A 57,671-nucleotide genomic window follows, 5' to 3' on the forward strand; every position below is an offset into this window, starting at 1 on the left:
CCCTAAGCGTACGCTAAGTGGGAAAGGATGTGGAGTCGCAGAGACAACCAGGAGGTTGGCTTAGAAGCAGCCACCCTTGAAAGAGTGCGTAATAGCTCACTGGTCAAGTGATTCCGCGCCGACAATGTAGCGGGGCTCAAGCGTACCGCCGAAGTCGTGTCATTCATACAACAGGGCCAACGCCTGTATGGATGGGTAGGGGAGCGTCGTGTGCCGGGTGAAGCAGCCGCGGAAGCGAGTTGTGGACGGTTCACGAGTGAGAATGCAGGCATGAGTAGCGATACACACGTGAGAAACGTGTGCGCCGATTGACTAAGGGTTCCTGGGTCAAGCTGATCTGCCCAGGGTAAGTCGGGACCTAAGGCGAGGCCGACAGGCGTAGTCGATGGACAACCGGTTGATATTCCGGTACCCGCTTTGAAACGCCCAATACTGAATCAGACGATGCTATGCCCGTGAAGCCGTTCTGGACCCTTCGGGGAAAGGAAAGTGGTGGAGCCGGCGACCCAGATCTGTACTAGGTAAGCGATGGGGTGACGCAGGAAGGTAGTCCAGCCCGGGCGGTGGTAGTCCCGGGGTAAGGGTGTAGGCCGTGTGATAGGCAAATCCGTCACACATTGAGGCTGAGACCTGATGCCGAGCCGATTGTGGTGAAGTGGATGATCCTATGCTGTCGAGAAAAGCCTCTAGCGAGTTTCATGGCGGCCCGTACCCTAAACCGACTCAGGTGGTCAGGTAGAGAATACCGAGGCGTTCGGGTGAACTATGGTTAAGGAACTCGGCAAAATGCCCCCGTAACTTCGGGAGAAGGGGGCCATCACTGGTGATCCGTTTTACACGGTGAGCTGGGGGTGGCCGCAGAGACCAGCGAGAAGCGACTGTTTACTAAAAACACAGGTCCGTGCGAAGCCGTAAGGCGATGTATACGGACTGACGCCTGCCCGGTGCTGGAACGTTAAGGGGACCGGTTAGTGCACTTTCGGGTGTGCGAAGCTGAGAACTTAAGCGCCAGTAAACGGCGGTGGTAACTATAACCATCCTAAGGTAGCGAAATTCCTTGTCGGGTAAGTTCCGACCTGCACGAATGGCGTAACGACTTCTCGACTGTCTCAACCATAGGCCCGGTGAAATTGCACTACGAGTAAAGATGCTCGTTTCGCGCAGAAGGACGGAAAGACCCCGGGACCTTTACTACAGTTTGATATTGGTGTTCGGTTCGGCTTGTGTAGGATAGGTGGGAGACTGTGAAGCTGTGACGCCAGTCATGGTGGAGTCGCCGTTGAAATACCACTCTGGTCGTGCTGGATGTCTAACCTCGGTCCGTGATCCGGATCAGGGACAGTGTCTGATGGGTAGTTTAACTGGGGCGGTTGCCTCCTAAAGAGTAACGGAGGCGCCCAAAGGTTCCCTCAGCCTGGTTGGCAATCAGGTGTTGAGTGTAAGTGCACAAGGGAGCTTGACTGTGAGACCGACGGGTCGAGCAGGGACGAAAGTCGGGACTAGTGATCCGGCAGTGGCTTGTGGAAGCGCTGTCGCTCAACGGATAAAAGGTACCCCGGGGATAACAGGCTGATCTTCCCCAAGAGTCCATATCGACGGGATGGTTTGGCACCTCGATGTCGGCTCGTCGCATCCTGGGGCTGGAGTCGGTCCCAAGGGTTGGGCTGTTCGCCCATTAAAGCGGTACGCGAGCTGGGTTTAGAACGTCGTGAGACAGTTCGGTCCCTATCCTCTGTGCGCGTAGGAATATTGAGAAGGGCTGTCCCTAGTACGAGAGGACCGGGACGGACGAACCTCTGGTGTGCCAGTTGTCCTGCCAAGGGCATGGCTGGTTGGCTACGTTCGGAAAGGATAACCGCTGAAAGCATCTAAGCGGGAAGCCTGCTTCGAGATGAGTATTCCCACCCCCTTTGAGGGGTTAAGGCTCCCAGTAGACGACTGGGTTGATAGGCCAGATGTGGAAGCCCGGTAACGGGTGGAGCTGACTGGTACTAATAGGCCGAGGGCTTGTCCTCAGTTGCTCGCGTCCACTGTGTTAGTTCTGAAATAACGAACAGTCCTGTGTTTACAGCCAGGTGTTCAGTGTTTCATAGTGTTTCGGTGGTCATAGCGTTAGGGAAACGCCCGGTTACATTCCGAACCCGGAAGCTAAGCCTTTCCGCGCCGATGGTACTGCAGGGGGGACCCTGTGGGAGAGTAGGACGCCGCCGAACAATCATTGCGAAGAGCCCCGTGCCGGGGATACCGGTACGGGGCTTTTCCGCGTTCACCGGACGTTCAAGTCACCCCTGTGCCCTTGTCGGCCGTGGCTGCGGGTAGGGTCAGGGGGAAAATCGTTGGCACGTTCCCACAGGAGGCCCCCGGGTGGAGGTCCAGGAGACTCGCGTTCAGACCGACCGAGTCCTCACCATCCCCAACATCCTGAGCATGGCTCGTCTTGTTGGTGTGCCCTTGTTCCTGTGGCTGATCCTCCGCCCTGTGTTCGGTGGGCCCAATAGCGACTGGTGGGCGCTGTTGGTGCTGATGCTCAGCGGCGTCAGCGACTACCTGGACGGCAAGCTCGCGCGCAAGTGGAATCAGATCAGCAGCCTGGGGCGGCTGCTCGACCCCGCGGCCGACCGGCTCTACATTCTGTCCACGCTGGTCGGGCTGACCTGGCGCGAGATCCTGCCCTGGTGGGTCGCCGCCGCCCTTCTCGCCCGCGAGCTCATGCTGCTGGTGATGGTGGGGATCCTCCGGCGTCACGGGTATCCGCCGCCGCAGGTGAACTTCCTGGGCAAGGCGGCCACGTTCAATCTGATGTACGCCTTCCCGTTGCTGCTGCTCAGTGAGATGGACGGGTGGCCCGGGACTTTCGGTGCTATTTTCGGATGGGCGTTCGCCGGATGGGGTACAACCCTGTATTGGTGGGCAGGGATTCTCTATGTGGTTCAGGTTCGCCGGCTGGTCAGGGCGGACGCCACAGCCGATTGAGTCCGTCGAAGTGGCGCAGTGCGGCGCCGGCTCTTCGTGGTCGTGACGACTGCGGGTGGGTTCCGGTGGACGAGGTCGGTCAGATCGTTTCTTCAAAGGAGGACGCTTCCGACATGAAGGCCGTCGTGATGGCCGGTGGTGAAGGCACACGCCTTCGCCCCATGACCTCAAGCATGCCCAAGCCGCTTCTGCCGGTTGCCAACCGACCGATCATGGAGCACGTGCTGCGGCTGCTCAAGCGGCATGGGCTCAATGAGACCGTCGTAACCGTTCAGTTTCTGGCCTCCCTCGTCAAGAATTACTTCGGCGATGGCGAAGAGCTCGGAATGGAGCTCACCTATGCCAACGAGGAGAAGCCACTCGGCACCGCGGGGAGCGTGAAGAACGCCGAGGAAGCACTGAAGGACGACGCCTTCCTCGTGATTTCCGGTGACGCCCTCACCGACTTCGACCTGACCGACCTCATCCGCTTCCACAAGGAGAAGGGCGCACTGGTGACGGTGTGCCTGACCCGCGTGCCGAATCCGCTGGAATTCGGCATCACCATCGTGGACGACGAGGGGAAGGTAGAGCGTTTCCTGGAGAAGCCGACCTGGGGTCAGGTCTTCTCCGACACCGTCAACACGGGCATCTACGTGATGGAGCCCGAGGTCTTCGACTACGTGGACGCCGACGTGTCGGTGGACTGGTCCGGTGACGTCTTCCCGCAGCTCATGAAGGAGGGCAAGCCGGTCTACGGCTACGTGGCCGAGGGTTACTGGGAAGACGTCGGCACGCACGAGAGTTACGTGAAGGCCCAGGCGGACGTCCTGGAGGGCAAGGTCGACGTCGAGCTCGACGGATTCGAGATCTCGCCCGGCGTGTGGGTCGCCGAGGGTGCGGAGGTGCACCCCGACGCTGTGCTCCGAGGACCGCTGTACATCGGTGACTACGCCAAGGTCGAGGCCGGGGCGGAGATCCGGGAGCACAGCGTCATCGGATCGAACGTGGTCGTGAAGAGCGGGGCCTTCCTGCACAAGGCCGTCGTGCACGACAACGTGTACATCGGCCAGCACAGCAACCTGCGCGGATGCGTCGTCGGCAAGAACACCGACATCATGCGGGCCGCCCGCATCGAGGACGGTGCGGTCATCGGCGACGAGTGCCTCGTCGGTGAAGAATCGATCATTCAGGGCAATGTGCGGGTCTACCCGTTCAAGACGATCGAGGCCGGCGCTTTCGTCAACACCTCGGTGATCTGGGAGTCCCGGGGGCAGGCGCACCTCTTCGGAGCGCGTGGCGTGTCCGGGATCCTGAACGTGGAGATCACGCCCGAGCTGGCGGTGCGGCTGGCGGGAGCGTACGCAACCACCCTGAAGAAGGGGTCCACGGTCACCACCGCCCGGGACCACTCCCGCGGCGCCCGTGCACTGAAACGGGCGGTGATCTCCGCACTCCAGGCCAGCGCCATCGACGTACGCGACCTGGAGAACGTGCCGTTGCCGGTGGCCCGGCAGCAGACCGCCCGGGGCAGTGCCGGCGGCATCATGATCCGGACGACGCCCGGCGTGCCGGACTCGGTCGACATCATGTTCTTCGACGAGCGGGGTGCGGACCTCTCGCAGGGCGGCCAGCGGAAGCTGGACCGGGTGTTCGCGCGCCAGGAGTACCGGCGGGCGTTCCCCGGAGAGATCGGGGACCTCCACTTCCCGGCGAGCGTCTTCGACTCGTACACCGGATCTCTGCTCAGGAACCTGGATGCGACCGGGATCGCGGAATCGGGACTGAAGGTCGTCGTCGACGCGTCGAACGGCAGCGCCGGGCTCGTGCTCCCCAGCCTGCTCGGACGGCTCGGGGTCGACTCGCTGACCATCAATCCGGGGCTCGACGAAGCGCGGCCCACGGAGACGGCCGACTCGCGGCGGGCCGGGCTGGTGCGGCTCGGTGAGATCGTGGCCTCGGCGCGGGCCGACTTCGGCGTGCGGTTCGACCCGGTGGGCGAGCGCCTCTCGCTGGTCGACGAGCGAGGACGGATCATCGAGGACGACCGCGCGCTGCTGGTCATGCTCGACCTGGTGGCCGCCGAACGGCGCAGCGGCCGGGTCGCGCTTCCGGTCACGACGACGCGGGTCGCCGAACAGGTGGCGGCGTACCACGGGACCCAGGTCGAGTGGACGACCACGTCGCCCGACGACCTGACGCGGGTCGGGCGCGAGGACACGACCATCTTCGGTGGCGACGGACGCGGTGGGTTCATCGTTCCGGAGTTCAGCAGTGTCTTCGACGGCACCGCGGCCTTCGTACGGTTGATCGGACTGGTGGCCCGGACGCAGCTGACGCTGAGCCAGATTGACGCGCGCATACCGCGGGCGCACGTGCTGCGACGCGACCTGGCCACCCCGTGGGCGGTCAAGGGGCTCGTGATGCGCCGCGTGGTCGAGGCGGCAGGGGATCGCTCGGTCGACACCACCGACGGAGTGCGCGTGGTCGAGGCCGACGGGCGTTGGGTGATGGTCCTGCCCGATCCGGCGGAGGCCGTCACACACCTGTGGGCCGAGGGGCCGGACGACGAGTCCGCCCAGGCGCTCCTCGACGAGTGGTCGGCGATCGTCGACGGCGCAGGTCACTGAGGTAGGACCGGCGTACCGGAAGTCTCCTGGCCGAGGCTTTCGGTACGCCGGTGGGGCCATTGGGTGGTAGCGGCTGCGACGTGCGACGATGTGCGGCATGTCGCAGCCGCCCCCCGTTCGGAGCACCTCCTCGCCACCCGGGCGTCCCGACGCGTCCATGTCGCTGCTGACGAACGTGATGGAACACAGCCTGGACGAGGGCTACGCCGAGGCGGCGGCCCGTCAGAAGGCCGACGGCACCGCCGGAATGCCCCGCTCGGTCCGGACGAAACTCGGTCTGGCGGCGGGCCTCGTGGTCGCTGCCGCCGTCGTCACTCTCGGGGCCGCGAACGCACGGATAGCGGCACCCGTCGTGGCGAAGGAACGCGAAGGGCTCGTCGAGCGGGTCGAGGCGGAGACCGCGGGGGCGGACAAGCTGGAGAAGGACGTCGAGGTTCTGCGCACCGACGTGGGGGAGCGGCAGCGCAAGGCACTTGAGCAGCACGGCGGCGACCAGGGCGGGCTGGTGGCCCTGCTGTCCGGGGCCACTCCCGTGGAGGGGCCGGGCATCAAGCTGGTCGTGGACGACGCGAAGGAGACCGGTTCGGGGGATGCGGGGCCGCGCGGGAACAGCGGCTTCTCCGACACCGGCCGGGTGCGGGATCGTGACATGCAGCGGGTCGTCAACGGTCTCTGGCAGTCCGGTGCCGAGGCCGTGTCGATCAATGGGCAGCGCCTGACGATGCTCTCGGCTATCCGGGCGGCAGGCGACGCGATACTGGTCGACAACAAGCCCCTGGTGCCCCCGTACACGGTGCTGGCCGTCGGCGGCAAGGACCTCAACACGGCGTTCAACGACAGTGCGGACGGCCAGTACTTGCACGTACTGCAGGAGAGTTACGGAATTCGCACCAGCATGTCCGGCCAGGACATGGTGCGCCTGCCGGCCGCGCCGAGCCTGATCGTACGCGTCGCACAGCCGCAGACTACGGACGCGCCGAAGGGCGTGGACGGCACGGGGAAGACAGACAAGACGGAGAAGGGCACATCGTGATCGCCGTACTGGGCCTCGTCGTGGGAGTCGTGGTCGGATTGCTGGTCCGGCCCGAAGTGCCGGCGGTGGTCGAGCCCTACCTGCCGATCGCCGTCGTGGCCGCGCTGGACGCGGTCTTCGGCGGTCTGCGGGCCATGCTCGACGGGATCTTCGTGGACAAGGTCTTCGTCGTCTCCTTCTTGTCCAACGTGGTCGTGGCGGCTCTGATCGTCTTCCTCGGCGACAAGCTGGGCGTCGGCGCGCAGTTGTCGACCGGCGTGGTGGTCGTCCTCGGTATCCGCATCTTCTCCAACGCTGCCGCCATCCGGCGGCACGTCTTCCGGGCGTGACGCCGATGAGCGCGGAGGAGAAGGAAGAGCAGCCGCAAGCGGCGCACCACATCCACAAGGAGACGACCGGCCGGCAGCGGTTGTTGGCAGGGCTGTGGCCGCCGCGGATCACCCGGGCTCAACTGATCGTCGCCCTGCTGCTCTTCGGGCTGGGGCTCGGCCTTGCCATCCAGGTCAACTCCACCAGCGACAAGGGCGCCCTGCGCGGTGCGCGGCAGGAGGACCTCGTACGGATCCTGGACGAGCTGGACGACCGTACGCAGCGGCTGGAGGAGGAGAAGCAGCGGTTGGTGGCCCAGCGGAGCGAACTCGAGAGCAGCTCCGACCAGGCCGAAGAAGCACGCAAACAGACCCTGGAGAAGGAGCGTCAGCTCGGGGTGCTCGCCGGCACCGTGGGCGCACAGGGGCCGGGCATCACGCTGACCATCAGCGACCCACAGGGCGCGGTCGAGGCGGACCGGCTGCTCGACACCATCCAGGAGCTGCGGGCGGCCGGTGCGGAGGCGATCCAGATCAATGACGTACGGGTCGTGGCCAACACCTATTTCTCCGATGTGGACGGCGGCATCCAGATCGACGGGAAGAAGATCGCCGCGCCGTACAGCTTCAAGGTGATCGGGAAGCCGCAGGACCTGGAGCCTGCCCTGAACATTCCCGGCGGGGTTGTGCAGACCCTGGAGAAGGAGCAGGCCACGGCCGTGGTGCAGCGACTTGAGAAGATCGTCGTGGATGCCTTGCGACCGGCGAAGCGGCCTGACTACGCTCGGTCGTCATCCCAGAGACGCGGGGGCGAGTGAGCGTGGCCCGACACGGGCATGAGGTTGCGGGGGGTCGACGCATCAAGGACACGGTGCGTGGTGGAAACTGTCTGATGGCTTCGGACGTTGTACAAGTGTCCACGTCAGCAGGTTGTTGGTAGATGCAGGGTTTGTTGATGCAGGGTTCGTCCTGCCCCACGGGCGGGTCTGTTTCGGTCAAGGGGAATCGCCCGTGAAGTTGTTTGCGAAATTGTTCGGCAAGAGTGCACGAGACGACAGCGGCTCCCACACCGCGCGTCACCGTGCCCCGCGCCCGGGAGAGGCCGAGGAGCAGAGCGGCGAGCGTCCGCTCTTCCGGGACGAGGTCGGTGGCTCCGGCGCGTCGTCCGTTGACCCGGCCGGTCCCGGCCGCATAGGTTCCGGAGAACCATCAACCTCAGGTAGGGGTGGAGAGTTCCCGTCCGACCCGTACGCAACCAGCGCCCACCACGCGGGGCAGCCGCGGCAGGAGGATCCGTCCATGTCGGCCTTGCCGGTTTGTACGAGGTGCGGTCACCGCAACGCCGAGGCCAGCCGTTTCTGCTCCAACTGCGGTGCGCCGCTGCGGGGCGGCGTTGCCGCCGAGCGTCCCTCGGAGACCACGTCGACCATCTCGATCTCCGGGCTGGAGGCGTACGAGGCGGAGAAGACGGGCCAGACCGCTCTCCCGTCGCTGTCGCCCGAGGCCCAGGCCGCGGTCGACGCCCTCCCGCAGGGCGCGGCGCTCCTGGTGGTGCGCCGCGGACCGAACTCCGGGAGCCGCTTCCTGCTGGACGGTGAGCTGACCACGGCCGGCCGCCACCCGCAGAGCGACATCTTCCTCGACGACGTGACCGTCTCCCGACGGCACGTGGAGTTCCGCCGGGGTGCGGACGGCGGGTTCACCGTCTCCGACGTCGGCAGCCTCAACGGCACGTACGTCAACCGGGAGCGCATCGACGCGGTCCGGCTGGCGAACGGCGACGAGGTGCAGATCGGTAAGTACCGGCTGGTCTTCTACGCGAGCCGGCAGGGCGTCTGATCCCTTCAGGGAAGGTCCATGCTGCGAATCCCGACAGGCGGTGCCGTACGCGGTACCGCCTCAGCCGGCAGCCGGCTGATGAGCATCGGTTCGGTGCTCAGCCTGCTGCGTGAGGAATTTCCCGAAGTAACGATCTCGAAGATCCGCTTCCTGGAGGCGGAAGGGCTGGTCGAGCCGGAGCGCACGCCGTCGGGCTACCGGAAGTTCAGCCCCACGGACGTGGAGCGGCTCGCCCAGGTGCTGCGCATGCAGCGCGACCACTACCTCCCGCTCAAGGTCATCAAGGAACACCTGGACGCGCTGGAGCGGGGCGAGAAGGCCCAGCTGCCGTCCCCGGGCGGACCGCGCGAGCTGCTCGACGGCGTACCCGAGGTGGCCGCCGAGTCGCCGACTGTGGGCCGGATGGGTCGCGAGGAACTGCTGGCGGCCGCCGAGGTGGCGTCGAGCGATCTCGGCGAGTGGGAATCGTACGGACTGATCTCGCCGCTGCCGGACGGCGGCTACGACGCCGAGGCGGTCACCGTTGCGAAGATCGTGGCGGATCTGGGCCGCTTCGGCCTGGAACCGCGCCACCTGCGGGCCATGAAGGCCGCGGCGGACCGCGAGGCGGGGCTGATCGACAACATGGTCGCCCCGCTGCGCCGGCACCGTAACCCGCAGACCAGGGCGCACGCCGAAGCGACCACCAGGGAGCTTTCGGGGCTCACCGTACGACTGCATGCGGCGCTGGTACAGACGGCGCTGAGGTCCGGCTCGAACTGAGCCGGAACGGAGTGAACAGGAGCCCGACTACCCAAACCGGTCGGGCACGTCCTAGGGTTGCTGTGTGAACGAGCTCGACGTCGTAGGTGTCAGGGTGGAAATGCCCAACAACCAGCCGATCGTGCTCCTGCGTGAAGTGGGAGGCGATCGGTACCTTCCCATCTGGATCGGACCGGGTGAGGCCACGGCCATCGCCTTCGCCCAACAGGGGCTCGCGCCCGCCAGGCCGCTGACGCACGACCTGTTCAAGGACGTGCTCGAAGCGGTGGGCCAGGAGCTCACCGAGGTGCGGATCACTGATCTGCGGGACGGCGTCTTCTACGCCGAGCTGGTCTTCGCCAGCGGAGTGGAGGTCAGCGCGCGGCCGTCCGACGCCATAGCGCTGGCCCTGCGGACCGGAACGCCGATCTACGGCAGTGACGGTGTGCTGGACGACGCGGGGATCGCGATTCCCGACGAGCAGGAGGACGAAGTGGAGAAGTTCCGCGAGTTCCTCGATCAGATCTCGCCGGAGGACTTCGGTACCAACAGCCAGTGAGCTCGCAGCCCGGTCGGTTCACCCGACCGGGCTCGATGCTCTCCGGGATCGACCATCCGGCCGGTCCGACGGTGCTCGACGCGGAGGGTCTCGTCCGAGGTTTCAACCGGGCGTTCTCAGGGCATTCAAGTAGCCTTACCCCGAAGAGAGGCAGGGGAAACCACTCTCAGGGTGATTATCACCCGGCGTGCCGAGTGTGGCGATCGTTGACGCACCCCGGGTGACTGCCTACCGTCGACAAGGCAGGTCAAGGACGGAGGTCGGCGTGAGAATCAGCGGCGACGGTACGGCGACGGGCGGGCCGTATCCGCTCGGCAGTTCGGCCGACCCCACAGCAAGTCAGCACCCCGTCACGGCGGCTCGTGCCGCCGAAGCGGCCGACACGGTCGGATACAGGGGGCCCACCGCCTGCGCGGCTGCGGGCATCACGTACCGCCAACTGGACTACTGGGCGCGCACCGGGCTCGTCGAGCCGAGCGTGCGGCCCGCGTACGGGTCGGGGACCCAGCGGCTCTACAGCTTTCGCGACGTGGTCGTCCTCAAGATCGTCAAGCGCTTCCTGGACACCGGGGTCGCGCTGCAGAACATCCGGGCCGCGGTGCAGCACCTGCGGGCGCGGGGGTTCCAGGACCTGGAGCGGATGACGCTCATGAGCGACGGGGCGACCGTCTACGAGTGCCTGTCACCGGACGAGGTCGTCAAACTGCTCCAGGGCGGTCAGGGAATCTTCGGGATCGCCGTGGGCGTGGTGTGGCGGGACGTCGAGACGGCGTTGTCGCAACTGCACGGCGAGCGGGTCGACACCGGCGAGACGCTGATCGGGAACAACCCGGGGGACGAGCTGGCCCGGCGGCGCAACAAGGCCGGATGAGTCCGGTGGCGGCTGCCCGGCCGGGGCGCCGAGCGGCCCTCGCCGGGGCAGCCCCGGGCAACCGGCCCGGGTGCCCCTTGGCCGCGGTCCGCGGGGCGAGCGGCTGTTCCGGGCGATTGTCAGTGCCGTAGGGCAGCATCGTCGGTGTGAGAAGTGAGCCGACCGTCCTGCATCTCGACATGGATGCCTTCTACGCCGCGGCGGAGCAGGCGGCGAAGCCCAGCCTGCGCGGGAAGCCGGTCGTCGTGGGTGGGCTCGGGCCGCGCGGAGTGGTCGCCACCGCCTCGTACGAGGCGAGGCGCTACGGGGTGCACTCGGCGATGCCGATGGCGCAGGCGCGGAGGCTGGCACCCCACGCGGCCTATCTGATGCCGCGCTTCACCCTGTACCGGGCCGTCAGCGACCAGGTCATGGAACTGCTGGGACGGCTGTCCCCCCTGGTCGAGCCGCTGAGTCTGGACGAGGCCTTCGTGGACCTGGAGGCGGGCGGGTCGGCCGATGACGCGGAGTCGGCGCGCGCAGTAGGGGAACGTCTTCGCAAGGACATTCGTGCGATCACCGGGCTGAGCGCGTCGGTCGGACTCGCAGGTTCCAAAATGCTGGCGAAGATCGCCTCCGAGCGCGCGAAACCCGACGGGCTGATCGTCATCGAGCCGGGCACGGAGAGAGAACTGCTCGCGCCCGAGCCGGTACGGATTCTGCCGGGGGTCGGGCCGGCCACCGGGGACCATCTGCGACGGGCCGGGATGACGACGGTCGCGGACCTGGCGTCGGCAGGAGAGGACGAGCTCGTCCGGTTGCTGGGGAAGGCGCACGGCGTATCGCTGTACCGGATGGCGAGGGGCATCGACGACCGGCCGGTGGTGGCGGAGCGGGACGCGAAGTCCGTGTCGGTCGAGGACACCTTCGACATGGACCTGCACGACCGGGCGCGGGTGCGCAGCGAGGTGGAGCGGCTGGCCGAGCGGTGCGTGCAGCGGCTGCGGGGGGCCGGTCGGTCGGGGCGGACCGTGGTGCTCAAGGTGCGGCGGTTCGACTTCTCGACCTTGACGCGGTCGGAGACCCTGCGGGGGCCCACGGACGACCCCGCAGTGGTGCGGGAGGCCGCAGCGCGGCTCCTGGAGGGCGTGGACACCACGGGCGGGGTGCGGCTGCTGGGTGTCGGCGTGACGGGGCTGGCGGACTTCACCCAGGAGGACCTCTTCGCGCAGGCGGCGCGGGAGGCGGCGGACGGTGAACGGGGGATCGAGGGGGAGCGGTCGGTGGGGGCCGTACGGGGGGTGGAAGGCCCGCCGGGGAGCGGGACCGAGGAGGAGCCTCCGCGGAAGGGGACGCGGGGTCCGTTGAGGCCGGAGGGTGAGGTGGGGAAGGAAGCGGCGGGAGTCGGGGGGAGTCCCGGCGGAGGTGAGGCCGGGCCCGGTCCTCCTGTGCCGGGGGCTGCCCTGGGAGACCTGACCCCGGAGGCGGTCGCGGAACGGCGGTGGCACGCGGGGCAGGACGTGCGGCACGCCGTGTACGGGGCGGGCTGGGTGCAGGGAAGCGGGGTGGGACGGGTGACGGTGAGGTTCGAGGAGCCGGGGTCGGAGGGGCCGGGGCGGGTGCGGACCTTCCGGGTGGACGACGTGGAGTTGGAGGTGGGGGAGCCGTTGCCGTTGGTGGGGAGAGAGGGGTGAGGGGTGGGTGCGCTGCGGGGAGCGCCGGGGAGGGGCAGACGGACTGTGCGAAGGGGACGGGCGCAGTGGCGGGGTGGAGCAGGGCGTTCGCCTGAGGGTGGGGTAAGGGAGCGGGACGCTTCCGCGTGAGGTCCGCCTTCTTGCCCGCCCGTTTCGCCCCCGGGGGCGGCCCCGCCGCCCAAGGGGGCAGTGCAGGGTGGCGGGCCTTGCCGCTCAAGGGGATCGCGTGGGAGCGCGGCCCCGTCCTCCAAGCGGGTTGGCGTGGGGGCCGTCGCTCAGGAGGGCCGGCGTGCGAGCCGTTGTTCAAGGGGATGGCGCGCGAGCGCGGCCCCGTCGCCCGAGCGGGCTGGCGTGGGGGCGGTCGCTCAAAGGGGGCGGGGTAGGGGTCGTCGCCCAAGGGGCCCAAGGGGGCGGCGGAGGGGGCCGTCGCTCAAGGGGGATGCCGTGGGACGGCGCCGCGCCGTCAGCGGATTAGGGGGTTTCGTTGGCGAGGGTGCCGAAGTCCTGGTCGGGGGGTGCGGGTGCCGCGGCGGTGTGGAGGCCGTAGTGGCGGTAGAGCTGGAGCTCCTGTTCGGGAGAGAGGTGGCGGCCCACGCCGAAGTCGGGGGCGTCTTTGATCAGGGCCTTGTCGTACGGGATACGAAGGGTGTTGCCCACCAGGTCACTGGGTTCCAGGGGGACGAAGGCGTCCCTGCTGAAGAGGCCGGTGCGGACGGCGGCCCACTCCGGGACGCCGGTGGCGTCGTCCAGGTAGACCTCGTCCACTGTTCCGATCTTGGCGCCGTTGCGGTCGAGTGCCTTGCGGCCGATCAGGCTGCGCGGATCGATGTCGGTCTGCACGGTCCCTCCAACTGGTCGCCACTCCTGCTCGAACCCCCGTAAAGCACTACGAAAGAGCAGTTTTGAGAGCCTGGCCACTCGAGGACTCGGGAAGAGGGCGCGCTGGTAGGCTGGCGAAGGCTGCTGACCCCGTGCGGGAGAGTCCTCCGGTGCAATGTCCGGAGGCGCCGAAGGAGCAACTCCTCCCCGGAATCTCTCAGGCCCCTGTACCGCACGGACGAGGTCACTCTGGAAAGCAGGTCGGGTGACGGGCACGGCGTACGCCGGTGCGTGATTCGGCCTCACCGACGGTGAAAATCGGGGCGTCGATCGTGACGTTCCGGTGAAGCTCTCAGGTTGAGATGACAGAGGGGGAGGCCGTCCGGGTACCCGTGCCGTGGTGCCCCTCGCAGGTCGTGTCAGACCAGGAGGCCTTCCGCAGATGACCGCCAACCGTATTTCGCTCGAAGAGCTCGAACGTGGCATCCCCTTCGAGCAGCGTCACATCGGACCCGACGGCGAGGCGCAGGCCAAAATGCTTGCGCAGGTCGGTTACGGATCGCTGGACGAGCTGACCGACGCCGCGGTGCCGGACGCCATCCAGAACGCCGACGCGCTGGGGCTGCCCGACGCGCGCACCGAAGCCGAGGTGCTGGCGGAGCTGCGCACCCTCGCCGACCGGAACCAGGTCCTCGCCCCGATGATCGGGCTCGGGTACTACGGCACCTTCACTCCGCCGGTGATCCTGCGCAACGTCATGGAGAACCCGGCCTGGTACACGGCGTACACCCCCTACCAGCCGGAGATCTCGCAGGGCCGGCTGGAGGCGCTGCTCAACTTCCAGACCATGGTCGCCGACCTGACCGGCCTGCCGACCTCCGGCGCTTCGCTGCTCGACGAGGGCACGGCAGCCGCCGAGGCCATGTCGCTCGCGCGGCGCGTGGGCAAGGTCAAGAACGGTGTGTTCCTGGTGGATGCGGAAACGCTTCCGCAGACCGTCGCCGTGCTGCGGACCCGGGCCGAGCCGACGGGTGTGGAGGTCGTCGTCGCCGATCTGACGGCCGGAATCCCGGCCGAGGTGGCCGAGCGCGGCGTGTTCGGTGTGCTGCTGCAGTACCCGGGCGCCTCCGGAGCCGTCCGCGACATCAAGCCGGTGATCGAGCAGGCGCACGGGCTGGGTGCCGTCGTGACCGTTGCCGCCGACCTGCTCGCGCTCACCCTGCTGACGTCACCCGGTGAGCTGGGCGCGGACATCGCCGTCGGTACGACGCAGCGGTTCGGTGTCCCCATGGGCTTCGGTGGTCCGCACGCGGGGTTCATGGCCGTACGGGAGAAGTTCGCACGCAGCCTGCCCGGCCGCCTCGTGGGCGTGTCCGTGGACGCGGACGGCAACAAGGCGTACCGGCTGGCTCTGCAGACCCGTGAGCAGCACATCCGTCGTGAGAAGGCGACGAGCAACATCTGTACGGCGCAGGTGCTGCTCGCCGTGATGGCAGGGATGTACGCCGTCTATCACGGTCCGGAAGGACTCAAGGGGATCGCGCGGCGCACGCACCGCTACGCGTCGATCCTGGCCGAGGGACTGCGTGCGGGCGGCGTGGACGTCGTGCACGGACAGTACTTCGACACGCTGACCGTACGGGTGCCGGGCCGGGCCGCCGACGTGGTGGCCGCCGCCCGCGATCACGGCGTGAACGTACGGCTCGTGGACCAGGACCTGGTGTCCGTGGCTTGCGACGAGACCACCGCGCGCGCCCAAGTGGCGGCGGTCTGGGCCGCGTTCGGTGTCGAGGGCGACATCGAGGCGCTGGACGGCACCGTCGGCGAGGCGCTGCCCGAGGGCCTGCTGCGCACCGACGAGTTCATGGCCCACCCGGTCTTCCACCAGCACCGTTCCGAGACGGCCATGCTGCGGTACCTGCGCAGGCTCGCCGACCGCGACTACGCGTTGGACCGCGGCATGATCCCGCTCGGCTCCTGCACCATGAAGCTGAACGCGACCACCGAGATGGAGCCGGTGACCTGGCCCGAGTTCGGGCAGATGCACCCCTTCGCGCCGGTCGAGCAGGCCGCCGGCTACCTCACCCTCATCCGTGAGCTGGAGGAGCGTCTGGCGGAGGTCACCGGCTACGACGCGGTGTCCATCCAGCCCAACGCCGGGTCGCAGGGCGAGCTCGCCGGGCTGTTGGCCGTACGGGCGTACCACCGCGCCAACGGTGACGAGCAGCGCACGGTCTGTCTGATCCCGTCCTCCGCGCACGGCACGAACGCGGCGAGCGCGGTCATGGCCGGGATGAAGGTCGTCGTGGTGAAGACCGCCGACGACGGCGAGGTCGACGTCGAGGACCTGCGGGCGAAGATCGAGCAGTACCGGGACGAGCTGTCGGTCCTGATGATCACCTACCCGTCCACGCACGGCGTCTTCGAGGAGCACGTCGCCGACATCTGCGCGACCGTGCACGAGGCCGGCGGCCAGGTGTACGTCGACGGCGCCAACCTCAACGCGCTGGTGGGCCTCGCCAAGCCCGGCAAGTTCGGCGGCGACGTGAGCCACCTGAACCTGCACAAGACCTTCTGCATCCCGCACGGCGGCGGCGGCCCGGGTGTCGGCCCGGTCGGTGTGCGTGCGCACCTCGCCCCCTACCTGCCGAACCACCCGCTCCAGCCGTCGGCCGGCCCCGAGACCGGCGTCGGACCCATCTCGGCGGCGCCGTGGGGCTCCGCGGGCATCCTGCCGATCTCCTGGGCGTACGTACGACTCATGGGCGGCGAGGGCCTGAAGCGGGCGACGCAGGTCGCGGTGCTGGCCGCGAACTACATCGCCAAGCGTCTGGAGCCGCACTACCCGGTGCTCTACACGGGCCCCCACGGCCTGGTCGCGCACGAGTGCATCGTCGACCTGCGGCCGCTGGCCAAGGCGACGGGCGTGAGCGTGGACGACATCGCCAAGCGGCTCATCGACTACGGCTTCCACGCGCCGACCATGTCGTTCCCGGTCGCCGGCACGCTGATGATCGAGCCGACGGAGAGCGAGAACCTGGCCGAGCTGGACCGGTTCTGCGAGACGATGATCGCCATTCGCGGGGAGATCGAGAAGGTGGCGGGCGGCGAATGGCCCGCGGAGGACAACCCGCTGCGGAACGCACCGCACACGGCTGCCGCACTGGGCGGCGAGTGGACGCATGCGTACACCCGTGAGGAGGCGGTCTTCCCGGCCGGGGTCTCGGCGGCCGACAAGTACTGGCCGCCGGTGCGCCGGATCGACGGCGCTTTCGGCGACCGCAACCTGGTCTGCTCGTGCCCGCCGATGGACGAGTACGACAACTGACGGTCGACATGCGTGGGGGCCGGTTCGGAGTGGAAGCTCCGGGCCGGCCCCTTGTCGTGCGTAGGGTGTCGTGCGGTGCTGGTGCGAAGGGGCGCTCCTACGCGGCCTGGGCCACGTCGAGCGGACGGTGCGGGGCGATGATCTGCCCGTTGGGGAGCAGTTCGCCGGTGTCCTCGAAGAGGAGGACGCCGTTGCACAGCAGGCTCCAGCCCTGCTCCGGGTGGTGCGCCATCGGATGGGCGGCCTCCCGGTCGGCGGATTCGGCGGACGGGCAGGGTGGCTGGTGCTGGCACATGGCAGGGTTCTTTCGCTGCGTGGTGGTGAATGTGGTCCTGCGGCTTGAATCGGTGTTCACGGCCGCCCCCGTATCAGTTGGTCCGGTCCCAGTGTTGCCCCACGGGCGTCGTTCCGCAGGGATTTCACGGCAGCACTTCTCATTGGTTGAGGACGCGTCACCCGTGCGAGCGGTTCAGTCCAACTGCCCCCTCTCTTCGGGTGGTTCGGGGTGACCCAGGTGGACTAGTCCGGATGGGTCAGATGGCACGGCGGCGCCCCGCGGCCGAATGAACGGGAGCGGGGCGCCGGGACCTGTACCGATGTGTCAGGCGAGCTGGCCGAGAAGCGGCGCCGCGGAGGCCGGACGGACCCGCAGGGTCAGCACGGGCAACAGGTCGGCGACCGAGCCGGGACGGTGCGCGACGATGCCGGGCGGCGTGGGCGCCAGCGGGATCAGGACGTCCGAGGGCGCGGGCCCGTCGGTGGCGGTGTCGGACGTGGGGTCGCCGTGGAGCCACAGCGTCAGCATGTACAGGGCGGGGATGGACAGCAGACGCGGTTGGTAGCCGGCCGTCATGTTCTCGGCCTGGCGCAGCGCACGTTCGGTGGAGCTCAGATAGGGGCCCTCGAAGAAGTGGGAGAAGGTCCAGCCGTCGGGGGTCAGTACGGTGTCGGCGGCGGCAACCGCCCGGTCGCCGTTGCGGATCAGGAAGCGCCATCCGGTGAGGCGGGTGCGCGGCGGCCGGTCACCGGTGGCGATCTGGTCCCACACGTGGACGGGCAGCGGGAGTTCGGGGGTCAGTGGACCCGGCAGGGAACGCAGGGCCGGGGTGCGGGCGTCGCGCACGGCGGTGGGGGAGCCGAGTGCTGCGAGGACGCTGCGCAGGGCAGGCGCGGGAGCCGGGGGTACGTGCAGCGGCATGGTGGGTCGCCTCTCGCTCGGGAGACACGGTGATGCATGGGCGGTGCGGACGTCGCTGTCAGCGTTGCGGGGCTGGAGGGCCTTGGGCGATGGCCTGGCGTCAACTCTCTGCCTCGTTTTGCGGAGTTTATACGACACGTGTTCACACGGTGTTTCCGCTAGCTGCGGTGGAGATTGCCGACAAGGCGGTATCCGGCCTTGCGGGGAGGGGTGCCATGAGGTAAATGAGCCGATTGAGGAGGGAAATATTCGTCCATTCACGGAGGTTTTCCGCAAGAGCGGTCGGCTGGAACTCATCGGCGTTTTTTACCAGCCTCGTGAAGGTGGTACCTGCGTTCTGCGGCATGCCCGAGGAATGTGCCTGACGTAATCTGCGTCGAGGGTACTGCGTACCGGGCGCGAGCGGGGCGTTATGGATCTGTCGCCCGGGGCATCATCGACCGTGAACCACAGGACGCAGCGGCCGTTGCCGCGGGCTCCTCCAGGTCTAGGAAGGACGCTCCGATGGGTGAGAAGGTCGTGGCAGACGGATTTGATCTGTCGGACCGGCAGAGGTACCGGCGAAAGCTCCACGAGTGCCTGGAGGGACTCGGGAGGCTCTTGGACGAGAAGAGGTTCGACCGGCCGAAAAACCTGATGGGGCTGGAGATCGAGCTGAATCTCGCCGGGGCGGACGGGATGCCGAAAATGATGAATGCGGAGGTCCTGGAACGCATCGCGAGCCGTGATTTCCAGACCGAGCTCGGCATGTTCAACCTGGAGGTGAACATTGTTCCGCACCGGCTCGGCGGCCGGGTTCTCGACCAATTGGCGGAGGAACTGCGGACGGGTCTCGGCTATGCGCACCGGAAGGCCGCCGAGGTCGATGCGGGAATCGTGATGATCGGCATCCTGCCCACACTCGGACGGGACGATCTGGTGCACGCGAACCTCTCGGACGTCGACAGGTACGCGTTGCTGAACGATCAGATCGTGGCGGCCCGGGGCGAGCACTTCCAACTGGACATCGAAGGCGTCGAGCGCCTGAACTGCACGTCTGCCTCGATCGCACCGGAATCGGCATGCACGTCCGTGCAGTTGCACCTTCAGGTGACACCGGGGCGGTTCGCCGACGTGTGGAACGCGGCGCAGGCGATCGCCGGCGTACAGATCGCGGTGGGGGCCAACGCGCCGTTCCTGTTCGGACAGGAGCTGTGGCGGGAGTCTCGGCCGCCGCTGTTCCTCCAGGCCACCGACACCCGGCCGCCGGAGCTCGTCGCCCAGGGCGTACGGCCGCGGACCTGGTTCGGCGAGAAGTGGGTGGAATCGGCGTACGAACTCTTCGACGAGAACCTGCGGTACTTCCCCGCCCTGCTGCCGATCTGCGACGAGGAGGAGCCCCTGCGGGTGCTCGACGACGGAGGGGTGCCGTCCCTCCAGGAGCTGGTGCTGCACAACGGGACCGTCTACCGGTGGAACCGTCCGGTGTACGGGGTGGCCGACGGGGTGCCGCATCTTCGGGTGGAGAACCGGGTGCTGCCGGCCGGCCCGACGGTGACCGACGTGATCGCGAACGCCGCCTTCTACTACGGGCTGGTGCGGGCCCTGGCCGAGGACGCCAAACCGGTGTGGCGGCGGATGGCGTTCGAGGACGCGGAGGCGAACTTCGACGCGGCCTGCCGGTACGGGATCGACGCGGAGCTGGTGTGGCCGCGGGCGGGGCGGGGCGCGGGGACGCAGAAGGTGGCGGCGGTGAAGCTGGTACGCGACGAGCTGCTGCCGCTGGCGGCGGCGGGGCTGGACGCGTGGGGCGTGGAGGCGGCGGACCGGGACCGGTACCTCGGAGTGATCGAGGAGCGGTGCCGGCGAAAGGTGAACGGGGCTTCCTGGCAGGTGGACACCTACCACCGGGCCGTGGAGGCGGGGCTGGAGAGGGAAGCGGCTCTCGCGGCGATGACGCGGAGGTACGGGGAGTTGATGCGGGAGGGAGAGCCGGTGCACTTGTGGCCGGTGGGGTTTCCGGGCCAGGGGTGAGGGCGCGGGTGCGCAGGCGGAGCGGGGCTCCTGCGAGCGGTGTGGCGCTTGGTGCGTGGCGCGGAGGGCCCGGCGTGCGGTGAGGGGGCTTGGCGTGCGGTGAAGGGCCCGGCCGTGCGGTGTGGGGCTTACGGCGCGGGGGCGGACCGTGGTGTGAGGGACGGCGTCCGCCGGGGGCCCGCGGCGGACGCCTGGGGGGCCGCCCCTTGCCCACCCGTTCCACCCCGGGGGCGGCCCTGCTGCCCAAAGGGCTACGGGTGGGGCAAGCTGGGGTGCTGCTGCGCGTATGAGGCAGAACCACACAGCTGGAGGTTGGAGTGCAGGCGGATGCGGGGCGTGCGGCCGGTAGAACGCCCGAGGGGCCGGTTCCGCAGCTCGGACAGCCGCTGACCAGGCGGGTGTGGGGGACCGAGGTGGTCCTCGTGCTGGCGCTCTCGTTGGGCGCGAGCGGGGTGTCCGCCCTGATCAGGTTCATCGGGGCGCTGACGAGGCCGGGCGGGCTGAAGGACCAGGCGGCGAACCTGAACAGCTCCGCCGCCCCCGGGAGGCCGTGGCTGGATCTGGCCTGGCAGCTGTTCGGCATCTCGACCGCGCTGGTGCCGGTGGCGCTGGTGGCGCACTTCCTGCTCCGGGAAGGGAGCGGCCTGCGTGCGCTCGGGTTCGACGGGACGCGACCGTGGTCCGACCTGGGCCGGGGGACGCTGGTCGCCGCGGGGATCGGGAGCGCGGGGCTTGCCTTCTACCTGGCAGCCAACGCGAGCGGGTTCAATCTGACGGTGGTGCCGGAGTCACTGCCGGAGGTGTGGTGGAAGTACCCGGTGCTGATTCTGTCGGCGGTGCAGAACTCCGTACTGGAGGAAGTCCTTGTCGTCGGGTATCTGCTGCGCAGGCTGGGGCAGTTGGGGTGGTCCCCGACGGCGGCGCTCGTCGCCAGTTCGGTGCTGAGGGGGTCCTACCACCTGTATCAGGGAGTGGGCGGCTTCATCGGGAACGTGGTGATGGGCGTGGTCTTCGTCCTGCTGTACCGGAAGTGGGGGCGGGTGGGGCCCCTGGTGGCTGCCCACGCGCTGCTCGACATCGGGGCCTTCGTGGGGTACGCCGTGCTGGCGGGGAAGGTGGGGTGGCTGCCCACCCTCTGAGGCGCCAGGGGCTGAGTGTTGGGGTACGGCCCCGGCCGGGGCCCATCGGCCGGGGCCCATCGCCCGGGGCCCGATGGTGGGGCAGGTCTCGAAGCGCGGACCGTCGGCGGCTCCGACTCCGGGCGTCCGGGGGTGCGGTGCACCCCCGGTGAGGCCGGTCAGAGGGAGATCAGGAGTTCGCCGTCGAGGACGGTGACCGCGTGGCCCGTGAGGTGCGTGCGGTCGCCGTGCAGGGCCGTGCGGACCAGGCCGGTACGGGTGCCGCCCTGGAAGCCGGTGAGTTCGCTGCGGCCCAGGCGGGCGGACCAGAAAGGCGCGAGGGCGGTGTGGGCACTGCCTGTCACCGGGTCCTCGTCGATGCCGACGGCAGGGAAGAAGCCTCGGGAGACGAAGTCGTAACCGCGCGAAGGGTCTTCGGCGGCGGCCGTCGTGATGAAGCCCCGGCGGGAAAGGGCGGCAAGCGCCCTCAAGTCGGGGGCGAGGGCGCGTACTTCCCGCTCGGAGCGGAGCTCCACGAGGTAGTCGCCGACGTTGTCGCCCGTGTAGTGGACCGACAAAGGGGCCGCGCCGAGGGCTTCGGCGAGGGAGGCGGGCTCCTCCGCAGGGAGGAGCGGGGCGGTGGGGAAGTCGAGCGTGAAGGCTCCGTCGGGGCGGGCGGTGGAGGTGAGGATGCCACTGCGGGTGGCGAAGCGGACGAGGGCGGGCGAGGCGGCACCGGTGGCCGTGCGCGTGGTGCGCAGGACGTGGGCCGTGGCGAGGGTGGCGTGGCCGCACATGTTCACCTCGGCGGTGGGGGTGAACCAACGGAGCGCCCAGTCGGCGTCCGTGTCGCCGCCCGGTGCGAGGGGGTGGGCGAACGCCGTTTCCGAGAGGTTGAGTTCGGCGGCCACGTGCTGGAGCCACGCGTCGTCGGGGAAGGCGTCGGCGTCCTCCAGGAGGAGGACGGCGGCCGGGTTGCCGTGGAAGGGAGTGTCGGTGAAGGCGTCAACGGTGCGGATGCGCATGAAGGGGAGCCTAGGGAGAGGGAACACGGAGGCGGCAGGGCCAATCCGGGGCAGGTGGACCCGGGTGGGGAGCGGGGGAGTGGTGAGGGCGGGAGGAGACGTCGTTCGGTAGGGGGAAAGTACACCCCCAATGGGTGGTTGGGGGAGGAGTGTTGGGTTTTGCGGCGTTAGGGTGCTTCGGTCGTTGTTGGGCTGAGGAGGCGTTGTGGCCGTATTCATGTTGCAGTTGGCCGAAGGTGTGGACGATGTGGTCGAGGCGCAAGCCGCCGGTCGTACCAAGTCCGGGGAGATCGTGCTGGAGTCGGCCGACGAACGCGGGAACCCGGTGCGGATCCGGACCTACCGGCCCGACGCCGTGACGGCGGTTTTCCGCCGGGGGCCCGGCGATTCGGGGAGCTACGGATGGATTCCGCAGCCGGTGAGCGGAACGTGGTGGTGTTACTGAAACGACCGTGCGGCCGGCCGGCCCCGTCGGTCGGTGCAGCGCGCCGCCGGGAAGACTCCGCGCGATGTGTGCGCGTGGCGATGCGCGATGCGCGATGCGCGCGCGTGGCGACGTAGACGTAGGGGAGCGAGTGCGCCCGGCCGGTAACGGGGCGGACCGGTGGCGGGCCCTTCGGCAATGGCGCACGAGGTCCTTCGCGCGGGTGAGGCGTGCGGCCGCGGCCGCCCCGCCGATGGAGGCCGCCTCGCCCCTCGGTGTTGACCAGGGGCGGGATCGCACGGTCGCCAGTTGCGGCCGTCGCCCGTTCCTTCCGTCCGGCGTCGTCCCGGAATCGCCCCACGCAGCCTCCGCAGCCCGGACGCTCGGCTGACGGGAGGTCAGGACCGATGGCCTCCTCCGGAAGGATGAGGAGCCGGGAGGCGGGGCCCACCCTTTGTGGGATGCACGAATGCTTCCCTGCGTGGATGTTCCGGCGAGCCTCCGCTGATGGGGTGGAGGGGTGCAGCACAGCCACGCCCGAAGGGCCTCCGGCGCCCCGGGGGCCGTCCCTCGGAGCACAGACGTCGAGACCGGACTCACCGCCGAGATGGCCACGGTGGTCGCCGGTGCGCGCCGACGGGCGCAGCGGGACGGTGATCGGCAGATCGACACCGCTCATCTGCTGCACTCCCTGATGGAGACGGACCCGGAGGTGCGGGACGCGTTCGAGGGCGGGCCGCAGGTGGCGCGGGTGCTCGGATACCTGGTACAGCGCAGCATCGGGTACGGGCTGCGCTGGCAGACAGGGGCCGAGGGCGGGGGCGGCAACGGCGCGACGGGGATGACGGGCTGGTCGCCGGCCGCCGTGACGGCGATGGAGGCCGCCCTGGAGCGGGCGGCGGCCCGAGACGCCCCGAAGGCCGTGGGTACCGACCTGCTGGCCGCGCTCGCCGCCGATCCGGACTGCCGAGCCGTGGAGGTGCTGCGCCGGGCGGGAGTCGACGCCTCGTCGCTGGCGGGCCGGTTGCACGCCGGTGCCGGAAGGCACGTGGAGGAGGACGAGGGCGGGCACGACGGCCCGCCGTCTCGACAGGTGTCATGCGGATGACGGTCCTGACTTCACCTGGCATGATGTGCCGATGCGCGTTCAGGGGAGAAGCGTCGGACTGGGGCTCGCCCTGGCGTCGGCGCTCGCATTCGGTGGATCAGGGGTCGCGGCCAAGCCGCTGATCGAGGCAGGGCTCGACCCGTTGCACGTGGTGTGGCTCCGGGTGGCCGGGGCGGCGCTCGTGATGCTGCCCGTCGCCTGGCGCCACCGCGATCTCGTACGCCGCAAACCCGCCCTGCTCGCGGGCTTCGGACTGCTCGCGGTGGCCGGTGTGCAGGCCTTCTACTTCGCTTCGCTGTCCCGGATTCCGGTCGGAGTGGCCCTGCTCGTCGAGTACTTGGCGCCCGCGCTCGTGCTGGGCTGGGTGCGGTTCGTGCAGCGTCGGCCGGTGACGCGGGCGGCGGCCCTGGGCGTGGTGCTCGCGGTGGGCGGACTCGCCTGCGTGGTCGAGGTCTGGGCGGGGCTCAGCTTCGACGTGCTGGGACTGCTGCTCGCGCTGGGCGCAGCCTGCTGCCAGGTGGGCTACTTCGTCCTGTCCGACCAGAGCGGGGAGGGCGACGACTCCGCCGACCCGTTGGGCGTCATCGCGTACGGGCTGCTGGTGGGCGCGGTGGTGCTGACCGTGGTGGCGCGGCCGTGGGGGATGAAGTGGGAACTGCTCACCGGTTCCGTCGACATGGGCGGCAGCGGGGTGCGGGCCTGGCTGCTGCTCGGCTGGATCGTCCTGGTGGCGACCGTGCTCGCGTACGTCACCGGCGTCGTCTCCGTACGGAAGCTGTCACCGCAGGTGGCGGGGGTGGTCGCGTGTCTGGAGGCGGTCGTCGCGACGGTGGCGGCCTGGGTGCTGCTGCGGGAGCACCTGTCCCTGCCCCAGATCGTGGGCGGAGCCGTGGTGCTGATCGGCGCGTTCATCGCGCAGTCGTCGACGCCGAAAGCGGCGGGCGGCGGGCCGGCGGCCACCGGCCCCGGGAGTCCTGGCGGCGCATCGGGTGACGGTCCGGGCGAGGGCGGGGTCCAGGATGCGGAAAGGGCGTTGTCCGCAGGCCGGACCACGCCGTAGGGTGACGATCATGATGCGCAGGAACGTACTTCCGCCCCCCGCCGCTCTCTAGCGCGCGGCCGGCCCACTGAGGACGAAGACCGGGCTCGGGCAGTCCCCGAGCGGCTCGTCGCTGCCCGCGCGCGGCTCGGCGAGGACCTTCCTGTCTTTCTTCTTCACGTGGAGACGTGCGTGTCTGCTTCTGTGCTGTCCGTCGGGCGTGGCCTGACGTATCTGATCGTCGCCGGATTCGCCTGGGGCACGGCGGGGGCCGCCGCCTCGCTGGTGTACGGCGTCAGTGACCTCGGACCACTGTCGCTGTCGTTCTGGCGTTGTGCGGGCGGGCTGCTGTTGCTGCTCGCCGCCCGGGGGTTCCTGCGCGGCGGTTCCGTCAGGGGGCGGGCCGGGGCCCGCGAGCCGAGGGGTCGGCGAGCGGTGCGGGTGCTGTCCACCGGGATCGCGTTCACCGTCTTCCAGAGCGCCTACTTCGCGGCCGTCCAGGACACCGGGCTCGCCGTTGCCACCGTCATCACCCTGGGCGCCGGGCCGGTGTTCATCGCGCTCGGCGCGCGGGTGCTGCTCGCCGAGCGGCTCGGTGCCGGCGGGATCCTCGCGGTGGCCGGGGCGCTGGCCGGGCTCGGTGTGCTGACGCTGGGAGGCGACAGCGGAACGGTACGACCCTCCGGCGTACTGCTGGCCCTGCTGTCCGCGGCGGCGTACGCGGTGATGACGCTGCTGACCCGGTGGCTCGGCCGGGACGGCGACGGAGCCGACCCGGTCGTGACCACCGCCTGGTCGCTCGCCGTCGGCTCGGTGTGCCTGCTGCCGCTGGCAGTGGGCGAAGGACTGCTGCCGCAGACCGCGCAGCTCGGCTCGCTGATCGGGATGCTGGTGTACATCGCCGCCCTGCCGACGGCCCTGGCCTACGTGCTCTACTTCGCCGGCGCGGCCGTCGTACGGTCCGCGACCGTGTCCGTGATCATGCTTCTGGAGCCGGTGAGCGCCGCCGTCATCGCCGTCGCCCTCCTCGACGAGCACCTGACGGCGGCCACCGTCCTGGGGACGCTGCTGCTGCTCGCGGCGGTGGCGGGCCTGGCGTACGGGGAGGCCAGGGAGGCCGCCCGGCTGCGCAGGGAGGCCCTGGTCCTCCGACCGGTCGGCAGCCGTTGAGCGGTCTCCGGCGCTCGGCCCGGCCGCCGTCGTGTTCCCCGGGCCGCCGTGCCGTTCAGAGCGCGGCGAGATAGGCGGGCAGGGGGACGGAGGGGTCGAGGTCGTCGGCGGGGACCGGTGTGCCGTGACCCCGGGTGAGCGGGAGGACGCCGGTCCAGTACGGAAGGGCCGCGTCCTTGGGCTCGTCGTTGGGGCCGCCGGTGCGGACCTTGGCCGACACCTCGTCCAGGTCCAGACGCAGTACGGCAGTGGCGGCCAGCTCCTTCGCGTTCGCGGGGCGCGAGTCCTTCGAGCGGCCGGGGACCACATGGTCGACGAGGGCGTCGAGGGCGATGCGTCGCTCGTCCACGTCCACGACCGGGCGGGCGGTGCCGAGGACCACCACGGAGCGGTAGTTGATCGAGTGGTGGAAGGCGGAGCGGGCCAGGACCAGGCCGTCGACGTGGGTGACGGTCAGGCAGACCTCGATCCCCGGAGCCTCCTCGGTGCGCCCGGCGGCACGCAGTGGGCGCGAGCCCGTCGAACCGTGCACGTACAGGCTGTCGCCCCGGCGGGCGTAGAGGGTCGGCAGGACGACCGGCGCGCCGTCGCGGACGAAGCCGAGGTGGCAGACGTAGGCCTCATCGAGTATGGACTGCACCAGTTCGCGGTCGTAGGAGGCGCGTTCGGGGGAGCGGGTCGGAATCGTGCGGTCGGTGCGGGCGTAGGTGTCGGAAGGAGGGACGCCGGGAACGGACCCGCGGGCGGGTTCCTGGGCGGTGGCGGGGCTGCTGTCCTGCATCGCGCTCTCCATTGCACTAGTGCATACTGTTGTTTGTGCTAGGAGATTATCGGATCAGTGGTCGGCGTGCAGCAGAGATTTCGGCGAGCGTGGAGCGGGCGGTGGGCGCCGGCGCCTTGGCGCCGGGCCAGCTGCTGCCCCCGATGCGCGAGTTGGCGGTGGAACTCGGGGTCAACCCCAACACCGTGGCGTCCGCGTACCGGACGCTGCGGGAGCGCGGGGTCATCGAGACGGCCGGCCGACGGGGAAGCCGCATCCGGGCCCGGCCGGTCAGCACGGCGCGGGACTCGGTCCGGGTGGACGTCCCGGCGGGAGTGCGCGATCTGTCCCTGGGCAATCCGGACGCCTCGCTGCTGCCGTCGCTGCGGGACTCGCTGGTGTGGGCGGCCGAGCGCGCCGACGAACGACCTGGACTGTACGGCGAGGACGCCGTCGACCCGGAGTTGGCGCGACTGGCCCGCGCGGAGTTCGACACGGCAGGCGTCCCCGGCGGGCCGGTGGCGGTGGCTTCCGGCTCCCTGGACGCGATCGAGCGGGCGCTCGCCGTGCACCTGAAACCGGGGGACGCGGTCGCCGTGGAGGACCCGGGGTGGCGCGCGATGCTCGACCTGGTGCCCGCGCTCGGACTGCGGGCCGTCCCGGTGGCCGTGGACGACGAGGGTCCGCTGCCGCACGCGGTGGAGCGGGCGCTGCGGGACGGGGCGCGTGCGCTCGTCGTGACGGCCAGGGCGCAGAACCCCACGGGGGCCGCGGTGAGTTCGGGGCGAGCCCGGGAGCTGCGGGCGGTGCTCGCGGCGTACCCGACGGTGCTGGTGGTCGAGGACGACCACGGGCACGGAATCGTGGATCTTCCGGTGCATCCCGTGGTGGCCGGCGAGGAACGCGGCGGCCCGTGGCTGTTCGTGCGGTCGGTTTCGAAGGGCTACGGGCCGGATCTGCGGGTCGCGGTGGTGACCGGGGACGCGGAGACGGTGGACCGGGTGCGGGGGAGGCAGCGGCTCGGACCCGGGTGGGTGAGCCTGCTGCTGCAGCGGGCGGTGGTACGGCTGTGGCGGACGGGGGCCGTCGACACGGCGGCTGTGGCGCGGTCGTACGGGCAGCGGCGGGACGCGTTGATCGCGGCGCTGGCGGAACGGGGGGTCGCGGCGCACGGGCGGAGCGGGATGAACGTGTGGGTGCCGGTGGGGGACGAGACCGGGGTGGTGGCGCGGATGCTGCACGCGGGGTGGGCGGTGGCCCCGGGGGCGAGGTTCCGGGTGGCGGCGGGGCCGGGGGTCCGGGTGACGGTGTCGGGGCTCGGCGCGGACGCGGGCGACATCGTGCGGGTCGCGGATGCGGTGGGGGCGGCGGTGGGGCCGGGGGTCGCGGGGCGGCGGTACGAGTGAGGAGGCCGGGGAGCGAGTTCTGTCAGGAATGGGCTGCTGCTGACACTGTGGTGAGGAGCGTCGAGCCGCCGTTCGTCCATGTGGTGTGCGAGCGCGCGACACAACTCCTCCTGGTAGCAACGGGGTTGCGGAGGCGGGGCGCACCCGGCCCGGACGCGGTCCGGTGCTGGACCGCGTACGGATCGTTCCCGTACGGCACGCGAGGCGACGGCGCGTGTACGCGGCGTGGCGGGCGCGCGGACGCCGAGCGGCGGCCGAGGGTCCGGGCGGCCGTGGGCGTGCTCGCCGAGGCGGGAGCGCGCGTGTCGAGGTGACGCCGTGAGGACGGCGGGGCGGGGTGCGCGGGGTTCGGTCCCCCGGGGGCGCTCAGAGAGCGGCCAGTTTGCGGAAGTCCCAGGAGACGACCGATTCCGGCGCCAGACGCAGCCAGGCGTGGCGGCCGTCGTGCGGCATCTCGTCGAGGTGGAAGTACTTCGCGGCGAACAGGGCCTCGGGGCCGTCGAGTTCGGGGCATGGCTCGCCCGTACGGGGGGCCTCGCCGACGAAGGTCGCGGTGCCGGTGAGCTCGACGCCGCGCAGATCCGCGTACTGCGTGCCGTCGTCCACCACGACGGCGATGCGCGGATCCTTGCGGAGCTGTGCCCAGCGGCGGCTGCGGGTGATCGAGTACAGCCACAGTGACGTGCCGTCCCAGACGAACCACAGAGCGCCGACGTGCGGGGCGCCGTCCGCCGAGACGGTGGCCACCCGGCAGGTGCGCTGCTCCGTGAGGTAGGTGTCGCGTTCGGCGTCGCTCATCATGATGCGGCGCCCGCGGCGCTGCGTGCCGTTCTGTGTCATCACGGAGCCCCTGGGGCGAAGGAGTTGATGTGGCGTCAGGAAGCATGCGTGCTCTTCCTCCGGTACGCAATGGCCGTTAGTCTCGCGCGCGTTCGCGGGGAGCCAGGAGCGGAGGGACGTCGCCATGCCGTCGCAGCGACTACTCGCGGGAGAACTGGTCCCCCAGACGACCGTGCTGCTCACCGTGGAGTGCCAGGAAGGGGTCGTGGGCGAGCACGGAGCGCTGCCCGAACTAGCCTCGCAGGCACGGGAGTCCGGCGTACTGGAGAACGTGGCACGACTGGTGGACGCGGCCCACCGGGCCAGGGTGCAGGTGATGCACGCGGTCGCCGAACGGCGGCCGGACGGGCGCGGCGCGAACCGCAACGCGCGGCTCTTCCGGGCGGCGGAGCGACTGCCCGTGCAGCAGGTGACCGGGACGTCGGCGGTACGGGTGGCGGCCCCCATCGAGGTGGCGGAATCCGACTTCGTCGTGCGGCGGCTGCACGGGCTGTCGCCGGTGGCGGGAACCGGGGTGGAGGCGATGCTGCGGAACCTCGGCTGCCGCTCGGTGGTGGTGTCGGGGGTCTCGGTGAACGTGGCGGTGTCGAACGCCGTGTTTGACCTCGTCAACGCGGGGTTCGGAGTCGTGGTGGCGAGGGATGCCGTGGCAGGGGTGCCGAGGGAGTACGCGCAGGCGGTGGTGCGGTACTCCCTGGCGCTGGTGGCGGAGGTGGTGTCGACGGGGGACATCGTGGCGTGCTGGGAGCGGGGAGGGAGGTGTGGCCCCGGGTGAGGCCTCCGCTTGTGTGTGGTCGCTGGGGGTGCGAGGGCGGGGATCAGGGGCGGGGCGGCTGAGTGGCGGAGGTGGTGTCGGCGGGGATGTTGCGGCGTGCTGGGAAGGGGAGGGGGTGGGGTTCCGGTGTTGCGTCCGGTTCCGGGGTCGCTGAGGGTGTGAAGGCGGCGAGGATCAGCGGAGGGGCGGTTGAGTGGCGGCGGCGGTGGCGGTGCGGATCGACTGGCGGATCTCGTCGAGGGGCTTGGACGGGGCGTAGACCGTGAGGGCCGCGGGAGACTTGGCGAGGTGGAGCGTGTCGGGCGCGGGCGTGGTCTCGCCGTCGTGGGCGAGGAGGTCCACCTGCGCGAGGCCGGTCAGCGAGAGGCGTTCGACGCGTTCGGCGCGGAAGACGTGGGACCGGCCGAGGGCACCGGCCAGGGCGGAGATCACCAGGCGGGTGCGGGCCAGCCGGGCCTCGGCGTCGACGGTACGGACGTCCAGCAGGCCGTCGTCGAGCCGGGGGCGGTGCGTGGGCGCCAGCCCGTCCGGCAGGTAGCGGCCGTTGCCCGCGAACAGCAGCCACAGCGACCGCCGTTCGCCGTCGAGTGTGATGTCGAGCGGGGTGGCGTCGCGCAGGACGCCGAAGAGGGAGAGGGCAGCGGCGGGCCACTTCCCGAGACGCCCCTCCCACTGCTCCCGTCGGCGCACCAGCTCGGGGTAGAGGCCGATGCTGAAGGTGTTCACGAAGTCCGTGACGCGTGCGCCGTCCCCGTCCGTGACCTGGGCCAGGTCCACCCGTACCGCCTCGCCGTACTGGACCGCGTGCGCGGTGTCCTCGAACGTGGTGGTGCCCGCGTCCAGGGCGAAGTGGTTCAGGGTGCCTCCGGGGAAGACCGCCAGCGGGAGACCGGCGCGCGCGGCTCGTGCCGCCGCCGCGCTCACCGTGCCGTCGCCTCCGCAGACGCCCAGGACCCCGGCCCGCTCACCCGCCCGTGCCACCGCTTTGTCCAGGACGCCCATGAGGTCGTCGCCCGTGCCGCAGGTCATGATCTCGGCTTCGGGGAGGAGCAGCCGCAGGTGTTCGCGGGCGGGCAGCCGACCCGGAACGCCCTTGCCCGAGCCCGGGTTGACCACCACGACAAGCCCCTCGCCGCGGGGCAGCGCGGGCGCCTCCACCCGGGTGCGACCGTCGCGTACGTACGCGGGGCGCGGCGGCCACCAGTGACAGGTGACGGCCGCGGCGGCCACGCCCAGCGCACATCCGGCGAGCACGTCACCCGGGAAGTGCACGCCGACGTAGACCCGGGAGAAGGCCACCGCGGCGGCGGCCGGCGCGAGCAGCGCACCGTACCGGGGCGCCTCCAGCGCCACCCCGGTGACGAAGGCCGCCGCCGAGGCCGAGTGGCCGGAGGGGAAGGAGGACGTCCAGGGGGCCCTCGACGGGCGCCGGACGAACGGGACGACCTCGAAGGCGGGCCGGTTGCGGCGTACCGCGAACTTGGCGACCGCGTTGGTGGTCAAGGACGCCAGGGCGAGCGAGCCCACGCCGCGGCGGGCCGCACGCCGGGCGGCCGGACCGCCGACCGCGGCCAGGACCGCCGCCGTGCCGAGCCACAGCCGGCCGTGGTTCGCTGCGGTGGACAGGGCGGGCAGGACCCGGTCCGCGCCGGGGATATGGGCGGCGGCCACCTTGTCGAACCAGCGGTGGTCGATCCTGCTGAGGCGCGTCATGTCACTTGCGTACCCGGTGACGGGGCGATAAGCCCGCTGGAGGGGGCCGAGCGGGTGGAGCACGGTGCGGGACCCGCGGTGGGTGCGCGCGGGTCCCGCTGCGTCGCGCCGCCGGGGCGGGGTGACCGCGGCGCGTGTCCCCGTGCCGTGCGGGCTCCCTCCCCTCGGCCGGGCCGGGTACGGCCGCCCCCCGGGGCCGCCTCCTCCCCGGCCGACCCCGGGCCGTGAGGGTTCCCTCCCCTCGGCCGGGCCGGGTACGGCCGCTCGGCCGAGCCCTGGCCGCCCCCCGGCCGCCCTCTGGACTCCCCGGCCGCTCCCTGACCGACCCCTGGCCGCCCCCGGCCGACCCCCGCCCGCCCGGTGAGGTCGCCGCCGGTCGGTTTCCGTCGCCGACCCGGTCAGCCCTTCCTGGGGCCTGCGGTCCAGACGGTTCCCCGCGCCTCGTACTCCAGCATGGCCTCCAGGCCGAGGGCGGCGTCGACGCCCAGTTCGCGTTGGACCAGGCGCAGAGCGAGCTCCAGGCCGGAGGTGACCCCTCCGGCGGTGACGAGATCGCCGTCGTCGACGACGCGGGCGTTCTTCAGGACCCCGCCCTGCTTTTCGAGGTCGGCCTTGGCCCGGTGGTGGGTGGTGCAGGGCCGGCCGCGGGTCAGGCCGGCGGCGGAGAGCAGCATCACACCGGTGCACAGGGCGCTGATGGTCAGCCCCGGCCGCGGAGCCCGCGCCAGTGCCCGGGGGAGGGCGCCCCGCTGGATCTCCGCCCATACACCGGGGTCCTCGCGACGGGCGTAGCCCCCGCCGGGGACGACCAGGAGGTCGGCCTTCTCCGGGGCCCAGGCGTGGTCGGCGCGCAGTCGGGTGCCGTAGGCGGCGGTGACGGTACGGGGGCCGTCGAGCGCCACGTAACGGACGTCGACGTCGCGGTCGGTGAAGTGGTCGGACGCGGCGAACACCTCGTAGGGGGCGGCGAGATCGAGTTCCTCCACCCCGTCGAAGAGCACCACGTGCACGCGGAGGGGGGCGGCGTCGGCGCGCCGGGGCGCGGCACCGGTGCTCGCGGTGGCGAAGGATGCGGGGGCGCCGGTGGCAAGTCCGGTGACGCCGACGGTGGTTGCGGTGCGCAGGAGGGTACGTCGCTTCACGGAGGGTCTCTTTCTGGGCGGTCGGTTGGGAGCGGAAGGTCAGTGGACGAGCGGTTCGTCGGAGAGGTAGGGGGGCGCCGGGTCGTACTGGAGTTCGCGCCGCACGGCACGGGCGTGGTCCCGGCCGTGCAGGTGGCCGACGAGCCACAGGGCGCTGTCGATTCCGGCGGACACGCCCTGGCTGGTGAGGAGGCCGCCGTCGACGACGTAGCGCGGCGCGGACAGCACCGTCACGTCCCCGCGGGCCGCAAGTGCCGCCTCGTACCGCCAGTGCGTGGCCACCCGACGGCCGCGGGCGGGTCCGGCGGCGTGCAGGAGGAAGGCGCCGGTGCAGACGCCGACGACCCAGTCGGCCCGCGCGGCCCGGTCGGCGATCCAGCCGGTGACGCGGGGATTGTGCGGTTCGGTCTCGCGGGCCCCGGAGCCGCCGGGGACGAGCAGGACGTCCAGGGGCGGGTGTTCGTCCAGGCCGTGGTCCGGCAGGACGCGCATGCCGTTGGCGCAGTGGACGGGGCCGGAACCCTCGGCGAGCAGCACGGCGGTGTCCGCACCGTCGCGCAGTGCCGCGGAGGTGGTGAAGACCTCCCACGGGCCGCTGAAGTCGAGTTCTTCGACGGTGTCGAAGAGAAGGATGCCGTACGTGGTCATGGTGCAGCCGTTCCGGGAAGAGGCGGTTCGGTGTCGGTGGGGCGGGGCGGCCACGGAGGAACCCGAGGCGGGGCGGCCACGGAGGAACCTGGGGCGGGCCGGCCACCGAGAATCCCGAGGCGGGCCGGCCACGGAGGAACCCGAGTGCGCTCAGCGGGTGTGCACGACGCCTCGGCGCTCGTACTCCAGGACCGTCTCGGCGAGCAGTGCCGTGTCCGGGCCGAAGTACCGTTCCAGGAGCCAGATTCCGAGGTCGATGCCCGAGGTCACGCCCCCGCAGGTCACGAGGTCGCCGTCGTCGACGACCCGGCCGCCGACCACGTTTCCGCCCTCCCGGCGCAGTTCGTCCTGGGCGATGTGGTGGGTGGTGCAGCGTCGCCCGGACGTCAGACCCGCCGCGGAGAGGAGCATGGTGCCCGTGCACACGGCCCCGAACACGAGACCCTTCCTCGGGGCGGCCGCGAGGGCCCGCGGCAGCACGCCCCGCTTGATCTCCCGCTGGAGGCCGGAGCCGTCGCCGTACCCGGCGCCGGGGACGATGATCACGTCCGCCGAGCGGGGCGACCAGGCGTCCCGGCACCGGATCTCCATACCGGCCGCGGAGATCACTCTGCGCGGCCCTTCGGCGTGCACGAAGGACTGCTTGACGAGTTCCTCACCGGCGATGCCGAGCACCTCCACGTGCCCGGCGAAGTCCTGTTCCTCGACGCCGTCGTAGAGCACGGTGTGGACGCGCAGCGGGCGCGCGCGGCGGGGCGCGGATGCGGCGTGCGACGGCGTGCGGGCGTCGGCGGTGTGGGTGGACATGGCGCCTCCGTACGGAGAGGCGGCGCGGTGTGGCGCGGCCGCCGGCGAGTGGGAACGCGCCCAGTCTTCCGACGGCTGCGGACCCAGGGAACCGGCACTCGTGCCGCTGGTGCGCAAGATGCGGCCAACCCCGCGTCCGGGCTGCCCCCGCGTGTGCGGCGACCGGCCCAGGCGCAGCCGAGGACGCACCCACGTGCGTGCGCTCGCGCCGGCCTCCGGTCGCACGCTCGCACGCGGGCGTCCGCCCGCCGGCCTCCGGTCGCACGTCCCGTGCGCCCGGCTCTCAGCCGCGGAAGGTCGTCCGGTAGGCGGAGGGTGTGGTGCCGACCTGGCGGGCGAAGTGGTGGCGCAGCGTCTCGACGGAGCCGAACCCGCACGCCTCGGCCACCCGCGGCAGCGGCAGTGCCGTCGTCTCCAGGAGTTCCCGGGCCCGCTGCACGCGCTGGGTGAGCAGCCAGCGCAGCGGGGTGGTCCCGGTCTGGGCGCGGAAGTGCCGGGCCAGGCTGCGGCGGCTCATCATCGCGTGCGTGGCGATGTCGGCCAGGCTCAGCGGTTCGCCGAGCTTGCCGCGCAGCCACTCCAGGGTGTCTCCCAGGTCGGACACGTCCTCCACGGGCGTCCGGTACTCGATGAACTGCGCCTGCCCGCCGGTGCGTTGGGGCGGCATCACCAGCATGCGGGCGGCCTTCGCGGCCACCGCCGCGCCGTGGTCGCCGCGGATCATGTGCAGGCACAGGTCGAGCCCGGCGGCGATTCCGGCCGAGGTGAGCACCGGTCCCTCGTCCACGTAGAGCACGGACGGGTCCACCCGCGTGGCCGGGAACTGTTCCGCGAGCAGGTCGGCGAACCGCCAGTGGGTGGTCGCGCGCCGTCCGTCCAGCAGCCCGGCGTGGGCGAGGGCGAAGGCTCCCGTACAGATGGAGGCGATGCGGGCCCCGCCGGCCGCCGCCTCCCGCAGCAGGTCCAGGGCGCGGGCGGAAGGGACCTGGTCGTGCGGGATGCCCGGCACGACGACGGTGTCCGCGCCCAGGGCGTCGCCCCAGCCGTACGGGGAGGAGATCCGGAACGTCTCGAACGGGCCGGCGGTAGCGGCCACCGACCGGTCGACACAGACCCGCACCTCGTAGACCGGCGTTCCGTCGTCCCCACGGGGAAGCGCGAACGCCTGGCAGGGGATGGTCAGATCGAAGGCTGACACCCCGTCAAGTGCGAGTACGGCGACCACGTGCATGTGTCGGGAGCCTACGCGAGCGGCACGGGGACGGATGCGGGCGGTCGTGCGCGGGGGAGCTTTCCGCCGAGACCCGCGCCACTCTCTTGGTAATGGGATCCATTTTCATGTAGCGTGATCCGCGTCAAAGGATCGAGGAGGCCCCCATGGCTGTTCCCAAGCGGAAGATGTCCCGCAGCAACACCCGTCACCGTCGCGCCCAGTGGAAGGCCAGCACCCCCCGGCTCGTGCCGATCACGGTGGACGGCACCAGCTACCTGGTGCCTCAGCGGCTGGTCAAGGCGTACGAGCGCGGCCTGCTGCGCCCCGAGGACTGAACCCGCGTGAGCCACCGCCGTCTGCCGGTCACCGTGCTGTCCGGGTTCCTCGGCGCGGGGAAGACCACCCTGCTCAACCACGTCCTGAGCAACCGTGAGGAACTCAACGGCGACCACGTCCCGGAGACCGAGGAGTACGGCATCTCCTCCACCGTCTTCCGCGCCGACCGGCCGTTCCACCCCGGCCGGTTGTGGACCCTGGTGACCGAACAGCTCGACAGCGGGCGCTACGGACAGGTCCTGCGGTCGAAGGGGTTCTTCTGGATCGCCACCCGGCCACGCGTGACGGGGCTGTGGTCGCAGGCGGGTTCCGTCGCCCGCTTCGAACCCTCGGGCGCCCGGGACGACGGCCACCGGCAGGGCCAGGAACTGGTCTTCATCGGCACCGGACTGCGGACCGACGTGCTGCGGGCCGACCTGACCGCCTGCCTGCTGGCCGACGGCGAACCGGCGCCCGCCGAGGACGCCTTCCCCGCCTGGGAGACCCACGGCATCGACGACGTCTGCGCGCACGACCCCGGTCCGGTGGCCGCCGGAGTCGCCCGCGCATGAGAACTCCGGGCCGGACGGTGGTCGCAGCCACGACACCGTCCGGCCCGGCCCGGCCACCGCCCCGCCCGGCCCGGCCACCGTCCCGCTCGCCCTGGCCCCGCCCCGCTCGCCCCGGCCCCGCCCCGCGGAGGCCGGGGCTCAGCCGTGTGCGTGCGGCCGGTCGTCGCGGGGTGAGCCGGCCCGAACCGGTCCGGCTGCCGCAGCGGCGTCCCCTGTGGTCCCGTCGCCCCGGCACTCGGCGCACACCCCGGTGAGTTCGAGGGTGTGCCGGACCTCTGCGAACCCGGTCGACCGGGCGACGTCGGTGACCCAGCGCTCGACGACCTCCGCGTCCAGGGGCCGGCCCCTGCGGCAGAGGCGGCAGACGAGGTAGTGGCGGTGTTCCGCCTCGGGCCGGTACCGGTAGCGCCTCTCCCCGAGCTCGTCGCGTACGACGTCGGCGCTCCCCGCCCGTTCCAGGTCCCGCAACGCCCGGTACACGGTGGTCAGTCCCACGTGCGTGCCCGTATCGCTCATCGACGCGTGGAGTCCCTGCGCCGAGACGAAATCGGCGCGGTCGGCGAGTGCCTGTGCGACGGAGGCGCGCTGCCGGGTCCTGCGTCTGCTTCTCCTCGTCCCGGTGGGTGTCGCCATCGCCGTTCGTCCTCCTTGCCCCTGTTCCGTGTGCAACCGGCTCGGGGCCCGTGGGCGCGGGACGGCGCGCTCCACGGGCCCCGGCTCCCGTCTCAGTCCCCCGGAGCCACGGGGGCGACGGGAGGAGTGGGGGACGCGGCCGTTGCGGCCACGAGACGGGCCAGGCCGAGTGCCACCACCGTCAGCGCGCCGAGCGAGGCCGCGACGCCCGGGTATCCGCCGAGGGCGAGGCCCACGCCGCCGAGCCCCGCGCCGAGGAAGACGCCGAAACTCATGCCGGCCGCGTTGATGCTCAGCGCCGTACCGCGCAGGGAGCCGCAGCGCCGTACGAGCAGCGTGGTGACGCACGCAGCCACCGTCGCGTGGCCGACACCCAGGAGCGCCGTCAGCGGAAGGGCCGTCAGCAGCGACGTCGTGAAGAAGACACCGACCAGCGACACCAGCGCGACCAGCAGCGCCAGGGTCATCAGCCGCTCGCTGGAGATCCTCGGCCGGTCCGCGCTCAACAGCCGCCCGGCGAAGAGGTTGCCCAGGAAGAACGAGGCGCCGCTGAGCGTCCACACCAGCGCGAACATGCCGGGCTCCAGGCCGAAGCGCTCGTCGTAGAACGCCGCGAGGTAGGCGAGGTACCCCATGAACGCCGCCGTCCGCAGCATGGCGACCAGGAGCAGCGGGACCACGCCCGGGAGCGCGCCCAGCAGCCGGAACGACTGGAGGTAGCCGGGCCCGGCCGTCCGGCCGGCGCCCTTCTCGTGCTCGCGGTCGGCCTCCCCCGGCCGGTCGGCGCGGCGGCCCCGCAGCAGGAAGAACAGGGCGAGCCCGCCCGTGACCGCGGCGATCGCCCACAGGTCCCCCTGCCAGCCCCACAGCAGGGCGGGCACGGCCACGAGGGGCGCCGCGAGCAGGGCGGTCAGCGACTGGGTGGCGGTGATGAGCGTCGCCGCGCGCCCCGAGGCCGCGTCGTTGTCGAAACGGTCGGCGGCGGCCGCGGTGAGGGCCGGGTTGAGCACGGCGGTACCCGCGCCGACGAGCACGCAGAACGCCGCCAGCAGCAGGAAGTCGCCACTCGCGCCGAGCGCGGCCGAGACGGCCAGCACGGCGAGCCCGCCCGCCGCCGCCCACTCCTTGCGCACCCGGTCGATGAGCGGTGCCAGGGCGGTGCCGACGGCCAGAGCTGCCAGCCCACCGAGCCCGCGGAGCTGTCCGAGCGCGGCGACGCTGCCGTCCGCGGTGTGCGCGATGGGCACGAGGAAGGTGCTGTAGATGGTGAAGGGCACCAGTCCGACGGCGGAGGCGAGCATGAACGGCCACAGGACGCGGGTCATCCGCCAGTCGCCCGGCACGCTCCCGCTCACCCCCCGCACGCTGTCCTTCGGGTCGGGCTCCGGTGCGGCGGCGGTCTTGTCGGTGTTCGGTGGGGAGGCCGCGGGGCCTTCGGTCTCGCGGCTCATGCCTGCCCCGCCCGGTACCGGTACAGCGTGGTCTCGTCGGCGCTGAACTGGGAGAACGGGAACGGTTCGGCGGACAGCGCGGTCACCCCGGCGCCCAGGAAGGCGCGTGCGACGGCGCTGCCGGTCTGCGCGTAGACCACCAGCGGGACGTCCTGCTTGCGGCAGTGTTCGACGATCCGGTCGAAGCTGCCGTTGCTGAGGGTCATGCCGGTGGCGACCACGGCGTCCGCCGCGGCCAGGACCTCCGCCATGTCGGTGGTGACCGGATCGCCCCAGTGGGTGGTGCGCAGGTTGAAGTCGCAGGGCAGCGGGACGCCGCCCTGCTCGCGTATCGCCGCGACGAGCGGATTGACGACGCCGATGAGTGCGACCTTCGCCCCCGCTTCGATGTCCAGGAGCCCGGCGACGGCGGCATCCCTTGCCTGCGCCCGGGTTTCCGGGGTGCCGGTGGGCAGGGCGAGGGTCTCGGCGGCGGGGTCGTCGCGGTGCGGCCGAACCCGGCCCAGGTAGGCGTCCAGCGCGGCGACGCGCACCGGGGCGGAGGCGTGCCGGATCAGGGTGTCGAGGGTGTGGCCCGAGACGTCGGCGCAGAAGTCGGGTTCCAGGTCGCCGGCTTCGAAGGAGCAGGCGCCGAAGGCGGCGCCCGACCTCAGCAGCAGGTAGTGGTTGCGGTACGTGACTTCGCTGCCCGCGAGCCGGGTGGTGTGGTGGAGCCAGAAGGCGCTGGTGACGGCCAGTTCCCGGGGGTCGGGTCCGAAGGCGCCGTCCAGCACGGCCTGTTGCAGCTCGGGGACGGAAAGCGGCGGCGAAGGAGACATGTCGATTCTTTCTGAGGGGGAGGGATGGGACGGATGAGACGTGCGCGTGGGACACACGGGTGGGGCGGCTCGCGACGAGAGGGGTTACGGAAGATCGGCCAGCCGCGCGGCGCGGTAGGGCAGACCGTCCAACCGCGGGCGCCCGGCGGGCTGGAAGCACAGCAGCAGCGAACGACGGTCGCGCTCCGTGCGGTTGGGTCCGGAACGGTGCACGACGAGCCCGGGAAACATCAGGACGGATCCGGCAGCCGCCTCCACGGTCACCGCGCCGCGTACCTCCGTGCGGGCGGTGTCGACCAGCAGCCCGGTGGGCTCCTCCCGGTCGCGGGGCGCCGGCCCGCGCAGATGGCTGCCGGGGACGATCGACAGCGCGCCGTTGTCGGCCGTGACGTCGTCGAGGAAGATCATCGCGGTGGCCACGTCCCGGGCGCCGGGTCCCGCGCAGCAGTACCAGTACGGGAAGTCCTGGTGCCAGCGGAACTCCGAACCGACCCCCGCCCGCTTGAAGTTGAGCTTCGAGGTGAAGGGCCCGAGGTGCTCGCTCCCGACGATCCGGCGCATCGGGCCGGTGATCCGCTCGTCGTCCCACAGGGCGTCCAGTACGGGATCCAGATGAGTGACGGGCGACAGGCTGCGTACGGCGGGCGGACAGGCGTCGGGTTCCCAGTGGACGGTCGTACCCTCCACCCGCACGAGCCGGTGGCCGTCCGGCCACACCGTGACGTCGGTCTCGCCGGCCCGTGACCGCTCCGTCACCCGCGCGAGCACGGACTCCGCGGCCTCGCCCAGGGCCTCCGTCGCGGCCGGATCGAGGAGGCGGGGAAGCAGGACGAAACCGCGCGCGAGCTGATCGCCGAGGGGCTTTCGGGATCCGAGGTCCAGCGGGGGCCGAGGGGACCGGGGAGACATGGGCGGACACCTTCCGGGTGACGGGGCGCGGGGGTGCGGACAGCGGGCGGCGGTGCGCCCGCGGGCGACGCTAGGCCCGTTCGGCCACCAGCAGCGGACCGCCACGCAGCAGCGCGCTGTCGGGGGAGGGCGGCCAGTCCATCGCGGACCACGGATGCCGCAACTCGCCGTGGGTCGTCACCTCGTGGGGGCGCATGGCGCCCAGCCCCGAGGCGTCGGCGTGGTGCGCGTAGGCACTGTCCACGTACCGGTGACCGGTGTCGGCGGCGAGGAAGACGTACGTCCGCCCGGTGTCGCGCTCGCGCTCCCAGAGCGTGGCGAGGTAGGCCGCGCCCGCCGACAGACCGGCGAAGATGCCGCTGGCCCGCAGGAGTTCGACGGCGCCCGACATGGCGTAGTCGAAGTTCACCCAGTGGATGCGGTCGTACAGGTCGTGCCGGACGTTCTGGAACGGGATGGAGCTGCCGATGCCCGCGATGATCATGTCCGGGTCCAGGACGTGCTCCGCGCCGAAGGTGACGCTGCCGAACGGCTGGACGCCGACGAGCGCCACGTCGCGTCCGCTCTCCCGCAGATACGTCGCGATGGCCCCCGTCGACGCCCCGGTGCCGACGCCGCCCACGAGGGACAGCGGCCCCTCCGGCACCTCCTTGCGGATCAGGTCCGCGACGTCGCGGTAGCCGAGGTAGTGGATGTCGTCGTGGTACTGCCGCATCCAGTGGTAGTGCGGGTTCTCCCGCAGCAGTTCGCCGATCCGCTCCACGCGCAGGTTCTGGTCGAGCCGCAGGTTCTTCGACGGCCGCACCTGTTCCAGGGTGGCGCCCAGGATCTCCAGCTGGACGCGCAGGGTGCGGTCCACGGTCGTGGAACCGACGATGTGGCAGTGCAGGCCGTAGCGGTGGCACGCCAGGGCGAGCGCGTGTGCGTAGATGCCACTGGAACTGTCGACGAGGGTGTCGCCGGGTGCGATCTGCCCGGTCTCCAGCAGGTGGCGTACCGCGCCGAGGGCCGAGTACAGCTTCATCGTCTCGAAGCGCAGACAGACCGCCCCCGGCGGCACGGTGACGACATCGGGTTCCTTGACGGCCTCGGCTATGTGCGCGTGCATGGCTTTCTCCTCCTGGTGGGACGGGGACGGTGTACCTGACGTGACGTCAGTTCTGCGGGTGCCGGGACAGCTTGAAGAGGTACGCCTGGCAGTTGTCGCCCTCCCAGGTCTGGCGGTGCAGGACCTCGGGTCGGAAACCCGCCTCGACCGCGTGGCCGACGATCCGCTTGAGTTCGGCCGTGTTGGAGACGACCAGGTAGATCGCGCCGTCCGGAGCCAGCAGGTCGCGGGTGACGATCTGGTCGAAGAAGCGAAGGACGATCCCCGCGCCCACGCAGACGTTGCGGACCACTGTCGGGTCGTCGCTGGTCCTGGCGGAGACCGCGGGCGGATTGAAGGTGATGACGTCGAGGCCCGCGGAGTCGGGGAACTCCTCGAAGAGGTTGGACACCAGCGGCCGGAAGACGGTGCCCGGCCGGTCCCCGACGATGCGGGCGTAGGTCTCGGACGCGGTCGCCACGCTGTCCGGGTGGACGTCGGCCGCGTAGATCTCCCGGGCGCCGCGCGTGCCGGCGATGACGGCCTCGACGCCCAGGCCGACGCCCATGGCCGCGTAGGACCTGCCCTCGACGGGGATGGTGCCGTCCAGCAGACGGTCGTGGACGAGACGGCTGGTGTCGCCGGGCTTGAACACGCCGGGCGGCAGCGCGAACGTCCAGTCGCGGTAGGCGTACGTGCGGGCGGTGTGGATGTCGGACTTCGCGCTGTTGATCGCGAGGATCTCCTCCCGGGGGAGTGTGTCGGGCAGCGCTTCCAGCACCGCGCGCGCGTCGTTGCGTGTCGCGGTCGCGTCGGCTGCGAGCCGGTCGGTCATGTGTCCTCCGTGGTGGTGGGCTGTCGGAAGGAATCCGGACGGAATTCGGGCGGACGCCGGGAGTTCCGGGACGTGCCGGGGCGGTCGGACGCCCGTCGTCCGCCGGGTCAGGAACCGGACGGGGCGGCGGCGCTCGGCTCCGGTGATTCGAGGGCCGTACGCAGGTCCATGGCGCGTACCAGCCGGCGGGTGAGCGGGGCCCGGGGCGCTTGCAGCACCTGCTCGGGCGCGCCGGTCTCGACGACGCGGCCCTCGTCGAGGACGACGACGCGGTGGGCGACCGCGGCGAGCAGCTCCAGGTCGTGGCTGACCCACAGCAGGGCTGTGCCGTGCTCCTCGCGAAGACGCGCGAGAGCGGCGAGGACCGCCGTGGTGGCGGCCGGGTCCAGGGCCGTGGTGATCTCGTCGCAGATCAGGAGGTCGGGGGCGGCGATCATCGCCCGTGCGAGCGCCGCGCGCTGCAACTCGCCGCCGGACAGCCCCCCGGGCCGTCGGTCGACGATCCCGCCGTCCAGCCCCAGCCGGCCGAGCAGCCCGTACGCCTCGGCCCGCGCCGCGCCGGGCGCCATGCCCCGCAGGCGTACCGCCGTGCGCGAGACCTGCTCGGCCACCGTGTGCCGCTCGTCGAACGACGCGCGCACCTCCTGCCACACGTACTGCACGCGCCGCTTCTGCTCCGTGGTGCGCCGCCGCAGAACGGGCAGCTCCGTGCCGTCCAGCAGCACGGTCCCGCGGCGGCGCTCGTGGAGACCGGCGACACAGCGCGCCAGGGTGGTCTTGCCGCTGCCCGACAGTCCGGCCACACCGACACAGGCACCGGACTCCAGGGCCAGGTCCACGCCGTGCAGGACCGCCCCCCGCCCCCGCCCGTGCAGATGCGCGGTGAGATCCCGCACCTCCAGGACGGGGGGCCGGCCGGGGGCGTGCGGGGTGTGGCGGACGGTGGACGGAGCGGGCCGCGCGGGCAGGGCCTCGTCCGGCGCACCGGATGCCACCACGCGGCCCCGGCGGAGCAGGACCACATGGTCGGCGAGGGCCCGTACGAGGTCGTGGTCGTGGCTGAGGAGCAGGATCGCGAGCCCGCCGCGCGCCAGCGCCGCGAGTTCCCCGGCGAGCCGCATCCGGGTCACCGTGTCCAGTCCGGTGCTCGGCTCGTCCAGGACGAGGGCGCGCGGACGGCACGCCAAGGTCTGCGCGAGCGCGACCCGTTGGCGCTGCCCGCCGGAGAACTGGTGGGGGAAACGCCGCTCGACGTCCCGGCCCGGGGTCAGTTGGGCGGCCCGGAGCGCGGCGCCCACCGCGGACGGCCCCGCGTCGTCCGGGTGGTGCAGCCGGGCGAGTTCGGCGAGGACCGCGCCGGTCCGGCGCGCCGGGTTGAGCGCGCTCCCCGGGTGCTGCGGCATGTACGCCAGGACCCGCCCGAGCAACGTGGCGGCGTCGTCCGTCACCCCGCGTTCGTCGACGGCGGTGACGCCCCCGGCGGTGACCAGGCCGCTCAGCCGTACGCCGGCGCCCGTCTCGCCGAGCAGCGCGAGCGCGGCGGTGGTCTTGCCGCTGCCGGACGGCCCGACGAGCGCGGTGACCCGGCCCGGATACAGGTCGAAGTCCACCGCGTCGAGCAGCACCGTGTCCCCGGCACGCGCGGTCAGCCCGCGTACGGTGACGAGAGCGGTCATCGGAGGTCCTCCTGGGTACGGCGTCGGGAGCGGGCCAGCACGCGGTCGGCGAGCAGGTTCAGCCCGACGGTGAACATGACGAGCAGCGCGGCGGGCGCCAGCACGGCCCACGGCTGGAGCAGCAGGCCCTCGCGGCTGCGCGAGATGCTCACCGCCCAGTCGGGCGCCGTGGGGCTGAGCCCGAGCCCCAGGAAGTTCGCCGACGCCACCAGGAAGACGGCCAGGGTGATCCGGGTGCCGATGTCGGCGGCGACCGGGGCGAGCACGGAGCGGGCGATGTGGTCCAGCTGGATGCGGACGCGCGACTCGCCCTGGACCCGCAGGGCCTCGGTGACGGGGCTGCTCGCCGCGTCCAGCGCTGCCGCCCGCACCAGCCGTGCGACGGGCGGGACGTTGACCGCGGCGACGGCCAGGGCGATGGCGATGGGGGAACCGCGCCAGCCCACCGCGATCACGCTGATCACCAGGAGCGTCGGCAGCGGTAGCAGCACGTCGAGCGGTCGGATGAGCAGTTCGTCCGCCCACCGGCGGCGGGTGGAGGCCGCGAGCAGGCCCAGGAACCCGCCGATCAGGTAGGCGACGGCGACCGCGCCGAGCGCCATGCCCAGCGCGCTGCGCCCGCCGTGCAGCAGCAGGGCCAGCACGTCCCGGCCCAGCCCGTCCGTGCCCAGGAGATGGGTGGAGTCGCCTCCGGCGTACGGGGCGGCCACACCGGTTGCCGGAGCCTCGGCGAACAGCGGCCCCAGCACCGCGACCCCCAGAGGGAGGGCGAGGAGCAGGGCGCCGACGGGCGCTGCGGCCATGACGGCCCTTCCGGCCCCGGGCGGGGAGCCGGGACGCCTCCAGAGCTTCACCGGAGGACCTCCGTCCGTGGTACGAGCCGATGGCAGAGCAGGTCGGCGGCGAGGCTGAGGACCAGGGCCGCCGCCGCGATCACCAGGGCGAGGCCCTGCACGGTGGGTACGTCCCGTGCCTCCACCGCCCGGATGAGCGCGGTGGCGACACCGGGAACGGCGAAGACCGCCTCGACGATCAGCACGCCGCCGACCAGGTTGTCGCCGACACGGGCCAGTTCCTGGACGCCGGGGACCGCCGCGTTGGGCAGCACGTGCCGCAGCACCAGGGCGCGGCGCGGTACGCCCAGGCGACGCGCCTGGACCACGTATCCGGACCTCAGCACCGTCACCACCCCCGCCCGGACCTGCCGGGAGAGCAGGCTGATCATGCGGGCGGACACCACGGCGACCGGCAGGACGAGCAGAGCCGGCTGGACGAGCAGGTCCGTGGCCTCCACGCCCACCCAGGTCGCGGGCAGCCAGCCGAGCTTCAGTGACAGTCCCGCCACGAGGAGCAGCGCCAGCACGAAGTCCGGCACGGCGTTCAGGGCGACGGTGACCGAGGTGACGGTCCGGTCCAGACGGCCCCCTTCCCGCAGACCGGACACGATGCCGAGCGCCACGGCCAGCGGGACCACCACGGCGAGCGTCACCGCGGCGAGCACCAGCGTGGTGCCCACCGTCCGGGCCAGGATGTCGAGAACCGGGCCGCCGCTGACCAGCGAGGTGCCCAGTTCGCCGGTGAGGACCCCGGACGCCCAGTCGGCGAAACGCTCCAACGGAGGTCGGTCCAGGTGGAGTTGTTCGCGCAGTGCGGCCACCTGCGCGTCGGTGGCGTCCTCGTTGTTGCGGACCTCGGCCGCGTCGCCCGGCAAAAGGGCGGTCAGCAGGAACACCAGCACGGCGAGCAGGGCGAGTTGAACGGTTCCCAGAGCGAGGCGCTGAAGTGCGTACCCACGCATCGTCAGGCCAGCCACGCCTTGTCGAAACGGGCGGAGTCCATGGTGTTGGGAGGGACCGCGGCGAGGCCGCGCACCCGCGACGAGACGCCGTTCAGCCAGTCCGGGTGACCCCAGACCAGCAGGCCGCCCTCGTCGTGCACGGTGCGCTGCAACCCGCCGTAGAGCTTGGTGCGTTCGGCTTCGTCGGTGGTGGACTGCGCCTTGGCGAAAGCGGTGTCGAAGTCCTTGCGCCGCCAGCCGGAGGCGTTGAACGCCGACGTCGACAGCAGCCGGTCGTTGACGTACGTGGGGATGGTCATCGCGCCCGAGCGGTGGCTGCCCATCACGCCCTTCGTCAGCTGGTCCTTGAAGTAGGTCTCCGACGAGCCGGTGGCGATCCTGATCCGCAGCCCGGCGTCGGCGGCCTGCTCGGCGAAGAGCGTCGCCGCCTCGACGAAGCCGTTGGCCACCGAGGAGGTGTAGAGGGTCAGCGTCTTGTTCAGCACGCCCGCCTTCTTCAGCAGCGCACGGGCGCGGGCGACGTCACGCGTCCGCTGCGGGATGTCCTCGGGGTAGTACTGGTAGCCCTTGCCGAACATGTCGTTGCCGACCACGCCCTGGCCCGCGAGCACCACCTCGACCAGCTTCTCGCGGTCGGCGAGGAGCTTGAACGCGAGGGTGACGTCCGGGTCGTCGAAGGGTTCCTGGTCGCACTTCATCACGATGGCGTGCGCCGTACTGCCCTTCGCGGCCAGGATCCGCACCGACTTGTCGGCCTGTGCGGTCCGGGCGAAGGTCGGGGTCATCTCGTAGCCGAACTCCGCCTCACCGGCCCGCAGGGCGTTTCCCCGGGCGTCCGCGTCGGCGGACAGGACGCGCAGCTCGTCGACGTACGCGCCGCCGTCCCAGTGGTCGTCGAAGCGCTCGGCGACGAAGGAGCGGCCGGCCTGGAAGGACTTCAGGCGGAACGCGCCCGTGCCCACGGGCCTGGCCGGATCCGAGTAGCGCGCGCTGACGACCGAGGTTCCCAATGTGCCCAGCAGAGCCGGGAATTCGGCGCTGGGACGGTTCAGCGCCACCTCCACCACGTTCTTCCCGGCGCTCCGGCTCTTCTTGAGGTCGATGACGGACAGCAGGCTCTGCGCGAAGTGGCTGGTGGCCTTCGGGTCGAGGATGCGGCCGAAGGTGAACAGGACGTCCTCGGGGGTGAGCGGCTTGCCGTCGTGGAACGAGGCGTCCCGCAGTGTGAACCGCCACACGGTCGCGTCGCCGTTCGGCTCCCACTTCGTGGCCAGCCGCGGCACCGGGACCATGTGGGCATCCAGCTCCACGAGCCGGTCGAACAGGGCTTTGGTGCGCGCCATGTCGACGGCGAGGGACTCCGCGTGCGGGTCGAGGGTCTCCTGTTCGCCGCCGCCGGTGAACAGGGCCCGGAACTGGCCGCCACGCCGGGGCGCCGCCTTGTCGTCGGCCGCGCCGCCGCTCGTGGCGCCGGCTCCGCAGCCGGTGAGGGCCAGGGCTCCGGCCGTACCGGCGGCACCGGCCAGGGCGAGGAACTCTCGGCGGTTGCGGAATGTCGACATGCTGCTCCCAAGTCACTTGTGCGGACGACGCACACGGAAGTCCCGGGGCAGGGGCGCGTCGGGGCCGTGGCGCCGAAAGCTTCGCCTAAACGAAAATGATTGTCAATACAATCTGACGAACCGTGGCAGGCCCGGGTCGTTGCCTCCGTCGGGGGAGCGGTCGGGCGGCTCGGGCCGGCGGCTCGGTCGACGTGTCGCTTCGGCTGCGGCTGCGGCCGGGGTGTCGACGCGTGGGGGATCGGAGCGCGGGGGCGCGGGCTCCTTCAGCGGCCAGGGGGCCGGGTTCGCGAGGTGTCGGCTCGCACCGCAGCGCACCGCAGCGCACGGCACCCCAGCGCACGGCACCGCACGGCACCGCAGCGCACCGCGGCGCGGCAGGGTGTGGACGGTGGTCGTCGGTCTCCCGGGGTGCCGCGGGGGCAGTGCGTGGCCACCGTGCCGGATGTGCAGCCCCCTCTGATCAGAGGATCGGCGGCACTTGTGCCATGCCTCACAGTGCTCGGTGCGGCTGTTCAACTCGTGGGTAGGGTAAGCAAGTTACCGACCATGAACTTCTTCCCATGGAGGACTTGTGTCCGGATCCGTCATCATCGCCGGGGCCCGAACCCCCACCGGCCGGCTACTCGGCGCGCTCAAGGATTTCTCCGGAGCCCAGTTGGGCGGCATCGCGATCAAGGCGGCGCTGGAGAAGGCGGGCGTGACGCCCGAGCAGGTCGAGTACACGATCATGGGGCAGGTGCTCACCGCGGGTGCGGGGCAGATCCCGGCCCGTCAGGCCGCGGTGGCCGCCGGAATTCCCATGAGTACCCCGGCGCTGACCGTGAGCAAGGTGTGTCTGTCCGGCATCAACGCGATCGCGCTGGCCGACCAGCTGATCAGGGCCGGTGAGTTCGACCTGGTGGTGGCGGGCGGCCAGGAGTCCATGACGCAGGCGCCGCACCTGCTGGGCAAGTCACGTGCGGGGTTCAAGAGCGGCGACGTACCGCTGATCGACCACATGATCCACGACGGGCTGTTCTGCTCGTTCGACCAGGTGGGCATGGGCGTCTCCACGGAGAAGTACAACAGCCGCTACGAGGGCCTGACCCGTGAGCGGCAGGACGCGTTCGCCGCCGCCTCGCACCAGAAGGTGGCCGCAGCCATGGCCGCGGGGCGGTTCGCCGAGGAGATCGTTCCGGTGAGCGTTCCGCAGCGCAAGGGCGACCCGGTGGTGTTCGACGCCGACGAAGGCGTACGCCCCGACACCACGGTGGAGGGCCTGGCGAAGCTGCGACCCGCGTACGTGGCCGACGGGACCATCACCGCCGGGTCGGCCTCGCAGATCTCCGACGGCGCCGCGGCGGTGGTCGTGGCGAGCAAGGCCAAGGCCGAGGAACTCGGTCTGTCCTGGATCGCGGAGATCGGCGCGCACGGCGTCGTCGCCGGACCGGACGCCAGCCTGCACGAGCAGCCGTCGAACGCCATCAAGGCCGCACTGGCCAAGGCGAAGTTGCAGCCGAGCGATCTGGACCTCGTGGAGATCAACGAGGCGTTCTCCGCGGTCGGCCTCGTCTCCACCGAGCAGTTGGGCGTCAGCCCGGACATCGTCAACGTCGACGGCGGGGCGATCGCGCTCGGCCACCCGATCGGCGCCTCCGGTGCCCGGCTCGTCCTGCACCTGGCGTACGAACTGAAGCGTCGCGGCGGTGGCCTCGGTGCGGCCGCGCTGTGCGGTGGCGGCGGGCAGGGCGACGGGCTGCTGATCCGCGTTCCGAGCGCCTGACGGCCGGCGGTCCGGCTCACCGACCGGGCGGGCAGCCCGGCCGGTGAACCGGGTTCTCGCGTGCGGCACGAGGTGCCGTGCGCGACGACCCGGCGCGTGCGTTCAGCGGTCGGGGGTGATCCCCGGCGCGTCGGCGGGGGCGGCGGGGGGAGTCCGTGGCGTCTGCTCCTGCGGCGTCGGTGACGGCCGGAGGGCCGTGAACAGCGCGCACAGGACGAGTGCGCACAAGATGTTGACCGCCATGGCGACGAGGTACACGGCGTGGAAGGACGCGATGCTTCCGGGCACCGCGCTCGACGCCATGATCGACGCGAGTCCCGCGACGCCCACCGCGCCACCCACCTGCCGCACGGTCAGCGTCATGCCGAGTCCGCTCGCGAACCTGAGCGGCGGCACGGTCCTGGCCGCGAGCGTCGACAGGCATGTGATGGCCAGTCCCAGACCTCCGCCGCCGAGCAGCGCGGCGGGCAGCCAGCCGCCCCAGAAGTTGGGCGTGGGCCCGAACAGGGCGGAGGCCCAGATCGCGTTGCTGCCCGCGAAGAGCAGCGCGCCCAGCACGGCGACCTTCACCTGGTGGTCGGGGCGGACGAGTCGCCCGGCGGCCAGTGACCCCGACATCGAGGAGACGGCTCCGACGCTCAGCGCCGCGGCCGTCTGCAGTACCGACCAGTGCCAGATCTGGGCCGCGAACAGCGGGGCGGCCAGCATCCACGCGAACATCGTCGCGTTGAGCATGCCGAGGCCCAGGCTCGCGATCTTGAAGACGGGGCTGCGCCAGACCGGGAGGTCGATGGCCGGAGCCCGGTGTGTGCGCGAGCGCAGGACGGTGGCGAGGACGAGCGCGACACCGGCGACGCCCAGGCCGAGCGTCAGAGGGTCCGTCCAGCCCCAGGTGTCCCCCTGGGTGAGTGCGGTGACCGCACCGGCGATGCCCAGGACGAGAGCGATGCTCCCGACCGGGTCGGGCAGGCGGGCGTCGGCGGCCCGTACGTCGCGGGGCAGGGCGGAGAGGCCGCCGATCAACAGCGCGGCGCACAGGGGCAGGTTGACGTAGAACACCGCGCGCCAACCGAAAGCGCTCAGGAGAACTCCGCCCGCCGCGGGTCCGATCACCGCCGAGAACCCCGCGACCGCGGACCAGGCGCCCACCGCACGCGCAATGCGCTCCCGGGGCGTGGTCGCCAGAATGAGCCCCAGGGCGGCCGGGATCATTCCGCCGGCCGCCACCCCCTGGACGACCCTGGCGGCGATGAGCCACCAGATGGACGGAGCCACCGCGCACACCAGGGAGGCGAGGGAGAAGCCCGCCAGCGACCAGAGGAAGACGGTTCTGCGGCCGACGCTGTCCGCGATCCGTCCGAACGGCGCGAGCATGGCGGCCAGCATGACCGAATATCCACTGAGCACCCAAGTCGTGCTGTTGAGCGAGGTGCCCGGGAAATCCTCAAGAATGTCCGGGAAGGCGATACTGACGATGGAGAGATCGAGGAAGGCCAGGAAGCTGGCGCCGCTGCACAACGCAAAGACGCGGGAGGTGTTGACCGCATCCGGCTCCTGCTGCCGGTCGACCGATTCGTCGGACACTGGCCGATCCCTTCATCCGGGCGCGAGCCGTCAACGCAGGTACTTGGCGGGCAGGTTGACCGTCGGCATCAGGCAACTCGCGAGCCACATAGCGGGGTTGGGTAACGCCGAAGGCTCCGACGTCACGTTGCCGGTGGCTGACGCAGAGGGAGTCTGTGGCACCAACAGGCAAGCCGTCAATGCCTGTTGAGGCGTTCAGGTCGCCAGTGTGTCGGTGTGTGTACAGTCGCCTCGTACATGTGATGACAATCACCCGGGCGGCGTCGGGCACTTCCGTGTCACGCCTTGCGGTGGGTCGTCCACATGCCGAGACTTGAGCACGTTCAGCGGGATCGGAGACAGCACTCACGCGACGATTCCGCACTTCTGCACTCTGTGCCCAGGGCGCCACGGGAATTGATCCACGGCTGGGAAATCACCGTCGAGCAGGCAGTGAATTTCCCTCGCCGGAACTTATGGCTTGTCAGGGCGACGCGATACGAGACCGACGCGTCGCATGCTGGATGGCGCTGTACGGATTCACCGGAGATGAACTCGGAGTGACGGGGCGATGACTTCTTTGAATTCCATCCTGATCGGCAGCGGAAGCGTGCTCGTGCGCTGTGGAGAAACCCTTCTTGCGAAGGGGCATCGGATCAGTGCTGTGGTGACCGGTGACTCGACGGTGCTTTCTTGGGCAATCAAGGCGGGAATCCCGCACTGCGAACTGGACGAGGCCGTCGCACTCGCACCGCAATGGGCGTGCGATGTCCTGCTGAGCATCGGCAATTACGCGGTGGTCCCCGAGGCGCTGCTGCGGTGCGCACGGCGCGCGAGTGTCAACTACCACTACGGGCCGCTGCCCGAATACTCCGGCCTGCACGCGCCCTCCTGGGCCCTCGTCGACGGCGCCGGCGAGTACGCCATCACCTGGCACCGGATGGACGCACGGGTCGACGCCGGTGACGTCCTCAAGCGCGTACCCGTACAGGTCGAACCCGGCGAGAGCGCCCTGTCCCTGGGCCTCAAGTGCGACGAGGCGGCCGTTTCGAGCCTGGCCGGGCTGATCGACGAGATCGCGGAAGGCCGCGAGACGGCCACCCCCCAGGACCTCACGAACCGCCGCTACTTCTCCCGGCACACCCAGCTGCCCGCCGAAGGGCTGATCGACTGGCGGCAGGACGCCGAGCGGATCCTCGCCGTGCTCCGCGCCACGGACCACGGCCCCTTCGGCAGCCCCCTGGTGTGGCCCAAGGTCACCATCGGCGGCCGTCTCCTCGCCGTCCGTGCGGCCCGTGCCGGCAGCACGGCCGCGGACGGCCCGGCTCCCGGCACGGTCGTCTCCTGCCAGGAGGCCGGACTGGAGGTCAGCACCGCCTCCGCCACCGTTCTCCTCACGCGCCTGAGCACTCTGGAGGGCCGGCCGGTCGCCGTCGGCGACGTCGTCGCGGCCGCGGGCCTGGCGCCGGGCGCCGTGCTGTCCGCACCGGATGACGAGGTGGCCGACCGTCTCACCGAGACAGGTGTCCACGCGTCCAAGGCAGCCGGCTACTGGCGCACGCGGCTGCTCGCGGGAGGTGAGCCGTACCGCCTTCCCAGTGACCCGACCCTGCCCGGAACGGAACAGGACGGCGCCCCCGTCGTCGTGCAGTGCCGCCTGCCGGCCCCGGGGGAACAGCAGCCCGAGGACGGTCTGTCCTCGGCCGCCCGGCTGGCGGGCGCCCTCGGCGTGTTCCTGAGCCGGGCGGGTGGCAGGAAGGACTTCCGCCTCGCGATGTCGGCGCCCCGCGAGGGGATCGACCCCGTCCACCGGGAGGTGTTCGCCCCCTGGCTTCCGTTCGTGATCCGGGTCGACGGCGACCGCACGGTCGCGGAGAACATCGGCGCGCTGAGCCACGAGTTCGTCCACGGCCAGGGCCGCGGGTGGCTGCGCCGAGACGCCATCGGCCGCGACGAGACACTGCGGAACCTCTTCGACAGCGGCTCCCTCACCCCCGACGTCCTCGTCTCCTGGGGCGGGCCGAGCCCTGCCGGCCCACCCGGACCGCCCGGCGCCGGTCACCGGCCGACGCTGGAAGTGCACCTCCAGGACGAGGCGGGCACGGTCGCCTTCCGATACGACGCGGCCCGCGTCTCCCGCCAGGACGTCGTCCGCCTCGCCGAGCAGTTCAGCGACTGGTGCGAGCGGCTGCCCCGGACGGCGGACCGGCCCGTGGCCTCGGTGGACGCCGTCGGCGCGGCCGAACACCGGGCGCTCGTCGAGGAGTTCAACGCCACCGCCGACCCCGCAGCGCTGGGGCACCGCCTGCACCGCCTCTTCGAAGCCTCTGCGGCGCACCACGCCGACAGCACCGCACTGGTCTGCGCGGACACCACCCTCACGTACGAAGAACTCAACTTACGGGCCAACCGCTTCGCCCACGTCCTGATCGGCAGGGGGGTCGGACGCGGCGACCTGATCGGCGTCGCGCTGGACCGCTCCATCGACCTGGTGGTCGCCCTGCTGGCGGTACTGAAGACGGGCGCGGCGTACGTACCCGTCGACCCGGCCTTCCCCGCCGAACGCATCCGCCTCATGATCGACGCCGCCGACCCCGCACTGATCGTCACGCCCGCCACCGCGCCCGCCGGTCTGCGGCCCTGGGCCGCTCGCTGTCTGAGCGTCGAGCAGGAGCCATCGGACCCCGCCGCCCGCCACACCGACCCCGAGACGGAGGTGTCCGCCGACGACCTGGCGTACGTCATCTACACCTCGGGCTCGACCGGCCGGCCCAAGGGCGTCGAGATCAGCCACGGCGCGCTGTGCAACTTCCTGCTCTCCATGCGGCGCCGGCCGGGCTGCGAGGAGACCGACCGGCTCCTGGCGGTCACCACCGTCTCCTTCGACATCGCGGTCCTCGAACTGTTCCTGCCGCTGCTCTGCGGCGCGCGGACGGTCATCGCGCAGAGCCACGAGGTCATCGACGCCAAGGCGCTCCTCACCCTCATGGAGCGGCACGCGATCACCCTGATGCAGGGAACGCCCGCCACCTGGCAGCTGCTCCTCGACTCGGGATGGCAGGGCACGCCCGGACCGACGAGGATCCTCTGCGGCGGCGAAGCACTGCCGCGCGGGCTCGCGGACCGGCTGACCTCCGTCGGCGCCGAGGTCTGGAACATGTACGGCCCGACGGAGACCACCGTCTGGTCCAGCGTCTGGCAGGTGCGGGAGGGCGGCGAGATCCTCATCGGCGAGCCGATCGCCAACACCCGGCTCTACGTGCTCGACGAGAACCTCTCGCCCGTACCGCTCGGCTTCCCCGGCGAACTGTGCATCGGCGGCGCAGGAGTGGCGCGCGGCTACCACCACGACCCCGAGCAGACCCGGCTGCGCTTCGCGGACAACCCCTTCCACGACGGCACCCTCTACCGCACGGGCGACCTCGCCCGCTTCGTGGCACCCGGCAGCCTCAGCCTGCTCGGACGCAGCGACCGCCAGGTCAAACTGCGCGGCCACCGCATCGAGCTGGGCGACATCGAATCGGCCGTCGCCGGCCACGAGGACGTGGGCCGCGCCGTGGTCGTCGGCCGCGACGAGCAACTCGTCGCCTACTGCGTACGCGACGTGCCACGGACGCAGGACACCGCGCAGGCGGGGCAGGACCGCGACACCGCGCTGACGGAGTGGAGGGGCGCCTGGGACGTCGCCTACGAGGCCGAAGCCGAGGACCCCGCGTTCAACCTGGCGGGCTGGCGCAACAGCTACGACGGCCAGGCGTTCTCCCCCGCCGAGATGCGCGACTGGCAGATGAGCTCCGTCCACCGCATCCTGTCGTACGCACCCCGGAGCGTGTTCGAGATCGGCTCGGGCAGCGGCCTGATGCTGTTCAGCCTCGCCCCGCACTGCACGACCTATCACGCGGTGGACGCCTCCGAACAGGCCGTGGCCCTCACCCGCCGGCACCTGACCTCACTGCCGCACGTGACCTGCGAACAACGCTCGGCCCACGAGCTGCCCGAGGTGGCCGAAGGAGCCTTCGACACCGTCGTCATCAACTCGGTGGCCCAGTACTTCCCCAGTGCGGACTATCTGGCCTCGGTCCTTCAATGGGCGGCCGGGGCGGTCGGGCGCGGCCGGGTGTTCATCGGTGACGTACGCGACCTGTCCCTGCTGGACGTGTTTCACACCGACGTCGCCCAGTTCCGCGGCAACGGCGAGATCCCTCCCGGGGAACTGGCCCGGCAGGCATCGCGTGCGATGCGCCGGGACCGCGAACTGGCGCTCTCGCCCGCGTTCTTCGCCGCCCTTCCGCACCTCTTCCCGCAGATCGCACGCGTCGACGTCACCCTGCGCGACGGCCACTACACCAACGAGATGACGCGTTACCGCTACGACGTCACCCTGCACATCGGTACGGACACCGAGGCCCCCGAGCCCAGCGACGAGAGCACCTGGCAACCGGACCGGCTCGACGCCGACTGGCTGCGCGCACGCATGAGCGCGGACGGCAGCCGCCCGCTGCGACTGAAGGACATCCCCAACGGACGCCTCGGCGAGGTGCACGGCCGCGTCTCGGCGGCCCTGGACGACGCCCCGCAGGCACCCGCGCGGTGGGTCGACCCGCAGGACGTCAGAGACATCGCCGCCGCAGCCGGCCTCCGGACGGCCCTGCTGCCCAGCCGCTCCGGCGACCGCTGGACCTTCGACGCCGTGTTCTGGGCCCCGGGCCAGACCCCGGACCTCGCCCCGCGCCCCGCCGAAGCCACGGACCGGGAATCGCTCGCGCGGTTCGCCAACGTCCCCGCCGCGGGCGAACCCGCGACGCCCGACCTCGCCCGCACCCTGCGCCCCTGGCTGGCCGAGCGACTGCCCGACTACATGGTGCCCGCGTTCATCGTCGAACTGGACGAACTCCCGCTGACGCCCAACGGGAAGATCGACCATCACGCGCTGCCCGACCCCGTCACCGCGATCACCCCCACGGCCAAGCCCGCCAACGAGCTCGAACGGGACATCATGGCAGTCTGGGCGGAGGTGCTCGGCCACGACCGGATCGGCACCCAGGAGAACTTCTTCGAGATCGGCGGCAACTCGCTGCGGGTCGTCCGCGTGCAGACGCGGCTCGAAGAACTGCTCGGGCGTCCCGTCCCCGCGCCCAAGCTGTTCGAGCACTTCACCGTCAAGGCCCTCGCCGCCCACCTGGCGGGCGACGACAGGACCAGCCGCGAGATCACCCCGGCCCGCCGATCCGGCGTCCACGACGAGCCCATCGCCATCGTCGCCATGGCCTGCCGGCTGCCCGGCGACGCGAACACCCCGGACGAGTTCTGGGAGCTGCTCGCACGCGGCGGCGACGGAATCGTGGAGGTGCCCAAGGACCGCTGGGACGCCCAGGCGCTGTACGACCCGGACCCGGAGACGCCCGGCACGTCGTACTGCAACAGCGGCGGCTTCGTCAGCCCCATCGACCGGTTCGACGCACCCTTCTTCGGCATCTCGCCGCGCGAGGCACGCTCGCTCGACCCGATGCAGCGCATGGCGCTGGAGACCACCTGGGAGGCGTTCGAGCGCGCCGGCTACACCGTGGACCAGCTGCGCGGCAGTCTGACCGGCGCGTTCATCGGCGTCGGCAAGAGTTCGGCCTACCACGAGTACGGACTCACCATGGCCGGCGGCCTGGCCGACCTGGACGGCTACGTGGGCCCCGGCTCCGCCGGCGGCACCATGTCGGGCCGCATCTCCTACGTGTTCGGCCTCGAAGGCCCCACCCTGACCCTGGACACGGCCTGCTCCTCCTCCCTGGTCACCACCCACCTGGCCTGCAACGCGCTGCGCAACGGCGAATGCGACCTGGCGGTCTCCGCCGGGGTGAGCCTGATGCTCTCGCCCGAACTCCACGTCGAGTTCAGCCGCCTGCGGGGCATGTCGCCCGACGGGCGCTGCCGGTCCTTCTCCGCCGACACCGAGGGCACCGGCTGGAGCGAGGGCGCGGCCGCCGTCGTCCTCAAGCGGCTCTCCGACGCGGAACGCGACGGCGACACCGTCCTCGCCGTACTGCGCGGCACCGCGATCAACCACGACGGCCACGCCGCCAGCCTCACCACGCCCAGCGGTCCCGCACAGCAGCGGGTCATCCGCGCCGCGCTCGCCGCGTCGGGGCTCCAGCCCGGCGACATCGACTACGTGGAAGCCCACGGCACCGGCACCAGGCTCGGCGACCCCATCGAGGGCACCGCCCTCGCGGAGGTCTTCGACGGCAGCCACGCGGACGAGCAGCCCCTGTGGGTCGGCTCGGCCAAGTCCAACCTGGGCCACACCCAGGCCGCCGCGGGCCTCGCGGGCGTGATGAAGGTCGTGCTCGCCATGCAGCACGACACCCTGCCCCGCACCCTGCACGTCACGGAGCCCACCCCGGCGGTGGACTGGAAGGGCGCCCGGATGGCCCTGGTGACGGAGGAGCGCCCCTGGCCGGCGAAGGACACCCCGCGCCGGGCCGGCGTCAGCTCCTTCGGCATCGGCGGCACCAACGCCCACGTCATCGTCGAGGAACCGCCGCGGCGCACCGCCCGCGACGCCGACGCCGTCCCGGCGGCGCCGCTGCCGCCCACCCTGCCGTTCGTGCTGTCGGGACACACCGACGCGGCCCTGCGGGAGCAGGCCGGGAACCTGCACCGGCACATGGGCATGAACATCCACGACCGCCTCGGGGACGTGGCCGCCTCCCTGGCGACCACCCGCAGCCACTTCCGCAAGCGCCTCGTCCTGACCGCCAAGGACAAGGCCGAACTCCTGGACAAGCTGGCCTCCTTCTCCCGTACCGGGGAACTGCCCGCCGATTCCGTACGCAGCGGGGAGCGGGCCGAAGGGTCCCGGGTGGCCCTCCTGTTCACCGGCCAGGGCAGCCAGCTGCCGGGAATGGGGAAGGACCTGTACGACGCCCAGCCCGTCTTCCGGGCAGCGCTGGACGAGATCACGGCCCTGTTCCCCGAGCTCGACAGGCCGCTGCTCGACGTCATGTGGGCCGAGCCCGGAAGCGACGACGCCGCCCTGCTGCACCGCACCGACTTCACCCAGCCCGCCCTGTTCGCCCTGGAAGTGGCGCTGTGGCGGCTGTGGGAGAGCTGGGGGGTGAAGGCGGACCTGCTGCTCGGACACAGCATCGGCGAGTTCGCGGCCGCCCACGTGGCCGGGGTCTTCGACCTGCCCGACGCCTGCCGCCTCGTGGCGGCCCGCGGCCGGCTGATGCAGGCCCTGCCCGGCCGGGGCGCCATGGCCTCACTGGAGGCCGACGGCGCCGAGACGGAAGCGGCCATTCACGCGCTGGGCCTGCACGGCAAGGTGGACGTCTCGGGCCTGAACACACCGTCCCAGACCGTCGTCTCCGGCGACACCGACGCCGTCGAAGCGGTGTCCGCCCACTTCGTGGACCTCGGCCGCAAGGCCACGGCGCTGACGGTGTCCCACGCCTTCCACTCGCACCACATGGACGGCATGCTGGCCGCGTTCAAGTCCGTGGCCGACACCGTACGGTTCCACCCGCCGCGGCTCGGCCTGGTCA

At 71.2% G+C, this 57,671-nt stretch carries 44 protein-coding genes, 2 rRNA genes, 1 pseudogene and 1 riboswitch (2 of these 48 only partly in view); of the genes and pseudogenes, 25 read left to right on the forward strand and 22 right to left on the reverse strand.

Going from position 1 to position 57,671, the window contains the following annotated elements:
• From ACQPZG_RS28985 to ACQPZG_RS29040, 12 genes are all read left to right on the forward strand, one after another.
• Window positions 1–2,015 (forward strand): 23S ribosomal RNA (locus ACQPZG_RS28985) (it extends 1,108 nt beyond the left edge of the window).
• Window positions 2,016–2,096: 81 nt separating this feature from the next.
• Window positions 2,097–2,213: ribosomal RNA gene (rrf, locus tag ACQPZG_RS28990) — 5S ribosomal RNA — on the forward strand.
• Window positions 2,214–2,364: 151 nt separating this feature from the next.
• A complete protein-coding gene (locus tag ACQPZG_RS28995; protein WP_433548633.1) occupies window positions 2,365–2,973 on the forward strand; it encodes a CDP-alcohol phosphatidyltransferase family protein in 609 nt (202 codons plus the stop codon).
• A gap of 113 nt (window positions 2,974–3,086) precedes the next feature.
• Window positions 3,087–5,582 (forward strand): sugar phosphate nucleotidyltransferase, encoded by a 2,496-nt coding sequence (locus ACQPZG_RS29000; protein ID WP_433548634.1) that lies wholly within the window; start codon window positions 3,087–3,089, stop codon window positions 5,580–5,582.
• Between the two features lie 97 nt (window positions 5,583–5,679).
• Entirely contained in the window at window positions 5,680–6,615 is a 936-nt protein-coding gene (locus tag ACQPZG_RS29005) for a DUF881 domain-containing protein (RefSeq protein ID WP_433548635.1), read from the forward strand.
• Complete coding sequence (locus ACQPZG_RS29010; protein ID WP_003970459.1) at window positions 6,612–6,944, forward strand: small basic family protein; 333 nt, start codon at window positions 6,612–6,614, stop codon at window positions 6,942–6,944. Before ACQPZG_RS29005 ends, ACQPZG_RS29010 begins: the two co-directional genes overlap by 4 nt.
• A gap of 5 nt (window positions 6,945–6,949) precedes the next feature.
• The gene (locus ACQPZG_RS29015; protein ID WP_433549593.1) at window positions 6,950–7,741 is read left to right on the forward strand and encodes a DUF881 domain-containing protein; all 792 of its coding nucleotides are present in this window, start codon (window positions 6,950–6,952) and stop codon (window positions 7,739–7,741) included.
• A 112-nt stretch (window positions 7,742–7,853) separates the two neighbouring features.
• Window positions 7,854–8,762 (forward strand): FHA domain-containing protein, encoded by a 909-nt coding sequence (locus tag ACQPZG_RS29020; protein WP_433548636.1) that lies wholly within the window; start codon window positions 7,854–7,856, stop codon window positions 8,760–8,762.
• A gap of 18 nt (window positions 8,763–8,780) precedes the next feature.
• On the forward strand, window positions 8,781–9,524 hold the full coding sequence (gene ftsR, locus ACQPZG_RS29025; RefSeq protein ID WP_433548637.1) for a transcriptional regulator FtsR: 744 nt from the start codon (window positions 8,781–8,783) through the stop codon (window positions 9,522–9,524).
• A gap of 64 nt (window positions 9,525–9,588) precedes the next feature.
• Window positions 9,589–10,062 carry a bifunctional nuclease family protein gene (locus ACQPZG_RS29030; protein ID WP_185033262.1) on the forward strand — a complete coding sequence of 158 codons (474 nt, stop codon included), beginning with the start codon at window positions 9,589–9,591 and terminating at the stop codon, window positions 10,060–10,062.
• Between the two features lie 265 nt (window positions 10,063–10,327).
• Window positions 10,328–10,933, forward strand: a complete 606-nt coding sequence (locus ACQPZG_RS29035; RefSeq protein WP_433548638.1) for a MerR family transcriptional regulator — start codon at window positions 10,328–10,330, stop codon at window positions 10,931–10,933.
• Window positions 10,934–11,079: 146 nt separating this feature from the next.
• Window positions 11,080–12,606: a DNA polymerase IV gene (locus ACQPZG_RS29040; protein WP_433548639.1), complete on the forward strand. Its 1,527-nt coding sequence runs from the start codon at window positions 11,080–11,082 to the stop codon at window positions 12,604–12,606.
• Window positions 12,607–13,077: 471 nt separating this feature from the next.
• On the opposite strand, the gene ACQPZG_RS29045 is transcribed toward ACQPZG_RS29040, so the two are convergent.
• Window positions 13,078–13,446 (reverse strand): PRC-barrel domain-containing protein, encoded by a 369-nt coding sequence (locus ACQPZG_RS29045; protein WP_433548640.1) that lies wholly within the window; start codon window positions 13,444–13,446, stop codon window positions 13,078–13,080.
• Between the two features lie 124 nt (window positions 13,447–13,570).
• Window positions 13,571–13,668, forward strand: a riboswitch (glycine riboswitch).
• A gap of 199 nt (window positions 13,669–13,867) precedes the next feature.
• On the opposite strand from ACQPZG_RS29045, the gene gcvP reads away from it, so the two are divergent.
• Window positions 13,868–16,753, forward strand: coding sequence for an aminomethyl-transferring glycine dehydrogenase (gcvP, locus tag ACQPZG_RS29050; RefSeq protein WP_433548641.1), 2,886 nt, complete (start codon window positions 13,868–13,870; stop codon window positions 16,751–16,753).
• 97 nt (window positions 16,754–16,850) lie between these two features.
• On the opposite strand, the gene ACQPZG_RS29055 is transcribed toward gcvP, so the two are convergent.
• Window positions 16,851–17,048 carry a DUF5999 family protein gene (locus ACQPZG_RS29055; protein ID WP_185033272.1) on the reverse strand — a complete coding sequence of 66 codons (198 nt, stop codon included), beginning with the start codon at window positions 17,046–17,048 and terminating at the stop codon, window positions 16,851–16,853.
• A 306-nt stretch (window positions 17,049–17,354) separates the two neighbouring features.
• Window positions 17,355–17,951, reverse strand: a complete 597-nt coding sequence (locus ACQPZG_RS29060) for a hypothetical protein (protein WP_433548642.1) — start codon at window positions 17,949–17,951, stop codon at window positions 17,355–17,357.
• A 504-nt stretch (window positions 17,952–18,455) separates the two neighbouring features.
• On the opposite strand from ACQPZG_RS29060, the gene ACQPZG_RS29065 reads away from it, so the two are divergent.
• Together ACQPZG_RS29065 and ACQPZG_RS29070 are read left to right on the forward strand one after the other, a co-directional pair.
• Entirely contained in the window at window positions 18,456–19,964 is a 1,509-nt protein-coding gene (locus ACQPZG_RS29065; protein WP_433548643.1) for a glutamate--cysteine ligase, read from the forward strand.
• Window positions 19,965–20,281: 317 nt separating this feature from the next.
• The gene (locus ACQPZG_RS29070) at window positions 20,282–21,103 is read left to right on the forward strand and encodes a CPBP family intramembrane glutamic endopeptidase (RefSeq protein WP_433548644.1); all 822 of its coding nucleotides are present in this window, start codon (window positions 20,282–20,284) and stop codon (window positions 21,101–21,103) included.
• 158 nt (window positions 21,104–21,261) lie between these two features.
• On the opposite strand, the gene ACQPZG_RS29075 is transcribed toward ACQPZG_RS29070, so the two are convergent.
• Window positions 21,262–22,107: a PhzF family phenazine biosynthesis protein gene (locus tag ACQPZG_RS29075; protein ID WP_433548645.1), complete on the reverse strand. Its 846-nt coding sequence runs from the start codon at window positions 22,105–22,107 to the stop codon at window positions 21,262–21,264.
• 205 nt (window positions 22,108–22,312) lie between these two features.
• On the opposite strand from ACQPZG_RS29075, the gene ACQPZG_RS29080 reads away from it, so the two are divergent.
• The 4 genes from ACQPZG_RS29080 to ACQPZG_RS29095 all read left to right on the forward strand — a co-directional run bounded on the left by ACQPZG_RS29080 (window position 22,313) and on the right by ACQPZG_RS29095 (window position 25,848).
• Window positions 22,313–22,552 (forward strand): hypothetical protein, encoded by a 240-nt coding sequence (locus ACQPZG_RS29080; protein WP_433548646.1) that lies wholly within the window; start codon window positions 22,313–22,315, stop codon window positions 22,550–22,552.
• 586 nt (window positions 22,553–23,138) lie between these two features.
• The gene (locus ACQPZG_RS29085; RefSeq protein ID WP_433549594.1) at window positions 23,139–23,639 is read left to right on the forward strand and encodes a Clp protease N-terminal domain-containing protein; all 501 of its coding nucleotides are present in this window, start codon (window positions 23,139–23,141) and stop codon (window positions 23,637–23,639) included.
• Between the two features lie 31 nt (window positions 23,640–23,670).
• Entirely contained in the window at window positions 23,671–24,699 is a 1,029-nt protein-coding gene (locus ACQPZG_RS29090) for an EamA family transporter (protein ID WP_433548647.1), read from the forward strand.
• A 171-nt stretch (window positions 24,700–24,870) separates the two neighbouring features.
• Entirely contained in the window at window positions 24,871–25,848 is a 978-nt protein-coding gene (locus ACQPZG_RS29095) for a DMT family transporter (protein ID WP_433548648.1), read from the forward strand.
• Between the two features lie 55 nt (window positions 25,849–25,903).
• On the opposite strand, the gene ACQPZG_RS29100 is transcribed toward ACQPZG_RS29095, so the two are convergent.
• The gene (locus ACQPZG_RS29100) at window positions 25,904–26,629 is read right to left on the reverse strand and encodes a pyridoxamine 5'-phosphate oxidase family protein (protein WP_433548649.1); all 726 of its coding nucleotides are present in this window, start codon (window positions 26,627–26,629) and stop codon (window positions 25,904–25,906) included.
• Between the two features lie 35 nt (window positions 26,630–26,664).
• On the opposite strand from ACQPZG_RS29100, the gene ACQPZG_RS29105 reads away from it, so the two are divergent.
• Entirely contained in the window at window positions 26,665–28,014 is a 1,350-nt protein-coding gene (locus tag ACQPZG_RS29105) for an aminotransferase class I/II-fold pyridoxal phosphate-dependent enzyme (protein ID WP_433548650.1), read from the forward strand.
• Window positions 28,015–28,380: 366 nt separating this feature from the next.
• Here ACQPZG_RS29105 and ACQPZG_RS29110 read toward each other — a convergent pair whose 3' ends face one another.
• Window positions 28,381–28,854: a pyridoxamine 5'-phosphate oxidase family protein gene (locus ACQPZG_RS29110; RefSeq protein ID WP_433548651.1), complete on the reverse strand. Its 474-nt coding sequence runs from the start codon at window positions 28,852–28,854 to the stop codon at window positions 28,381–28,383.
• Window positions 28,855–28,978: 124 nt separating this feature from the next.
• Between ACQPZG_RS29110 and ACQPZG_RS29115 the strand changes: the two genes are divergently transcribed.
• The gene (locus ACQPZG_RS29115; RefSeq protein ID WP_433548652.1) at window positions 28,979–29,629 is read left to right on the forward strand and encodes an isochorismatase family protein; all 651 of its coding nucleotides are present in this window, start codon (window positions 28,979–28,981) and stop codon (window positions 29,627–29,629) included.
• A 174-nt stretch (window positions 29,630–29,803) separates the two neighbouring features.
• On the opposite strand, the gene ACQPZG_RS29120 is transcribed toward ACQPZG_RS29115, so the two are convergent.
• The 5 genes from ACQPZG_RS29120 to ACQPZG_RS29140 all read right to left on the reverse strand — a co-directional run bounded on the left by ACQPZG_RS29120 (window position 29,804) and on the right by ACQPZG_RS29140 (window position 35,170).
• On the reverse strand, window positions 29,804–31,342 hold the full coding sequence (locus tag ACQPZG_RS29120) for a bifunctional phosphatase PAP2/diacylglycerol kinase family protein (RefSeq protein ID WP_433548653.1): 1,539 nt from the start codon (window positions 31,340–31,342) through the stop codon (window positions 29,804–29,806).
• A 398-nt stretch (window positions 31,343–31,740) separates the two neighbouring features.
• Window positions 31,741–32,484: a DJ-1/PfpI family protein gene (locus ACQPZG_RS29125; RefSeq protein WP_433548654.1), complete on the reverse strand. Its 744-nt coding sequence runs from the start codon at window positions 32,482–32,484 to the stop codon at window positions 31,741–31,743.
• A gap of 39 nt (window positions 32,485–32,523) precedes the next feature.
• A complete protein-coding gene (locus tag ACQPZG_RS29130; protein ID WP_433548655.1) occupies window positions 32,524–33,132 on the reverse strand; it encodes a DJ-1/PfpI family protein in 609 nt (202 codons plus the stop codon).
• Window positions 33,133–33,282: 150 nt separating this feature from the next.
• Entirely contained in the window at window positions 33,283–33,939 is a 657-nt protein-coding gene (locus ACQPZG_RS29135) for a DJ-1/PfpI family protein (protein ID WP_433548656.1), read from the reverse strand.
• A gap of 283 nt (window positions 33,940–34,222) precedes the next feature.
• A complete protein-coding gene (locus tag ACQPZG_RS29140) occupies window positions 34,223–35,170 on the reverse strand; it encodes a GlxA family transcriptional regulator (RefSeq protein ID WP_433548657.1) in 948 nt (315 codons plus the stop codon).
• Between the two features lie 146 nt (window positions 35,171–35,316).
• Between ACQPZG_RS29140 and rpmF the strand changes: the two genes are divergently transcribed.
• Together rpmF and ACQPZG_RS29150 are read left to right on the forward strand one after the other, a co-directional pair.
• On the forward strand, window positions 35,317–35,487 hold the full coding sequence (rpmF, locus tag ACQPZG_RS29145) for a 50S ribosomal protein L32 (RefSeq protein ID WP_185033297.1): 171 nt from the start codon (window positions 35,317–35,319) through the stop codon (window positions 35,485–35,487).
• A gap of 99 nt (window positions 35,488–35,586) precedes the next feature.
• Window positions 35,587–36,039 (forward strand): annotated as a pseudogene (locus ACQPZG_RS29150) (GTP-binding protein); the annotation flags it as partial.
• A 138-nt stretch (window positions 36,040–36,177) separates the two neighbouring features.
• On the opposite strand, the gene ACQPZG_RS29155 reads toward ACQPZG_RS29150, so the two are convergent.
• From ACQPZG_RS29155 to ACQPZG_RS29200, 10 genes are all read right to left on the reverse strand, one after another.
• Window positions 36,178–36,672, reverse strand: a complete 495-nt coding sequence (locus ACQPZG_RS29155) for a Fur family transcriptional regulator (RefSeq protein WP_433548658.1) — start codon at window positions 36,670–36,672, stop codon at window positions 36,178–36,180.
• Between the two features lie 92 nt (window positions 36,673–36,764).
• Window positions 36,765–38,123, reverse strand: coding sequence for an MFS transporter (locus ACQPZG_RS29160; protein ID WP_433548659.1), 1,359 nt, complete (start codon window positions 38,121–38,123; stop codon window positions 36,765–36,767).
• Window positions 38,120–38,941 carry a Rossmann-like domain-containing protein gene (locus ACQPZG_RS29165; RefSeq protein ID WP_433548660.1) on the reverse strand — a complete coding sequence of 274 codons (822 nt, stop codon included), beginning with the start codon at window positions 38,939–38,941 and terminating at the stop codon, window positions 38,120–38,122. Before ACQPZG_RS29165 ends, ACQPZG_RS29160 begins: the two co-directional genes overlap by 4 nt.
• An 84-nt stretch (window positions 38,942–39,025) precedes the next feature.
• Window positions 39,026–39,850 carry a phytanoyl-CoA dioxygenase family protein gene (locus ACQPZG_RS29170; RefSeq protein ID WP_433548661.1) on the reverse strand — a complete coding sequence of 275 codons (825 nt, stop codon included), beginning with the start codon at window positions 39,848–39,850 and terminating at the stop codon, window positions 39,026–39,028.
• Window positions 39,851–39,920: 70 nt separating this feature from the next.
• Entirely contained in the window at window positions 39,921–40,958 is a 1,038-nt protein-coding gene (locus ACQPZG_RS29175; protein ID WP_433548662.1) for a pyridoxal-phosphate dependent enzyme, read from the reverse strand.
• 46 nt (window positions 40,959–41,004) lie between these two features.
• The gene (locus ACQPZG_RS29180) at window positions 41,005–41,772 is read right to left on the reverse strand and encodes a methyltransferase (RefSeq protein WP_433548663.1); all 768 of its coding nucleotides are present in this window, start codon (window positions 41,770–41,772) and stop codon (window positions 41,005–41,007) included.
• A 107-nt stretch (window positions 41,773–41,879) separates the two neighbouring features.
• Entirely contained in the window at window positions 41,880–43,448 is a 1,569-nt protein-coding gene (locus tag ACQPZG_RS29185; RefSeq protein ID WP_433548664.1) for an ABC transporter ATP-binding protein, read from the reverse strand.
• Complete coding sequence (locus tag ACQPZG_RS29190) at window positions 43,445–44,251, reverse strand: ABC transporter permease (protein ID WP_433548665.1); 807 nt, start codon at window positions 44,249–44,251, stop codon at window positions 43,445–43,447. The genes ACQPZG_RS29185 and ACQPZG_RS29190 overlap by 4 nt, the downstream gene beginning before the upstream one ends.
• Window positions 44,252–44,298: 47 nt before the next feature.
• Window positions 44,299–45,261 (reverse strand): ABC transporter permease, encoded by a 963-nt coding sequence (locus tag ACQPZG_RS29195; RefSeq protein ID WP_433548666.1) that lies wholly within the window; start codon window positions 45,259–45,261, stop codon window positions 44,299–44,301.
• Window positions 45,249–46,808 (reverse strand): ABC transporter substrate-binding protein, encoded by a 1,560-nt coding sequence (locus ACQPZG_RS29200; protein ID WP_433548667.1) that lies wholly within the window; start codon window positions 46,806–46,808, stop codon window positions 45,249–45,251. Before ACQPZG_RS29200 ends, ACQPZG_RS29195 begins: the two co-directional genes overlap by 13 nt.
• Before the next feature lie 571 nt (window positions 46,809–47,379).
• Between ACQPZG_RS29200 and ACQPZG_RS29205 the strand changes: the two genes are divergently transcribed.
• The gene (locus tag ACQPZG_RS29205; protein ID WP_433548668.1) at window positions 47,380–48,570 is read left to right on the forward strand and encodes an acetyl-CoA C-acetyltransferase; all 1,191 of its coding nucleotides are present in this window, start codon (window positions 47,380–47,382) and stop codon (window positions 48,568–48,570) included.
• A 102-nt stretch (window positions 48,571–48,672) separates the two neighbouring features.
• Here the strand turns inward: ACQPZG_RS29205 and ACQPZG_RS29210 are convergent, their stop codons facing one another.
• Window positions 48,673–50,154, reverse strand: coding sequence for an MFS transporter (locus ACQPZG_RS29210; RefSeq protein WP_433548669.1), 1,482 nt, complete (start codon window positions 50,152–50,154; stop codon window positions 48,673–48,675).
• 664 nt (window positions 50,155–50,818) lie between these two features.
• On the opposite strand from ACQPZG_RS29210, the gene ACQPZG_RS29215 reads away from it, so the two are divergent.
• Window positions 50,819–57,671 carry the 5' portion of an amino acid adenylation domain-containing protein gene (locus tag ACQPZG_RS29215; RefSeq protein WP_433548670.1) on the forward strand. 5,159 nt of this gene lie beyond the right edge of the window, so the window shows 6,853 of its 12,012 coding nt (coding positions 1–6,853); its start codon is at window positions 50,819–50,821; its stop codon lies off the right edge, out of view.

Origin of the sequence: Streptomyces sp. CA-294286 (assembly GCF_050947155.1) — a bacterium.
GTDB lineage: Bacteria > Actinomycetota > Actinomycetes > Streptomycetales > Streptomycetaceae > Streptomyces.

Excerpts from the sequence above, each read along its gene's own strand:
- ACQPZG_RS29120 (WP_433548653.1), bottom strand. The coding sequence starts at position 31,342 with ATGACGCGCCTCAGCAGGATCGACCACCGCTGGTTCGACAAGGTGGCC.
- ACQPZG_RS29200 (WP_433548667.1), bottom strand. The coding sequence starts at position 46,808 with ATGTCGACATTCCGCAACCGCCGAGAGTTCCTCGCCCTGGCCGGTGCC.
- ACQPZG_RS29015 (WP_433549593.1), top strand. The coding sequence starts at position 6,950 with ATGAGCGCGGAGGAGAAGGAAGAGCAGCCGCAAGCGGCGCACCACATC.
- ACQPZG_RS29005 (WP_433548635.1), top strand. The coding sequence starts at position 5,680 with ATGTCGCAGCCGCCCCCCGTTCGGAGCACCTCCTCGCCACCCGGGCGT.
- ACQPZG_RS29065 (WP_433548643.1), top strand. The coding sequence starts at position 18,456 with ATGGGTGAGAAGGTCGTGGCAGACGGATTTGATCTGTCGGACCGGCAG.
- ACQPZG_RS29190 (WP_433548665.1), bottom strand. The coding sequence starts at position 44,251 with ATGGCCGCAGCGCCCGTCGGCGCCCTGCTCCTCGCCCTCCCTCTGGGG.
- ftsR (WP_433548637.1), top strand. The coding sequence starts at position 8,781 with ATGCTGCGAATCCCGACAGGCGGTGCCGTACGCGGTACCGCCTCAGCC.
- ACQPZG_RS29075 (WP_433548645.1), bottom strand. The coding sequence starts at position 22,107 with ATGCGCATCCGCACCGTTGACGCCTTCACCGACACTCCCTTCCACGGC.
- ACQPZG_RS29135 (WP_433548656.1), bottom strand. The coding sequence starts at position 33,939 with ATGTCCACCCACACCGCCGACGCCCGCACGCCGTCGCACGCCGCATCC.
- ACQPZG_RS29180 (WP_433548663.1), bottom strand. The coding sequence starts at position 41,772 with ATGACCGACCGGCTCGCAGCCGACGCGACCGCGACACGCAACGACGCG.
- ACQPZG_RS29000 (WP_433548634.1), top strand. The coding sequence starts at position 3,087 with ATGAAGGCCGTCGTGATGGCCGGTGGTGAAGGCACACGCCTTCGCCCC.
- ACQPZG_RS29155 (WP_433548658.1), bottom strand. The coding sequence starts at position 36,672 with ATGGCGACACCCACCGGGACGAGGAGAAGCAGACGCAGGACCCGGCAG.
- ACQPZG_RS29090 (WP_433548647.1), top strand. The coding sequence starts at position 23,671 with ATGCGCGTTCAGGGGAGAAGCGTCGGACTGGGGCTCGCCCTGGCGTCG.
- ACQPZG_RS29085 (WP_433549594.1), top strand. The coding sequence starts at position 23,139 with ATGGCCACGGTGGTCGCCGGTGCGCGCCGACGGGCGCAGCGGGACGGT.
- gcvP (WP_433548641.1), top strand. The coding sequence starts at position 13,868 with ATGACCGCCAACCGTATTTCGCTCGAAGAGCTCGAACGTGGCATCCCC.
- ACQPZG_RS29165 (WP_433548660.1), bottom strand. The coding sequence starts at position 38,941 with ATGTCTCCTTCGCCGCCGCTTTCCGTCCCCGAGCTGCAACAGGCCGTG.
- ACQPZG_RS29175 (WP_433548662.1), bottom strand. The coding sequence starts at position 40,958 with ATGCACGCGCACATAGCCGAGGCCGTCAAGGAACCCGATGTCGTCACC.
- ACQPZG_RS29100 (WP_433548649.1), bottom strand. The coding sequence starts at position 26,629 with ATGCAGGACAGCAGCCCCGCCACCGCCCAGGAACCCGCCCGCGGGTCC.
- ACQPZG_RS29170 (WP_433548661.1), bottom strand. The coding sequence starts at position 39,850 with ATGTCTCCCCGGTCCCCTCGGCCCCCGCTGGACCTCGGATCCCGAAAG.
- ACQPZG_RS29140 (WP_433548657.1), bottom strand. The coding sequence starts at position 35,170 with ATGCACGTGGTCGCCGTACTCGCACTTGACGGGGTGTCAGCCTTCGAT.
- ACQPZG_RS29055 (WP_185033272.1), bottom strand. The coding sequence starts at position 17,048 with ATGTGCCAGCACCAGCCACCCTGCCCGTCCGCCGAATCCGCCGACCGG.
- ACQPZG_RS29110 (WP_433548651.1), bottom strand. The coding sequence starts at position 28,854 with ATGACACAGAACGGCACGCAGCGCCGCGGGCGCCGCATCATGATGAGC.
- ACQPZG_RS29185 (WP_433548664.1), bottom strand. The coding sequence starts at position 43,448 with ATGACCGCTCTCGTCACCGTACGCGGGCTGACCGCGCGTGCCGGGGAC.
- ACQPZG_RS29060 (WP_433548642.1), bottom strand. The coding sequence starts at position 17,951 with ATGCCGCTGCACGTACCCCCGGCTCCCGCGCCTGCCCTGCGCAGCGTC.
- ACQPZG_RS29160 (WP_433548659.1), bottom strand. The coding sequence starts at position 38,123 with ATGAGCCGCGAGACCGAAGGCCCCGCGGCCTCCCCACCGAACACCGAC.
- rpmF (WP_185033297.1), top strand. The coding sequence starts at position 35,317 with ATGGCTGTTCCCAAGCGGAAGATGTCCCGCAGCAACACCCGTCACCGT.
- ACQPZG_RS29115 (WP_433548652.1), top strand. The coding sequence starts at position 28,979 with ATGCCGTCGCAGCGACTACTCGCGGGAGAACTGGTCCCCCAGACGACC.
- ACQPZG_RS29130 (WP_433548655.1), bottom strand. The coding sequence starts at position 33,132 with ATGACCACGTACGGCATCCTTCTCTTCGACACCGTCGAAGAACTCGAC.